Annotated in this window: 46 protein-coding genes, 2 pseudogenes and 1 riboswitch (2 of these 49 cut by a window edge); of the genes and pseudogenes, 30 read left to right on the forward strand and 18 right to left on the reverse strand. The window is 63.6% G+C overall.

Annotated elements, in window-relative coordinates:
• The 9 genes from tssK to AC2T3R_RS13915 form a co-directional block, all read left to right on the forward strand.
• Nucleotides 1–1,213, forward strand: the 3' portion of a protein-coding gene (gene tssK, locus AC2T3R_RS13875) for a type VI secretion system baseplate subunit TssK (protein ID WP_013972754.1). The gene continues 131 nt to the left of window position 1, outside the view; only the last 1,213 of its 1,344 coding nucleotides appear in the window; its start codon lies off the left edge, out of view; its stop codon occupies nucleotides 1,211–1,213.
• Complete coding sequence (icmH, locus tag AC2T3R_RS13880; protein WP_013972755.1) at nucleotides 1,210–1,926, forward strand: type IVB secretion system protein IcmH/DotU; 717 nt, start codon at nucleotides 1,210–1,212, stop codon at nucleotides 1,924–1,926. Before tssK ends, icmH (AC2T3R_RS13880) begins: the two co-directional genes overlap by 4 nt.
• A 30-nt stretch (nucleotides 1,927–1,956) precedes the next feature.
• A complete protein-coding gene (locus AC2T3R_RS13885) occupies nucleotides 1,957–5,760 on the forward strand; it encodes a type VI secretion protein IcmF/TssM N-terminal domain-containing protein (protein WP_486743792.1) in 3,804 nt (1,267 codons plus the stop codon).
• Nucleotides 5,757–6,665, forward strand: coding sequence for a type VI secretion system-associated protein TagF (gene tagF, locus AC2T3R_RS13890; protein WP_013972757.1), 909 nt, complete (start codon nucleotides 5,757–5,759; stop codon nucleotides 6,663–6,665). The genes AC2T3R_RS13885 and tagF overlap by 4 nt, the downstream gene beginning before the upstream one ends.
• On the forward strand, nucleotides 6,662–9,157 hold the full coding sequence (tssM, locus tag AC2T3R_RS13895) for a type VI secretion system membrane subunit TssM (RefSeq protein ID WP_486743793.1): 2,496 nt from the start codon (nucleotides 6,662–6,664) through the stop codon (nucleotides 9,155–9,157). Before tagF ends, tssM begins: the two co-directional genes overlap by 4 nt.
• Nucleotides 9,158–9,300: 143 nt before the next feature.
• Nucleotides 9,301–9,819 (forward strand): Hcp family type VI secretion system effector, encoded by a 519-nt coding sequence (locus tag AC2T3R_RS13900; protein ID WP_013972759.1) that lies wholly within the window; start codon nucleotides 9,301–9,303, stop codon nucleotides 9,817–9,819.
• 95 nt (nucleotides 9,820–9,914) lie between these two features.
• A complete protein-coding gene (gene tssA, locus AC2T3R_RS13905; protein WP_003260519.1) occupies nucleotides 9,915–11,012 on the forward strand; it encodes a type VI secretion system protein TssA in 1,098 nt (365 codons plus the stop codon).
• A 155-nt stretch (nucleotides 11,013–11,167) separates the two neighbouring features.
• Complete coding sequence (gene uvrA, locus AC2T3R_RS13910) at nucleotides 11,168–13,684, forward strand: excinuclease ABC subunit UvrA (protein ID WP_486743794.1); 2,517 nt, start codon at nucleotides 11,168–11,170, stop codon at nucleotides 13,682–13,684.
• Between the two features lie 212 nt (nucleotides 13,685–13,896).
• Nucleotides 13,897–14,490, forward strand: coding sequence for a hypothetical protein (locus tag AC2T3R_RS13915; protein WP_486743795.1), 594 nt, complete (start codon nucleotides 13,897–13,899; stop codon nucleotides 14,488–14,490).
• A 120-nt stretch (nucleotides 14,491–14,610) separates the two neighbouring features.
• On the opposite strand, the gene AC2T3R_RS13920 is transcribed toward AC2T3R_RS13915, so the two are convergent.
• Complete coding sequence (locus AC2T3R_RS13920; RefSeq protein ID WP_410952414.1) at nucleotides 14,611–15,486, reverse strand: AEC family transporter; 876 nt, start codon at nucleotides 15,484–15,486, stop codon at nucleotides 14,611–14,613.
• Between the two features lie 520 nt (nucleotides 15,487–16,006).
• Between AC2T3R_RS13920 and AC2T3R_RS13925 the strand changes: the two genes are divergently transcribed.
• Nucleotides 16,007–17,311 carry an MFS transporter gene (locus tag AC2T3R_RS13925; RefSeq protein WP_023663517.1) on the forward strand — a complete coding sequence of 435 codons (1,305 nt, stop codon included), beginning with the start codon at nucleotides 16,007–16,009 and terminating at the stop codon, nucleotides 17,309–17,311.
• A gap of 306 nt (nucleotides 17,312–17,617) precedes the next feature.
• Here AC2T3R_RS13925 and AC2T3R_RS13930 read toward each other — a convergent pair whose 3' ends face one another.
• The 8 genes from AC2T3R_RS13930 to AC2T3R_RS13965 form a co-directional block, all read right to left on the reverse strand.
• A complete protein-coding gene (locus AC2T3R_RS13930; RefSeq protein ID WP_015270505.1) occupies nucleotides 17,618–18,580 on the reverse strand; it encodes a 2-hydroxyacid dehydrogenase in 963 nt (320 codons plus the stop codon).
• An 11-nt stretch (nucleotides 18,581–18,591) separates the two neighbouring features.
• Nucleotides 18,592–19,884 (reverse strand): MFS transporter, encoded by a 1,293-nt coding sequence (locus tag AC2T3R_RS13935; protein WP_025339275.1) that lies wholly within the window; start codon nucleotides 19,882–19,884, stop codon nucleotides 18,592–18,594.
• A gap of 57 nt (nucleotides 19,885–19,941) precedes the next feature.
• Nucleotides 19,942–20,892 (reverse strand): sugar kinase, encoded by a 951-nt coding sequence (locus AC2T3R_RS13940; protein ID WP_486743796.1) that lies wholly within the window; start codon nucleotides 20,890–20,892, stop codon nucleotides 19,942–19,944.
• A complete protein-coding gene (locus AC2T3R_RS13945) occupies nucleotides 20,885–21,673 on the reverse strand; it encodes an AP endonuclease (RefSeq protein WP_410952410.1) in 789 nt (262 codons plus the stop codon). Before AC2T3R_RS13945 ends, AC2T3R_RS13940 begins: the two co-directional genes overlap by 8 nt.
• Nucleotides 21,674–21,741: 68 nt before the next feature.
• A complete protein-coding gene (gene ptxS, locus AC2T3R_RS13950) occupies nucleotides 21,742–22,761 on the reverse strand; it encodes a transcriptional regulator PtxS (protein WP_410952409.1) in 1,020 nt (339 codons plus the stop codon).
• A 272-nt stretch (nucleotides 22,762–23,033) separates the two neighbouring features.
• Nucleotides 23,034–24,278 (reverse strand): c-type cytochrome, encoded by a 1,245-nt coding sequence (locus AC2T3R_RS13955; protein ID WP_486743797.1) that lies wholly within the window; start codon nucleotides 24,276–24,278, stop codon nucleotides 23,034–23,036.
• 12 nt (nucleotides 24,279–24,290) lie between these two features.
• Complete coding sequence (locus tag AC2T3R_RS13960; protein WP_015270510.1) at nucleotides 24,291–26,075, reverse strand: GMC family oxidoreductase; 1,785 nt, start codon at nucleotides 26,073–26,075, stop codon at nucleotides 24,291–24,293.
• Nucleotides 26,076–26,078: 3 nt separating this feature from the next.
• Nucleotides 26,079–26,819, reverse strand: a complete 741-nt coding sequence (locus tag AC2T3R_RS13965; RefSeq protein ID WP_047933478.1) for a gluconate 2-dehydrogenase subunit 3 family protein — start codon at nucleotides 26,817–26,819, stop codon at nucleotides 26,079–26,081.
• Nucleotides 26,820–27,220: 401 nt separating this feature from the next.
• Here AC2T3R_RS13965 and icmH (AC2T3R_RS13970) point away from each other — a divergent pair.
• From icmH (AC2T3R_RS13970) to AC2T3R_RS14025, 12 genes and pseudogenes are all read left to right on the forward strand, one after another.
• Nucleotides 27,221–28,068: pseudogene (gene icmH / locus AC2T3R_RS13970) on the forward strand (type IVB secretion system protein IcmH/DotU).
• A 14-nt stretch (nucleotides 28,069–28,082) separates the two neighbouring features.
• Nucleotides 28,083–30,263 carry a type VI secretion system Vgr family protein gene (locus AC2T3R_RS13975; RefSeq protein WP_486743798.1) on the forward strand — a complete coding sequence of 727 codons (2,181 nt, stop codon included), beginning with the start codon at nucleotides 28,083–28,085 and terminating at the stop codon, nucleotides 30,261–30,263.
• Nucleotides 30,263–31,141 carry a DUF4123 domain-containing protein gene (locus tag AC2T3R_RS13980; RefSeq protein ID WP_486743799.1) on the forward strand — a complete coding sequence of 293 codons (879 nt, stop codon included), beginning with the start codon at nucleotides 30,263–30,265 and terminating at the stop codon, nucleotides 31,139–31,141. The genes AC2T3R_RS13975 and AC2T3R_RS13980 overlap by 1 nt, the downstream gene beginning before the upstream one ends.
• Nucleotides 31,142–31,152: 11 nt before the next feature.
• Entirely contained in the window at nucleotides 31,153–33,807 is a 2,655-nt protein-coding gene (locus tag AC2T3R_RS13985; RefSeq protein WP_486743800.1) for a T6SS effector BTH_I2691 family protein, read from the forward strand.
• Complete coding sequence (locus AC2T3R_RS13990) at nucleotides 33,807–34,949, forward strand: DUF6708 domain-containing protein (protein ID WP_486743801.1); 1,143 nt, start codon at nucleotides 33,807–33,809, stop codon at nucleotides 34,947–34,949. Before AC2T3R_RS13985 ends, AC2T3R_RS13990 begins: the two co-directional genes overlap by 1 nt.
• A gap of 209 nt (nucleotides 34,950–35,158) precedes the next feature.
• Entirely contained in the window at nucleotides 35,159–36,487 is a 1,329-nt protein-coding gene (locus AC2T3R_RS13995) for a hypothetical protein (RefSeq protein WP_015270512.1), read from the forward strand.
• Nucleotides 36,488–36,519: 32 nt separating this feature from the next.
• Nucleotides 36,520–38,757, forward strand: coding sequence for an Ig-like domain-containing protein (locus AC2T3R_RS14000; protein WP_410952408.1), 2,238 nt, complete (start codon nucleotides 36,520–36,522; stop codon nucleotides 38,755–38,757).
• A 15-nt stretch (nucleotides 38,758–38,772) separates the two neighbouring features.
• Nucleotides 38,773–39,246, forward strand: coding sequence for a curlin-associated protein (locus AC2T3R_RS14005; protein ID WP_015270514.1), 474 nt, complete (start codon nucleotides 38,773–38,775; stop codon nucleotides 39,244–39,246).
• A gap of 16 nt (nucleotides 39,247–39,262) precedes the next feature.
• Nucleotides 39,263–40,708, forward strand: coding sequence for a curlin (locus AC2T3R_RS14010; protein WP_013972778.1), 1,446 nt, complete (start codon nucleotides 39,263–39,265; stop codon nucleotides 40,706–40,708).
• 227 nt (nucleotides 40,709–40,935) lie between these two features.
• The gene (alkB, locus tag AC2T3R_RS14015) at nucleotides 40,936–41,583 is read left to right on the forward strand and encodes a DNA oxidative demethylase AlkB (RefSeq protein ID WP_410952406.1); all 648 of its coding nucleotides are present in this window, start codon (nucleotides 40,936–40,938) and stop codon (nucleotides 41,581–41,583) included.
• 167 nt (nucleotides 41,584–41,750) lie between these two features.
• The gene (locus tag AC2T3R_RS14020) at nucleotides 41,751–42,038 is read left to right on the forward strand and encodes a hypothetical protein (RefSeq protein ID WP_013972780.1); all 288 of its coding nucleotides are present in this window, start codon (nucleotides 41,751–41,753) and stop codon (nucleotides 42,036–42,038) included.
• Between the two features lie 96 nt (nucleotides 42,039–42,134).
• Nucleotides 42,135–42,749 carry a Yip1 family protein gene (locus tag AC2T3R_RS14025; protein ID WP_015270517.1) on the forward strand — a complete coding sequence of 205 codons (615 nt, stop codon included), beginning with the start codon at nucleotides 42,135–42,137 and terminating at the stop codon, nucleotides 42,747–42,749.
• 19 nt (nucleotides 42,750–42,768) lie between these two features.
• Here the strand turns inward: AC2T3R_RS14025 and AC2T3R_RS14030 are convergent, their stop codons facing one another.
• The 6 genes from AC2T3R_RS14030 to AC2T3R_RS14055 form a co-directional block, all read right to left on the reverse strand.
• Nucleotides 42,769–43,029 carry a DUF1652 domain-containing protein gene (locus AC2T3R_RS14030; RefSeq protein WP_024087193.1) on the reverse strand — a complete coding sequence of 87 codons (261 nt, stop codon included), beginning with the start codon at nucleotides 43,027–43,029 and terminating at the stop codon, nucleotides 42,769–42,771.
• Between the two features lie 184 nt (nucleotides 43,030–43,213).
• Nucleotides 43,214–44,143, reverse strand: a complete 930-nt coding sequence (locus tag AC2T3R_RS14035) for a DNA-3-methyladenine glycosylase family protein (RefSeq protein ID WP_486743802.1) — start codon at nucleotides 44,141–44,143, stop codon at nucleotides 43,214–43,216.
• Nucleotides 44,144–44,297: 154 nt separating this feature from the next.
• Complete coding sequence (locus AC2T3R_RS14040) at nucleotides 44,298–45,185, reverse strand: pirin family protein (RefSeq protein ID WP_486743803.1); 888 nt, start codon at nucleotides 45,183–45,185, stop codon at nucleotides 44,298–44,300.
• A gap of 96 nt (nucleotides 45,186–45,281) precedes the next feature.
• Nucleotides 45,282–46,256, reverse strand: a complete 975-nt coding sequence (locus tag AC2T3R_RS14045) for a nucleotidyltransferase family protein (protein ID WP_410952403.1) — start codon at nucleotides 46,254–46,256, stop codon at nucleotides 45,282–45,284.
• A gap of 64 nt (nucleotides 46,257–46,320) precedes the next feature.
• A complete protein-coding gene (locus tag AC2T3R_RS14050; protein ID WP_486743804.1) occupies nucleotides 46,321–47,205 on the reverse strand; it encodes an alpha/beta fold hydrolase in 885 nt (294 codons plus the stop codon).
• Between the two features lie 21 nt (nucleotides 47,206–47,226).
• On the reverse strand, nucleotides 47,227–47,847 hold the full coding sequence (locus AC2T3R_RS14055; protein ID WP_015270522.1) for a LysE family translocator: 621 nt from the start codon (nucleotides 47,845–47,847) through the stop codon (nucleotides 47,227–47,229).
• Between the two features lie 133 nt (nucleotides 47,848–47,980).
• Between AC2T3R_RS14055 and AC2T3R_RS14060 the strand changes: the two genes are divergently transcribed.
• The 8 genes from AC2T3R_RS14060 (at nucleotide 47,981) to AC2T3R_RS14095 (ending at nucleotide 55,343) form a co-directional block, all read left to right on the forward strand.
• Entirely contained in the window at nucleotides 47,981–48,460 is a 480-nt protein-coding gene (locus AC2T3R_RS14060) for a GNAT family N-acetyltransferase (RefSeq protein WP_410952401.1), read from the forward strand.
• An 83-nt stretch (nucleotides 48,461–48,543) separates the two neighbouring features.
• Nucleotides 48,544–48,766, forward strand: a riboswitch (cobalamin riboswitch).
• A 93-nt stretch (nucleotides 48,767–48,859) separates the two neighbouring features.
• Nucleotides 48,860–49,048, forward strand: a complete 189-nt coding sequence (locus AC2T3R_RS14065) for a CbtB domain-containing protein (protein ID WP_003258255.1) — start codon at nucleotides 48,860–48,862, stop codon at nucleotides 49,046–49,048.
• Nucleotides 49,049–49,057: 9 nt separating this feature from the next.
• Nucleotides 49,058–49,744 carry a CbtA family protein gene (locus AC2T3R_RS14070; protein ID WP_039613698.1) on the forward strand — a complete coding sequence of 229 codons (687 nt, stop codon included), beginning with the start codon at nucleotides 49,058–49,060 and terminating at the stop codon, nucleotides 49,742–49,744.
• On the forward strand, nucleotides 49,744–50,130 hold the full coding sequence (locus AC2T3R_RS14075; protein WP_410952400.1) for a cobalamin biosynthesis protein: 387 nt from the start codon (nucleotides 49,744–49,746) through the stop codon (nucleotides 50,128–50,130). Before AC2T3R_RS14070 ends, AC2T3R_RS14075 begins: the two co-directional genes overlap by 1 nt.
• Before the next feature lie 31 nt (nucleotides 50,131–50,161).
• Nucleotides 50,162–50,914, forward strand: a complete 753-nt coding sequence (gene cobM, locus AC2T3R_RS14080; RefSeq protein WP_486743805.1) for a precorrin-4 C(11)-methyltransferase — start codon at nucleotides 50,162–50,164, stop codon at nucleotides 50,912–50,914.
• Nucleotides 50,915–50,980: 66 nt separating this feature from the next.
• Nucleotides 50,981–51,223 (forward strand): DUF1272 domain-containing protein, encoded by a 243-nt coding sequence (locus AC2T3R_RS14085; protein ID WP_397461117.1) that lies wholly within the window; start codon nucleotides 50,981–50,983, stop codon nucleotides 51,221–51,223.
• 219 nt (nucleotides 51,224–51,442) lie between these two features.
• A complete protein-coding gene (locus AC2T3R_RS14090; protein ID WP_015270527.1) occupies nucleotides 51,443–52,057 on the forward strand; it encodes a response regulator transcription factor in 615 nt (204 codons plus the stop codon).
• A gap of 13 nt (nucleotides 52,058–52,070) precedes the next feature.
• Nucleotides 52,071–55,343, forward strand: coding sequence for a transporter substrate-binding domain-containing protein (locus AC2T3R_RS14095; RefSeq protein WP_486745291.1), 3,273 nt, complete (start codon nucleotides 52,071–52,073; stop codon nucleotides 55,341–55,343).
• Here the strand turns inward: AC2T3R_RS14095 and AC2T3R_RS14100 are convergent.
• From AC2T3R_RS14100 to gntR, 3 genes and pseudogenes are all read right to left on the reverse strand, one after another.
• Complete coding sequence (locus AC2T3R_RS14100; RefSeq protein ID WP_239688284.1) at nucleotides 55,318–55,755, reverse strand: methyl-accepting chemotaxis protein; 438 nt, start codon at nucleotides 55,753–55,755, stop codon at nucleotides 55,318–55,320. The genes AC2T3R_RS14095 and AC2T3R_RS14100 overlap by 26 nt on opposite strands.
• A 99-nt stretch (nucleotides 55,756–55,854) precedes the next feature.
• A pseudogene (locus tag AC2T3R_RS14105) lies at nucleotides 55,855–56,673 on the reverse strand (PAS domain-containing protein); the annotation flags it as partial.
• A 292-nt stretch (nucleotides 56,674–56,965) separates the two neighbouring features.
• Nucleotides 56,966–57,671, reverse strand: partial view of an HTH-type transcriptional regulator GntR gene (gene gntR, locus AC2T3R_RS14110; RefSeq protein WP_085720342.1) — the 3' portion only. 314 nt of this gene lie beyond the right edge of the window; only the last 706 of its 1,020 coding nucleotides appear in the window; its start codon lies beyond the right edge, outside the window; it ends in the stop codon at nucleotides 56,966–56,968.

Genomic DNA, 57,671 nt, shown 5'->3' on the forward strand with positions numbered 1-57,671 from the left:
TGTGCAGGTACTGCAGGTGGATGAGGACGCCCTGGCCAACGGTTCGCTGCAGCTCAAGCGCCTCAAGCTGGTGTTCCCTGACGGCAGCCTTTACGACGCACCGCAGCACGACCCGTTACCGGCCGCCCGTGACCTCAAGGACCTGCTCAAGGCCAACGACCTCAAGGTTCATGCTGCCTTGAAGCTGCCCGAGCCATTCGGCCTTAACTATGTCGAGGACGGCCAGGAACACAAGGCCGCGCGGCGTTTCCGCAAGCAGTTCGATACCCTGCCCGACCTCAATGAAGGCGAGCTGGAAAACGAAATCACCAGCCTGCGCCTGAACGTGGTGTTGCTGGTGGACGGTGACAGCCTGGACGGCTACAGCCACTGCCCGCTGGCCAGGCTGACCCGCAACAGCATGGGCGGTTTCAATCTCGACCCGCATTTTGTACACCCCACTCTGCATCTGGGCAGCCACGAGACCCTGGCCGGCATCGGCAAGCGCCTGCTCGGCGCCCTGCAGGCCAAGAGCAAGGCCCTGTCCGGCCGACGCCGCGAACGCGCCGACCAGATCGCCGAGTTCGGCTCCAGCGACGTAACCCTGTTCTGGCTGCTGAACACCGTCAACCGCGCCCACCCGCAGCTGGCCCATCTGCTGGCGCACCCGCGCCTGCACCCCGAGCGCCTGTACCTGTTCCTCGCCGACCTGGCGGGTGGCCTGCTGACGTTCACCCTGGACACCCAGCTCAGCGACATCCCCGAATACGACCATCACGACCCGGCCGCGTCGCTGGTCAAGCTCGACGAGATGATACGGGTGATGCTCGACAACGTGGTGCCCAACCAGTGCATCGTCATCAACCTCAACCAGACCAAGCCGTCGTACTGGCAGGGCCAGTTGCACGATCCACGCCTGACCGAGGCCGACTTCTATATCTCGGTCCATGCCGACATGCCTGGTGCCAGCCTGCTGGAGCTGGTACCGCGGGCATTCAAGGTCGGCTCGCCGGAAGACATCGAGGTGGTGGTCAACAGCGCGATGCCCGGCGTCACGCTCAACCATGCCGCACGGCTGCCCAACGCAATACCGGTGCGCCTGGACAACCAGTACTTCGCCATCGAGCCGCATGGACATGTCTACGAGCGAATGATGAATGCCCAGACCATCTGCTTCTACGCGCCCAGCGCCTTTACCAACCTCAAGCTTGAACTGATGGCGGTGCTCAAATGACCGAAGCCGTATTGCAACAGGGCGCCGTCGCGGCCGCCAACGACAAACCGACGCTCAAGGACCTGGTCCAGGACTTCATCAGCATGGCGTTGATCGTGCGGCGTGGTCGTCAGGTCACCTCGGTGCCGGCCTTCGAAGCCAGCGTGGAACGCTTCTTCGCCAACCTGGAACGCGAAGCCCGCGCTGCCAACTACAGCGCCGAACAGGTCAAGGACACCCAGTACGCGCTGTGTGCCTTCCTCGACGAGAGCGTGCTGCGCGCGAGCGACAACCAGCTGCGCCAGCACTTCGAGCTGCAGCCGCTGCAGTTCCGCTACTTCGGCGTGCACCTGGCGGGTGAAGGCTTCTTCGAGAAGGTCGATGCGCTGCGTGCCGACGTCAAGCAGAACATCGATGTGCTCGAGGTCTACCACCTGTGCCTGGCCTTGGGCTTCGAGGGCAAGTTCAGCCTCGGCCAGAAAGACCAGCTGCGCTACCTGGCCAATACCCTGGGCCAGGATATTGCCCGCTACCGCAAGGCGCCCAAAGCACTGTCACCGGACTGGGCACTGCCCGACCAGGTGTCGCAGATGCTGCGCCACGAGGTGCCGCTGTGGGTTTACCTGGCGCTGATCGCGCTGGTCTGCGTCGCCGTGTACCTGACGCTGGACTGGTTGCTGGACAAGGACGTCGCCGCCCTTTCCGAACAAATCCGCCAGCTGTTCAGTGCCTGAGCAAACGTCAGGTAGCCGAGTCAGGAAGACATGAAAACATTACTGCGCCTTTTGAAGAATTTCTGGTTTCTCCTGCTGCTGCTGTGGCTGGCGAGCCTGTTGACCTGCTGGTTGGTCGCCCCGTTGCTGCCATGGCTGCAACAGCACCTGCCCGAAGCACTGGCAATCATCAGCGCCTGCTTCCTGCTGGTGATCGTGCTGCGCCAATACCAGCGCATTCGCGCCGAGCACAACCTGGAGAACCTGCTGCAGATCGAGGTTGATCGCTCGTGGAATGCCACTGGCGAGTTCCGTGACCAGCAGGTGCTGCGCGAACGCCTCAAGCATGCCATTGCCATGTTGCGCACCGACCGCTCCGCTGGAGGCGGTGGCAAGGCGGCACTGTCCGACCTGCCCTGGTACCTGGTGGTCGGCATGTCGGCGGCCGGCAAGACCTCGCTGCTGACCCATTCCGGCCTGTCGGCCAGCATTGCCACGGCCAACGACAGCGAAAGCGGCACCCAGCACTGCGACTGGTACTTCAGCCCCGACGCGGTAATGATCGACACCGCCGGCCGCTATCTGCGCGATGACCAGTCGGCCAGCGAGTTCTCGGCCTTCCTGCGCATGCTGCGCAAGCAGCGCGGCAAGGCGGCGATCAATGGCCTGATCATGGTGGTCAGCCTGCCCGAGCTGCTGGCGGCCAACAGCGACGAACGCAATGCCCTGGCGGCCCAGCTGGTGGCGCGGGTGGAAGAATACGCCGAGTGCCTCGACGCCAACCCGCCGGTCTACCTGATGCTGAGCAAGACCGACCAGTTGCCGGGCTTCAGCCAGGCGTTCGACGGCCTTGACCTGCATGAACGCCAGCAACCGCTGGGCATGACCTTCGGCCTGTCGGAAATCCGCAACAACGGCCTGCACGCCGTGCTGCAGACGCGCCTGGGCAACCTGCAGAACCACATTCGCCAGCATGTCGACGCGCAGGTGATCGCCCTCGGTGCCGAAGCCGACAGCACCCTGCTGAACTTCCCGCAATACTTCGCCGCACTCAGCGGTGTCCTCGAGCAGTTCCTGGAGCACTTCACCCGCGGCCATCGCGGCGGTGCCCCGCTGCTGCTGCGCGGCCTGTACTTCACCAGTGCCCTGCAGACCGGGCAGCAGCTGGGGCAGGTATACGAAGACGTCATCGCCGACGAATTCGCCCTGCAAGCCGCCTACGATGAGCACACCGAGAACGTCGGCAAGGCCGCGGGCAACCGCAGCTACTTCATCACCGACACCTTCCGCCAGGTGATCTTCCCCGATCGCGACCTGACCCTGTACCAGTCGCGCCTGGGCCGCCAGGCTGCGTTCAGCCCGCTGCTGCTGGGCCTGGCCGCCGCCACCGGGTTGCTGTTCATCGGTTGGCAGGCACTGTCGTTCACCAATAACCGCCAATGGCTGGACAGCCTGCGCGGGCAGCTGGCGCAGATCGAGCAGGCAGAAGACCGCGAGCAGCAGCTGGCCGCTGGCAAGGGCCTGGAAGTGCTGCGCGAACAGATGGCCCGCGTCGAAAACCATCGCCTGCAGGGTGTACCACTGCAGTTGGGGGGTGGCCTGTACCATGGCGAAGCCATCCACCAGGTGACTCGCACCGCCTACCTGGCGCAACTGCGCAGCCAGGCGCTGGAGCCGATCGCACGCAGCCTGCAAGTGCAGATGCGGGCCTTCAACACCTTCGCCAACGGTATCAACCAGGAGCTGGAATTCACCCCGGCCCCGACACCGAAAAAACGCAATGGCAAGCCGCTGGCCCCGGCCATTGCAGCCAAGGCCCAGGCTGCGCTGGGCAACAGCCGCGCCGGTGCCTATGCCGCCAAGGTCAACCTGGCCACGGCCAGCGATGCCGCCGAGCTGTCTGCCACCACCGGTGGCCTGTCACTGTCCGAAGAAATGCTCGGGCGCCTCGACGAACAGCAGGTGGCCTCGATCATCGATGCCTACAACACCCTCAAGCTGTACCTGCTGCTGACCGAGCCCCAAGGCCATCCGGACCCGGCCTTCGTCGCTGCCAACCTGCCCCAGGCCTGGGCCAGCGCCGCCACCGAAGGCACTCCGGCCGACGCAGCCGTGATCGCAGAAAATGCCCCGCTGTACGTACAGTTGCTGGAACAAGGCCAGGCGCCGTCGTTGCCGCGTAACGAACAGCTGATCAACGAAACCCGGCAAAACCTCAAGTCGTTCATGATCTCCAGCTCGCTGGTCGATCGCGAGTACCTGCGCCTGCAACTCGAGTCGAGCCGCCAGTTCCCGGCACTGAGCCTGAACGACCTGGTGCCGCAACCGGGCCGCGCGTTGCTGTATGGCTCCGCTGGCGTACCGGCAATCTATACCCGCCAGGGCTGGGACACCTTCGTCAAGCCCGAACTGATCAAGCTGGTGTCGGGCAACCTGCGCAACGAGTCGGACTGGGTGCTGGACGGTGAAGGTGGCGATGCCATCGTGCAAAAGGCCAACTTCGTGCGCGAGTTCATGACCCGCTACAAACGCGACTACACCCAGGCCTGGTACAAGATGGTCAGCAGCGTGGGGGTACGCCACTTCGCCGACCTGGCCTCGGCCACCCAGCAGCTGGGGCTGCTCAGCGATGTGCAGAACTCGCCGGTAAAGAACCTGCTGGCGGCGGTCAATGACAACACCCAGTGGGACCTGCCGGTCAAGCACGCCATCCCGGCCCTCGGTAGTACCCGCGAAGACGGCTTCTGGAGCAAGGTCTCCGGCCTGTTCGACGACAAGGACGCCCTGCCCGCCAACGTCGCCCCGGCCCTGCCGGCGGTGGACGATGGCAGCCTGGCCAAGCGCTTCGAACCGGTGGCGCGGGTATTTGCCGAAAACAACGCCGAAGGCGCCGACAGCACCATCATGGACCGCTACCTGGCCGCCTTGCGCAAGCTCAAGGTGCGCATGAACAACATCCAGCGTTCGCAGGATGTGGGCAAGAGCAGCAAGCAGCTGATCAGCGAGACCCTGGAAGGCCAGCCGAGCGAGATCACCACCGTGCGCAACTACGTGGAGAGCAGCGTCGACACCAGCCAGGACGGCCTGTCGCGCTCGCTGCAGGGGCTGTTCAGCCTGCCTATCCAGTATGCCTGGGCGACCCTGCGCGACCCGGCCGGCCAGCAGATCGCCAAGGCCTGGGCGCAGCAGATCGCCAAGCCTTGGGAACAGGTCATGGCGCACCGCTACCCGATTGCCGGCAGCAGCCGCAACGAGGCGTCGGTAAAGGACCTGCAGCGCTTCGTCGACCCCGACAGCGGCCTGCTGCCGGCCTTCAAGCGCAACGAAATCGGCAACCTGGCCGGGGGTGAAGGCCTGGGTGTGGGCGACGGCAAGGCACCGGCGCTGGTCAACCCAGGCATGCTCAACAGCATCGACAAGGCCAGCTCCGTGGGCCAGGTGATCGCCAGCCTGTCGGACCGTGACAACGGCTTCGAAATCATGCTGGAGCCTTCTGCCAACTTCACCGACATCGTGTTCACCCTCGATGGCCAGGAACAGCACTACCGCAACGGCCGCAGTAGCTGGAACCGCTTCGCCTGGCCGGGCACCAGCAACGCTCCGGGTGCCCGCCTGGATGTGGTCACCCTCAGTGGCGCGCGGGTCACCGTGTTCGACTTCCCCGGGCGCTGGGGCCTGCTGCGCATGAACGAAAGCGCCCGGGTCGAGGACCTGGACGGCATTCAGCAACGCTTCAGCTGGAACACCGCCAGCGGCCGCGTGAGCCTTGTAGTGCGCAACTTCGGTGGGGTGAAACTGACCGACCTGGGTGATGTCAAGGCGCTGAGCGCCCTCAACGACAGGGGCGCCCAATGATCGGTTGCTTCGGCAAGCTGCCGTCGAGCGCAGACTTCGTCAGCCTGCATGGCGCGGCGGAAGAAGTCTGCGAGTTCGACGCCTGGCTGCAGTCTGCGCTGGCGGCCATGCGCCACCGCGAAGACTGGCAGGCATTGTTCGACGCACTGCCGATGTGCTTCTTCAATTACCGCGCGAGCAACGGCAACTGGCTGCTGGGTGGCCTGCTCAGCTCGCGGGATGCCAGCCAGCGACGCTACCCGTTCTTCATCTTCCAGTTGCTCAAGGGCGAGGGAGCCACGATGCTGGTGAACCCGTTCACCCTCGGCGAGCTGTTCAGCGCGCAGATCAAGCCGATGCTGCACCAGGCGGTGCAGGGTGCTGACTGCGCCAGCCTGTTCGAACGCATCAAGGCCCTGCGGCCGCTGCAGGCCCAGGACCTCGACCTGTTCCGCCAGGTGCACGCCAAATTCCTCAAGGATTTCAGCTTGGCCGATGTCGCCCGCGCCCTGCTGCGCTCCTGGCCGGACTTCAAAAGTGACAAGGCGCTTGCGCTACTGCAGGCAAGCCGAGCCGTGCTGCACAACGATTTCGCCGGTGGCATCGAGCTGCCCTTGCCGGCCGAACGCGGGCTGAAAAACCCTACCGCCGACCTCTGGCTGACCTGGCTGACCCGCATGAGCCGGCAGCCCGGCGTGCCGGCGGTGAGCCTGCTGGCCGACGACTTCATGAAACCACGGCTGTACTGCCTGCCGTCGCGCCACGCCAACTGTGCCTACCGCCTGCTCAGTGGTTGCGCCGAAGCAGGTCAGCATCTGGAGCCGCTCGACCCGCTGACGGTAGCGCCACGGCTGCACGATTACGACCGATCTCTTGAACATGTCATCGGCCAATTCGTCGATGCGCTGGATGCGACACCTGTATGAACAAGATCAAGTACTACTGCCTGCGCTACCAACCCTACCTGCTGGGAGTGGCGTTCTTCCTGGCGATCTTCCTGGTCTGGGCCATCGGCTGCGCCCTGGGCTTTGCCTCGCTGCATAGCCTGCTGGCCGGTATCGGCGTGTTTCTGCTGCTGTCGGCGGGCTATGTACTGCTGCTTTATCGCGGCGCCGGCCAGCACCACAACCTCGAAGGGTTACTGCGCGACGATGCCGACCAGGCGGTACTCAACGCCACCCCCGCCGACCGCGAAGAAGTAAGCCTGCTGCGCGAACGCCTGCTGCAGAGCATCGAGCGCCTGCGCAGCAACACACCTCGCGGCACCTCGGCCAAGGACGCGCTGTACGCCCTGCCCTGGTACCTGGTGATCGGTCAGCCGGCCGCCGGCAAGAGCACGATGATCCTGCAGTCGGGCCTGAACTTCCCCTATGCCGAACGCGAAGGCGCACGGGTTGCGGGGCTTGGCGGCACGCGCAACTGCGACTGGTTCTTCAGCTCCGAAGCCGTGCTGCTGGATACCGCCGGGCGCTACATGAACAGCCCCGAAGAAGCCGGCAAGTGGCGCGGCTTCCTGCAGCTGTTGCGCCAGCATCGCCAACGCCGCCCTCTCAACGGCTTGATCGTCAGCGTCAGCATCGCCGACATCCTGCATGGCTCGGCCGAGGACCAGGACCGCGTGGCCAAGCGCCTGCGTGAACGGATCCAGGAAAGCTGCGCGCTGCTGGAAGTGCGCCTGCCGATCTACCTGGTGTTTACCAAGTGTGACCTGATCCCCGGCTTCACCCCGTTCTACCGCCAGCTGGATGACGCTGCGCGTGGTGAAGTGATGGGCAAGACCTTCTCGCACAAGGGTTACGCGCAGGCCGACTGGGGCCAGCGCTTCGGCAAGGCGATGGACGAACTGACCGGTTACTGGCAGCAGGTGGCGAACCAGCAACTGGTGCAGCAAGATATTCAGGTAACCCGGCAGAACAATGCGGCCTATCGCTTCCCGCTGGAGCTGGCCGCACTCAAGCCGCGCCTGCAACAATTCGTCGACAGCCTGCTGCGCGCCAACCCGTACCAGAACGCCGAAATGCTGCGCGGTTTCTATTTCACTGCCGCACTGCAGGCCGACGAAGCCCTGTGGGGCAGCCACGGCCAGCATGTGGCCGAACGCTTCGCCCTCGAACATGCCGAAGGCACCGCCACTGCCGTCAGCCAGCCGGCGCCGCTGTTCATCAACAGCCTGTTCCGCAAGGTGATCATCCCCGACCAGCACCTGGTGGCGCTGTACACCAGCAACACGCGGGAGCGCCGGCGCAAGGCGGGCTGGGTTGCCGCCACCGGCCTGGCAGCCCTGGTGCTGTGCAGCCTGTGGGGCTGGTCGTACCTGAACAACCGCGCCACCCTGGCCAGCATCGCCGGCGAACTGGCCCAGGCCAAGGCCGACGACCAGGCTGCCCGTGGCCAGTACGCCGCCTGGCATAGCCTTGACCGCTTGCGCTTCTGGGCCGAGCACTACTATCAGCAGCACCGCGAACAGGGCGTGCCGCTGGGCATGCGCCTAGGCCTGTACCAGGGCCATGAGGTCGAGCCGCTGCTGCGCAGCCGTTACTTCGCCACGCTGCAGAACGTGATGCTCAAGCCCACGGCAGACAACCTGACCCGCACCCTGTACCTGCTGACCACGATCAAGGTGTACCAGCGCAACACCCGCGAACTGCAGCCTGTGAGCGGCGTGGACAGCGTCGAGGCCGAGGAGCTGCCACATGACAACCGCGCGCAGTCGATCGCCGACTTCGGCAAGGCGGCGCTGGATACCTACGTGATGCTCTCGCCGGCCCGACGCGAAAACGCCGACCCGGCGTTTCTCAAGGCGCACCTGCCCGACTACTGGTACCCGGCCATCGCTCGCCATACCGGCAAGAGCATGGCCGCGGCCGCCAGCGAGGCCGGCGGCAACCAGGACTACCTGTACGCCAGCCGCCAGATCACCTTCTACAGCGACCAGATTCGTGAGCCGGATGTGCCGCGTATCCTCGACAACGCCTTCCTGATGTCCAGTTCGCGCAATTACATCGACAGCCTGCGCGCCCAGTCGCTGCGTTCGATCGAGACCATCACGCTGGAGTCCGACACCCTGTTCGCCTTCGGCCGCGCAGACTTCCAGAGCCTGAAGAGCGAAGGCCAGAGCCAGCTGAGCGCGATCGCCAGCAAACTGCTGAACACGCCCAACATCGGCAAGATCATCATTTCCGGCCACGCCGACCAGCTCGGCGACAGCCAAGGCAACCTGCAGGTTTCCAAACAGCGGGCGCAGACCATTCGCACCTACCTGGTCGGCAAGGGCGTACCTGCCGAACTGGTGGTCGCCCAGGGCGAAGGCAGCCGCAAGCCGCTGGTCAACTGCGACCTGCAGCAACCACGGGCGCAACTGATCAAGTGCCTGGAGCCCAACCGCCGGGTGGAAATCGAAGTACGCGGGCTCAACTGAAGCCCGCTGCAAGAACCGGCTACCCGGGCCTCACAGGAGGAGGCCCGGGTAGCGGAAAGCTACCTCTGCCGACAGGTTCGGCGAGGTCAAAACCAAGGGGCGCATGAGCAACCCTTTAAATGTTGTTAATGGAGAGTTTCACAATGGCATTTGACGCGTATATCCAAATCGACGGCATCCCGGGCGAAGTACTGGATGCAAAGCACAAGGACTGGATCGAAGTGCTGGGCTACGAGTACGGCGCCACCCAGGCCACCTCGGCTACCGCCAGCTCCTCGGGCGGTGCGTCGTCCGAGCGTGTTGCCCTGAGCGACTTCAAGATCCGCAAGGCGGTCGACAAGGCTTCGGCCAAGCTGTTCGAACACTGCTGCACCGGCAAGCACATCGCCAAGCTGAAGCTGAACGTGAACCGCGCCGGTGGTGACAAGGTCACCTACCTGACCATCGACATGGAAGAAGTCGTGGTGTCCTCGGTGCGCTTCATCGCCGGTGGCAACCAGAACGGTGAAGACAAGGCTGTGAGCGACCTGCCGGTCGAAGAAATCAGCTTCAACTTCGCCCGCATCAAGACCACCTACACCCAGCAGAACCGCACCGACGGCCAGGCTGGCGGCAACATCGTCGGCGGCTGGGACCGCACCGCGAACAAAGTGTTTGCCTGATAACCTGCGTACCCGGGGGCCGCTACGGCGGCCCACATCCCACAGCGTGCCAGGTGACCTGGCACGCTGTTCATCTGCCATGACCAGAGTGTTTTATGCCTGAAATCCTCAATGACCTTTCGCTGGCAACGCTGACCGCACCCATCGAGGGTGGCAGTGGCGAAGACTTGAGCTTCTCTGCCTTGTTCGACCAGATCAAGGAGGCGCGCCGGGCAGACCCTGACTACCTGACCCAGGGCGACTGGCAAACCGACCTGAAGACCGCCGACTGGGAGCAGGTGGTCAACCTGTCGGCCCAAGGGCTGGCGCAGCAAAGCAAGGACCTGATGCTGGTAGCCTGGCTCAGCGAAGGGTTGGCCCAGCGTGAACATTTCGAAGGCATCACCTTTGGCCTTCGGCTGACCGAACAGGTACTGGAAGCATTCTGGGACACGCTGTACCCAACACTCGAAGATGGCCTGGACGAACGCGCTGCGCGGCTGTCCTGGCTGAAGACCACGCTCACCGACATTGCCGGTGGCTTGCCCATTACCCAAGGGCAGAATTTTGGCGTGTTGCGCTATGACGAATCACGCTATGTAGAAAACCTTGCCTTGCAGAACCCCAAGGCAATGCAGACCGCGCTGAACGAAGGCAAGATCAACGCCGAAATCTTCCAGCGCTCGGTGGCGCTTAGCGACACCGAACACCTGCGCACCAAGGCCCTGCAGATCGCCGCCAGCCTGGAGGCCTGCAAAGCCCTGCAAGCCAGTGCCGACCGCCTGTTCGGCCATGAGGCGCCCAGCTTTGCCAGCCTTGCCGACATGCTGTCGCGCGCCAGCCAGCTGGCTGAAAAACTGCTCAAGGACCGCGGTGTCGAACTGCACCCCGCCACTGTGGCAGCGGCAGAACCCGAAGCCACTGTTGCCCCCACCAGCGAAGCAGGTGAACCGATGAACACACCCGTCCAGGCCACCACGCCTGCGCCGATGCGCACGACGCCACTGACCCGCGACGAAGCCTTCACCATGCTTGCGGGTATCGCCCAGTTCTTCAAGCAGAGCGAACCGCAAAGCCCGGTGCCTTACCTGATCGAACGCGCCATCAAGTGGGGCAACATGCCGCTGGAAGGCTGGCTGAGCGATGTGATCAAGGACAGCAACGTGGTGGACAACATTCGCGACGTGCTGGGCACCCGCGAGCCAAGATCCTGATGCTGTATCGGCTACACCGGCTTGTTCGCGGGTAAACCCGCTCCCACCCAGGTTGTACGCGGTCCCTGTGGGAGCGGGTTTACCCGCGAAGAGGCCGGTACAGGCACCACAAATACTGCTAACGTGAGTGCTCTCAACCGCCAAGGACCGCTCAGATGCCGCCACGTTCACCCGCCCCCACCGGCTTCATTCGCGTTCGTGGCGCCCGCGAGCACAACCTGAAGAACATCGATGTGGATATCCCTCGCGACGCGCTGGTGGTATTCACGGGAGTGTCCGGCTCGGGCAAGTCCTCGCTGGCCTTCTCCACCCTCTACGCCGAAGCCCAGCGCCGCTACTTCGAATCGGTGGCGCCCTATGCCCGGCGCCTGATCGATCAGGTCGGCGTGCCGGACGTCGACGCCATCGAAGGCCTGCCGCCGGCCGTGGCCCTGCAGCAGCAACGCGGCACGCCGAGTGCACGTTCCTCGGTGGGCAGCGTGACTACACTGTCCAGTTCGATCCGCATGCTCTACTCCCGCGCCGGCAGCTACCCGGCCGGGCAACCGATGTTGCATGCCGAGGACTTCTCGCCCAACACCCCGCAAGGTGCCTGCCCGGAGTGCCATGGGCTGGGGCGGGTCTATGAAGTGAGTGAAGCGACCATGGTCCCCGACCCGTCGCTGACCATCCGCGAACGGGCCGTAGCGGCCTGGCCGATGGCCTGGCAGGGGCAGAACCTGCGGGACATTCTGGTGACCCTGGGCTATGACGTCGATACCCCCTGGCGCGACCTGCCCCAGCAGCAACGCGACTGGATTCTCTACACCGAAGAAACACCCACGGTGCCGGTGTATGCCGGCCTGACCCCGGCGCAGACCCGCGCTGCGCTCAAGCGCAAGCTCGAGCCGAGTTACCAGGGAACCTTCAGCGGTGCCCGGCGCTACGTGCTGCACACCTTCATGCACTCGCAGAGCGCGCAGATGCGCAAGCGTGTGTCGCAGTACATGCGCCCCAGCCCATGCCCGCAGTGCCAGGGCAAGCGCCTCAAGCGTGAGGCGCTGGACGTAACCTTCGCCGGCTGCGACATAGGCGAGCTGTCGCGGTTGTCGTTGCAGGCGCTGGCCGAGGTGTTCCGTCAGGTTGCTGCGCCAGGCTATCTGGAGCAGCACGACGGCAACCTGACCCTGGAAAAACGCCTCGCCGCGCAACGCATCGCCAACGAACTGCTCGAACGCATCGCCCCCCTGCTCGACCTGGGCCTGGGCTACCTGGCCCTGGAGCGCAGCACCCCTACCCTGTCCTCTGGGGAGCTGCAACGCCTGCGCCTGGCCACCCAGCTGAACTCGCAATTGTTCGGCGTGATCTACGTGCTGGACGAGCCGTCGGCCGGCTTGCACCCGGCCGACAGCGAAGCCCTGTTCGAAGCGCTGCGGCGCCTGAAGCAGGCTGGCAATTCGGTGTATGTGGTGGAGCACGACCTGGATACCATGCGTCGCGCCGACTGGCTGGTGGATGTAGGGCCTGCCGCTGGCGAGCATGGCGGCACCATTCTCTACAGCGGGCCGCCCGCCGGCCTGGCCCGGGTCGAGCAGTCATGCACCCGGGCCTACCTGTTCAGTACATTGGTCCAGGCCACGCGCACACCACGCCAGGCCCGCGACTGGCTGAAGCTCGAAGGCATCAGCCGCAACAATCTGCACGACCTCAGTGCCGCATTCCCGCTGGGTTGCTTTACCGCCGTCACCGGTATTTCCGGCTCGGGCAAGTCGAGCCTGGTCAGCCAGGCTCTGCTGGAGCTGGTGGGGGCGCACCTGGGCCATGCCGACCTGCGCAGCGAGCCTGAGGAGCAGAGCCTGGAAGATGAACCCGAACAGGCCAGCGGCGGGTTTGTCAGCGCCGGCCTTGGCAGCATCAAGCGCCTGGTGCAGGTCGACCAGAAACCGATCGGCCGCACGCCTCGTTCCAACCTGGCCACCTACACCGGCCTGTTCGACCATGTACGCAAGCTGTTCGCTGCCACCGAACAGGCCAAGGCACAAGGCTTCGATGCCGGGCGTTTCTCCTTCAACGTTGCCAAGGGGCGCTGCGAGAACTGCGAGGGCGAAGGCTTCGTCAGTGTCGAGTTGCTGTTCATGCCCAGCGTCTATGCGCCCTGCCCGACCTGCCATGGCGCTCGCTACAACCCGGAAACCCTGGCGGTGAGCTGGCAAGGCATGAACATCGCGCAGGTGCTGCAATTGACCGTCGACCAGGCCCTGCAAGTGTTCGCCGAGCAGCCAGCGGCGCGCCGCTGCCTGCAGGTGCTGCAGGACATCGGCCTGGGCTATTTGCGCCTGGGGCAGCCGGCCACCGAACTGTCCGGCGGCGAGGCGCAGCGCATCAAGCTGGCCACCGAGCTGCAGCGCATGGCCCGCGGGGCGACGCTGTATGTACTGGACGAACCTACCAACGGCTTGCATCCGCAAGACATCGACCGGCTGCTGGTGCAGCTCAACCGCCTGGTCGATGGCGGGCACAGCGTGGTGGTGGTCGAGCATGACATGCGGGTGGTCGCGCAGAGCGACTGGGTGATCGACATCGGCCCTGGGGCCGGGGATGCCGGGGGCCAGGTGGTGGTCAGCGGCACGCCGCAGGTGGTGGCCGGGTGTGCTGAAAGCCGCACTGCGGCGTTTCTGGCCAAGGCCTTGTAGCGCCTGCACCGGCCTCTTCGCGGGTAAACCCGCTCCTACAGGTACTTACACAGCTTGCAAGATCTGTGGTGACCCTGTGGGAGCGGGTTTACCCGCGAAGAGGCCAGCGAAGCACATGCAGAGATGCCGTCTTGCCATGATTGCGCCGCTCTAGCCCGTAGGTTCTAATCGCGCACGACCCGTTTGCCTTTGTCACTCAAGGAAGTGTCACCATGTACAGGAAGATCGTGCCGCTGGCGCTGTTGGCAACCCTGGCCGGTTGCTCGAACAGCGAGGAAACCAGCGAGGCCAGTTTCCGGAAGGCCGCCCAGGCCTACCTCGATACCCAGTACCCACACTGCTTCGTCATCAGTTCATTCCCCACCAGAACCCAGGACTTCGACGTCCATGGCACCAACAAGGCGTTGCATGCCCTGGCCCAGGTAGGTGTGGTCAGCGAAAAGGAGATCTCGCGCACCGAGGTGCCCGCCCGCCTGTGGCAAGCGGCACGCACGGACATCTACTACGCCTATGACCTCACCGACGAAGGCCGCAAGTATTACAAGGCAGATAACGGGCTGTGCTTCGGCAAGGCTCAGGTCACCGCGATCGAGCAGTTCAGTGAGCCGAGCGAGGTGACCGGGCAGAAGATGTCGAATGTGACCTATGCCTACAAGATCACCGGGTTACCGGCTTGGGCCGGGGATGACGGGGTCAAGGCCAGCATTGCCGAACTGGGCAAGGCGGTGGCCAGCAATGACGCACCGCTCAAGGAAACCCGGGCGATGGTGCTGACCAGCCAGGGGTGGCGGTTGCAGGAGAAATAGCCGTTTGCTTTACCGGCCTCTTCGCGGGCTCGCCCGCTCCCACAGGTGCACCACTGGTTTTGAGAGCTGCGCTGTACCTGTGGGAGCGGGCATGCCCGCGAAGAGGCCGGTACAAGCGGCTTACATCCACCAGGCCAGCACCACCGGCAACCAGGCAAACGACAGCACCGTGGAACACATCACCAGGTTCGCTACCTGCTCCGGCTCGCGGTTGGCGCGCACCGCCATCAGGTAATTGAACACCGCTACCGGCATCGCCGACTGCACCACCAGCACCGCACGCTCCAGGTTGCCCACGCCCAGCGCCGCACCTACCGCCCAGCCCACGGCAGCCCCCAGGCCAATGCGCAAGCCGCCCAGCAGCATGCCGCTGCCCACATGGCGCAGGCGAATGCTGGCCAGCGACACGCCCAGTGTCAGCAACATCAGCGGGATGGTCATGCCGCCCAGCAGGTCTGCGGTATTGGCCAGCCAGCGCGGCAACTCGAAATCGAGAAAGATGATTGGCATGGCACCGGCCAGGCTGATCACGATAGGGTTGCGCAGCAGTGCCTTGAACGAAGCCGCAGTACCGGAAATGGCCATGCCGAGGGTGAACTGGACGATCGACAGGGTCAGGAAGAACGCCACGGCCAAGGCCAGCCCGTGTTCGCCAAAGGCATAAAGGCTGATCGGCAGGCCCATGTTGCCGGTGTTGGGGAACATGAACGCCGGCAACAGCACACGCCAGTGCATGCCCGAAGCGCGGCACACCAGCAAGCCGGCCAGGGCCATGCCCAAGGTGCACAGCAGGCAGGCCATGGCCATGCTGGTGAAGGCGTTCGGGTCCAGCTCGGTGCGGCTGAGCGTGGACAGCACCAGCGACGGGGTGCCGACGGTCATCACCACCCGGGCGATGAATTCGGTGGGGTAGTCCAGGCCCTTGCGGGCCCAGGCATAGCCGATGCCGGCGACGATGAAAACCGGGGCCAGGACGGCGAACAGCGAAGCGAACATGGGGGCCTTCCTTGGGGGTGGGCCCCGCATTATGCCGCAGTCTTCGGGATTGCCGGGGCTGCTTTGCAGCCCAATCGCCGGCAAGCCGGCTCCCACAGGTACAGAGCCAAGCCTTGAGGTATCACCACCATGCGGGAGTAACTGTCTTGTGTTGCCTGTTCTGGCCTCATCGCCGGCAAGCCGGCCCCCACAGGTACTGCACAATGCTTGAGGTCGATGCAGTCGAGGTGGGAGCTGGCTTGCCGGCGATTGGGCCGCAAAGCGGCCCCGGGATGTCCGCCCAAGACGCATTCGTGTCGCCCACAGACTGCGGCGTCTCGTCGCACACCCAAGCCCCTTGGGCAAAACCGCGCAAGCCCGTAGAATCGCGCTTCCTTTTCGCCCGTCGCCTTGAACGGTGGCAACCGGCAACGTCGCATCCAGCCCAGGCACATCCGTGCAGCCACTCGGCCCCGTTCGGGTCGAGCCGGTGTGCGCGTCCGAAAAGGCGCTCATTCCGCTCATCCAACTAGAGGTACCTATGTCTCCGCGTTTGCTGGCCATGGCGCTGGCGCCCCTGCTCGGGCTGTTCATCATTGCCCTGGGCAACGGCTTCATGTCTTCCCTTACCACCCTGCGCCTGGGCGCTGCCGGCGAATCAGCCACCACCATCGGTGTGGTCTCCTCGACCTACTTCATCGGCCTGACCCTGGGTGCCATCTTCAACGACCGGCTGATCCTGCGCATCGGCCATATCCGCGCCTATACCAGCTTCGCCTCGCTGATCGCCGTGACCATCCTGCTGCAAGGCCTGTTCTACGACGTCACCTGGTGGTCGGTGCTGCGCCTGATCAACGGCTGGGCGGCAGTGGGCGTGTTCCTGGTGATCGAAAGCTGGCTGCTGCTAGCCGGGGACGCCAAGATCCGCGGCCGCTTGCTGGCGCTGTACATGATTGCCTTCTACGGCGCCGGGGTCATCGCCCAGGCCGGCCTTGGCGAAATCACCCAGATGGGTGACACCGCACCGTTCATGCTGGCCGGCGTGCTCGCCGCCCTGTCGGTACTGCCCATCGTGATCCTGCCGCGGGTGTCGCCACTGCTGGACCAGGTCGAACCGCTCAAGCCGCGCCAGTTGCTGGGCGTTGCGCCGTCGGGCCTGGTCGGCTGCTTCGGTTCGGGTGTGGCCATTGCCGGCATCTATGCCCTGCTGCCGCTGTACCTGCAGCGTATCGGCCTGGATGTGGGGGAGGTCGGCAACATGATGGCCTGGGTAATTCTGGGTGCCATGCTGCTGCAATACCCGGTCGGGCGCTGGTCTGACCGCAAGGACCGCCAGGATGTGCTGATCGCCCTGGCCGGGCTGTGCGTGCTGCTGTCGCTGGTGACGGTGTTCCTGCCGTCTGACTCGATCCTGCTGCCGGCCATGCTGTTCCTGCTGGGCGGTGGCGTGTTCACCCTTTACCCGGTGGCGGTCAGCCATGCGGCCGACCGCGCGCCATCGGATGCACTGGTGCCGATGATCCAGGGCCTGCTGCTGATCAACTCGCTGGGTTCGGCCATGGCGCCGGTGGCGATTTCGCCGATGATGACCGAGTTTGGCGAGGCCGGGTTGTTCTGGGCCTTTGCCGTGGTCAACCTGGCCATGGTGTGCTTCTTCATGTGGCGCCGAGGCAAGCGTCCGGCGGCAGAGCACCCGGCCCCGTTCACCGCTTCGACCACCTTCTCGCCGACCGGTGCCGAGCTGCGGGTGACCGAAGACCTGATGCATGCGGCGCAGGAGCACCCGCCGCTGGAGCCGGTGGAGAGTGCTGCGCCAGCGCAGGCGCAGCGTTCAGAATCGCATTGACTCCGGGGCTGCCTTGCAGCCCTTTCGCAACACAAGGCCGCTCCCACAGAAACCCCACCTGCTGAGTACCATACCTGTGGGAGCGGGCGCGCCCGCGAACACCGGCGCAGCCGGTGCCATCCACCGCGTCGCCTGCTTCGCGGGCATGCCCGCTCCCACAGGGACCCCACCTGCCGAAAGAATGCGCCGGACCTGTGGGAGCGGGTTTACCCGCGAACACCGGCGTAGCCGGTGGCATCCACCGCATTGCCCGCTTTGCGGGTGAACCCGCTCCCACAGGGGCCGCGCGGGTTTGTGGATCTGGCTTTAGCCATTCACCAGGTTGGCCGGGCGCTCACCAGCCAGGGCACTGAGCAGGTTGTCCACCGCACAGCGCGCCATGGCCTGGCGGGTTTCCTCGGTCGCCGAGCCGATATGCGGGGTCGCCACCACGTTGTCCAGCTGCAACAACGGCGACTGCGCCGACAGCGGCTCCTGCACGAACACGTCCAGGCCGGCGCCGCGTATGCGCCGGGCACGCAACGCTTCGATAAGCGCTTGCTCATCCACCACGCGCCCGCGGGAAATGTTCACCAGAATTGCCTGGGGCTTCATCAGCGCCAGCTCCCGCGCGCCGATCAGGCCTTCGGTGCTGGCACTCAGCGGCACGGTCAGGCAAACGAAATCCGCCTGCTGCAACAGCTCGTCCAGGCTGCATTGACGCGCAGCATGGCGCGCCTCCACCTCTGGCTTGGCACGCTGACTGTGATACAGCACACGCATGCCGAAGCCGGCCGCGGCGCGCCGGGCCAGGGCCTCGCCGATGCGGCCCATGCCGACGATGCCCAGCGTCTTGCCGTGCACATCACTGCCGAAATGCGCCGGGCCGAGGTTGGCCTGCCAGTTCCCGTCTCGCACCCAGTTCGCCAGCTCCACCACCCGCCTGGCGGTGGCCAGGATCAAGGCGAAGCCCGTGTCGGCGGTGGTTTCGGTCAGCACGTCGGGCGTGTTGGTCAACATCACGCCACGCCGGCTGAGTTCGGCGATGTCGTAGTTGTCGACACCGACCGAAACGCTGGACACCACTTCAAGCTGTGGCGCCAGGTCGAGCAGGCTGGCGTCCAGGCGCAGGCTGGCCCCCAGCAGCCCGTGCGCACCCGGCAAGGCATCGCGCAGACGGGCCAGGCCATCGGGCTGGGAGGTATCCACCCAGGTCACCTCGACGCGCTCTTGCAGGCGTGCCATCAAGTCGTCGGACAGGCGTTTGTACAGGACGATTCGCTTCTTCATTGCACAGGTTCCTAATGGTTCATAGCCAGACGCGAGTTGCCGCGCTTGGCCCGGCCAGATGTCTGGGAAGTATTGAGTGCGGCGGTAAGCGCCACTGCGGCCAGCAGCGCACCGCACATGAACAGGTAGGAGGCACCAGGCCCGCCGGTGACGCCATTGAGGTAACCCACCAGCCACGAGCCACCGAACGAGCCCAGCGCGCCCATGCTGTTGATCAGTGCCATGGCACCACCGGCGACGTTGGCCGGCAGGATCTCGGGCACGATTGCGAAGAACGGGCCATAGGGTGCGTACATGCAGGCGCCGGCGACCACCAGCAACGCGTACGACAGCCAGAAGTGCTCGCTGCCCAGGGCGTAGGAGCCATAGAACGCAACGGCGGCGATCAGCAGTGGCGGCCAGACGAAACGCTTGCGCTTCTGCAGGCGGTCGGACGCCCACGACACACCCACCATGCCCAGCACCGCCGCCAGGTAAGGTACCGACGACAGCCAGCCGGCCTGCACGATATCGAGGTTGGCCGCTTGCTTGAGGATCGACGGCAACCACAGCACGAAGCCATACACACCGATGCTCCAGCAGAAGTACTGCAGCGAAAGGATGATCACCTGCGGCGAGCGGAACGCCTCGCGGTAGTTCTTCACCGGCTTGATACCTTGCTGCTCGGCAGCCAGCGCCTGCTCCAGGGCGGCCTTTTCCTGCTCGCTCAGCCAGTTCACCTGGGCCGGGCGGTCATCCACCAGGCGCCACCAGAAGAACGCCCAGATGACGGCGGGCAGGCCTTCGATGATGAACATCCAGCGCCAGTCGTAATGCTTGACCAGGTAGCCCGACACCACCGACATCCACAGGATGGTCACCGGGTTGCCGAGGATCAGGAAGGTATTGGCGCGCGAACGCTCGGCGCGGGTGAACCAGTGGCAGAGGTACACCAGCATGGCCGGCATCACCGCCGCCTCCACCACCCCGAGCAGGAAGCGGATGGCGATCAGCATGTAGACGTTGCTGACCACGCCGGTGAGCGTGGCAAGGCCGCCCCAGAGTATCAGGCAGACAAAGATCAGCTTCTTCACACTGCGCTTTTCGGCATAGATGGCACCGGGCACCTGGAAGAAGAAGTAACCAAGGAAGAACAGTGCCCCCAGCAGCGAAGACAGTGCGGGGGTGATATGCAGGTCTTCAGCCATGCCGGAAGCGGCGGCGAACCCGTAGTTGGCGCGGTCCAGGTACGCCAGGCTATAGGTGAAGAACACGATCGGGATGATGTACCACCAGCGGCGAGGTGCCAGGCTTTGGCTTTGCATGGTTCGTTTCTCCTGAGCTTGTTGTTTTTGTTGCAACAGGTGTTTCGGGTCAAGTGTTCAGGCGCTTCTGCGCAGGTCGTGGGCTTGCAGCTCATGGCGCAGCGGCAGCCCTTCCATGTCGCCACGCGACTGCACGGCGCGGCTGCCGCACCAGTTGCCACGCGCCACTGCCTCGGCTACCGGGTGGCCCTCCAGCAGCGCACTGAGCACGCCGACGGCAAAGGCATCGCCGGCGCCAACGGTGTCCACCACCTGGCTGACCGGCACTGGCGCCACCTGGCCGTCGCCCTTGGTGCTGCGGAAGTAGGCACCGGCGTCGCCCAGCTTGATCACCACCAGTTCCACCCCTTGGTCGAGGTAGAACGCGGCGATGTCTGCCGGGGTGTGCTGCCCGGTCAGCAGGCGGCCCTCTTCCAGGCCTGGCAGCACCCAGTCGGCCTTGGCCGCCAGGGCATTGACTTCGCGCACCATGCTGTTTTGGTCAGGCCACAGCGAGGGGCGCAGATTGGGGTCGAACGAGATGCTGCGCCCGGCGGCACGCATGGCGTCCATCAACGCATGCGACAGCTCCCGGCAGCCGTCCGACAGCGCCGGTGGGATGCCGGTGGCGTGCAAGTGGCGAGCCTGCAGAGAGCCCGGGCGCAGCAACGCCGGCGACAGCCGGCTGGCCGCCGAGCCACGGCGGAAGTACTCCACCGCCGGGTCGCTGCCGTCATCGCAGCGGGCCTTGAGCTGGAAGCCGGTGGGGTAGCTGGCATCCACCTCGACGCCGGAGCAGTCCAGCCCTTCGCGGCGCAGGCTGTCGAGCACGAAACGGCCCAGCGAATCGTCACCCACCCGGCTCAGCCAGCGGACCTTGAAGCCCAGCCGCGCCAGGCCGATGGCCACGTTGCTGTCGGCGCCGGCAATGCGCTTGCCGAACTGGCCGACACTGGCCAGGTCGCCGGCCTGCTCGGCGACGAACATGGCCATGGTCTCGCCGAAACACAACACGTCATGCTCATGCATGGCTCTGCTCCTCACTCGATACGCCCTGCCCCAGCGCCGCCAGGTCGCGCACCTGGGCACGGGTCAGCGCCAGCAGATCGTCGCTCACCAGCGGGTACTCGACAGCACGCACCACGCCGGGGGTGAACTCGGCCATCAGCTCGGCCCACTCCTGCAGGTCCGCAGTCTCTGGCGGTACGGCAACCAGGCGCCCATCGGCCCGGCGCTGCACGGCCTTGCAGTGCACATAGCGCACCCAGCGGCCCAGCTGGCGTGCGGCATGTCGGACAGGCTCGCCCTGCCACTGCCAGTTACCGATGTCGAAAGTCATGCCCAGGGTCAGCCCGAGCTCGTCGGCGCGCTGGAAAAACTGCTGCAGGGGTTCGATCCGTCCACCTTGCGCGGTCTGGTCGTTCTCCACCAGCAGCAATGGCCCGTGCGCCGGCAACAGCGTCGCCAAGGCCGCGACGTCACAGCCCGCCTGGTAGTGGCCCAGGGAAACCTTGAGCGCGACCGCGCCGAGAGCGCGGGCAGTTTCCAGCTTTTGCGCCAATTGCGGGTCAAGTTCGCCTTGTGCGGTCCACAGTTCCAGGGGCGTGGAATACAGGCACTCCAGGCGCAGCGCGGCAATGGCTGCAGCCAGCGCTGCAGTGTCCGGCGCACAAGTGAACAGTTCTTCGCGCAGCTCCACGCGGGTAACGCCGGCGGCAGCCAGCAGGTCAAGGAACTGCTGCTGGCCACGTTGCCGGACAAAGTCGGCACCGTAGCTGGAGAGGCTGATGGAAACGGGGTTCGAGTGCATTGTTTTTGTCCTTATGAAACCGGTTTCATTTTTTTGATGACAGCAGGCACGCAGGTGCCTGCCTGTGATTACTGTGGCTGGGTTGAACCTCGGATGATCAGCTCGGCCTTGAAGTCGATGCGCCGGGCTGCCCCGCTGTCACCGCGCAGGCGGCCAAGCAGGCTCTCGAATGCCGCCACGCCGATTCGCTCGGTGGGCTGGGCCAGTGCAGTGATGCCGCTGCCGACCAAGGGGTACCAGTCGAGGTCGTCGAGGGCGATCAGCCCGACGTCCACGAACAGATTGCGCCCTGCTTCGTGCAGGGCCCGGGTCACGGCCAGGGTGGCGACACCGTTGAAGGTAAAGATGGCCTGCGGGCCATGGCCGTTGGCGGCGAGGAACGCAGCCAGCTGCTCATCAAGCCCGGTGCCGGTCTCCAGCACCTGTTGGCGCATACCGGGCCGACGGCTGACCGAGGATCCGAACGCCTGTACTCGCTCCAGGCGCGAGCTGGTGCCATCGAGGGGTTCGGTTACCGCCAGGATGTCGCGGTAGCCTTGAGCTTGCAGGTGGTCGAGGGCCTGCTCGACCGCGTCGGCATTGTCCAGGCCAACCAGGTCGACATTCAGTTCGGGCAACTGGCGGTCGACCAGCACCATGGGGATGTCGCGCTGCAGGTTGAGCAATTCGCCGGGGTGATGGCCAAGCGTGTTCACGATCAGCCCTTCGACGTTGTAGGACTGCAGGGCCACAAGATGGTGACGCTCCTGCTCGTCGTCGCGGTTGGTGTTGCACACCACCAGGCTGTAGCCATGCTGGCGGCAGGCTGTTTCCACGCCATGCATCACGGCCACTGAATAGGGGTTGAGGATATCGGCCACCAGCATGCCGATCAGGCGCGTCTGGCCGCGCTTCAGGCCACGGGCCATCTGGTTGGGGCGGTAACCGAGGCGCTCGATGACCTCTTCCAGGCGCTTGGCGGTGGCTTCGGCGAGCAACTGGCGGTCACCGCCGATGTAACGGGAGACGGTGGCCTTGGAAACGCCAGCGACACGCGCTACTTCGCTGATGGTGACCCGTTCGCGGGCATGGGCAGGCGCGTCGGTCATGGGCTGTCCTTATGATTGTTGTGATAGCGATGAAACCGGTTTCAATACAGCAAAATCGCACGCGTTCGTCAACATGCCGTTGGTCGGGAGTGCGATATCCATGCGTAGTAAATGCAATAAGAATTCTATTTAACTAACTGATAAATAAAGAAAAGTAAATGCAAAACCCTGTGGGAGCGGGTTCACCCGCGAATGCGATTTTGAATGTGCCGACGCATTCGCGGGTAAACCCGCTCCCACAGTGGATTGGGGGTGCAGACAGAGGGATGCAGTTAACGAAGGGATTTCACGTCACTGACAGTGACGGCACTGCCCTGGTTACCCCAACTGGTGCGAATGAAGTTCACCACCTCGGCAACCTCCTGGTCACTCAGGCGCCAGCCGAACGCCGGCATGGTGAAGTTCGACGGTGCCGCGTGCGTCGCTGGCACCGTGCCCCCCGCCAATACCACGTGAATCAGCGATGTGGCATCCGCCGTCTGAACCACCGGGTTGCCGGCCAGGGCCGGGAACACGCGGGTATAGCCCTGGCCATCGGTACGGTGGCAGGCCGCGCAATTGTCGATGTACACCGCCGCTCCGGGCTTGCTGTCGTCACCCTTCCATAGCGCATCCGCCACCTGTTTGTCGTACACGTGCGGCTGGTCGTCAGGGTTGCTCGGTGGCAGCGTCTTCAGGTAGCGGGCGATGGCGGTCAGGTCGGCGTCGCTCATGTGTTGCATGCTGTGCTCGACCACGTCGCTCATGCCACCGAACACGGCGCTGCGGTCGCTACGGCCAGTCTTGAGAAACTGCACCAGCTGCTCTTCGCTCCAGCTACCCAGGCCGTCCTTGTGGTCGCCACGCAGGTTCTTGGCAATCCAGCCTTCCAGCGGTGCACTGCCGGCCAGGAACTGCTCGCCATCCTGTGGGCTCAGTGCCTTTTCCTGCATGGTCAGCGCCCGCGGTGTATGGCACGCACCACAGTGCCCCAGGCCCTCGACCAAGTAGGCACCGCGGTTGACCACCGGGTCGGCTGCCGCCGATGCCTGCCAGGGCTTGGCCTCTGGCGCGAACAACCCGCGCCAGACCGCCAGCGGCCAGCGCATGCTCAGCGGCCAGGGGATATCGGTGGCCTTGTTCGTCTGCTCGACCGGTTCCACGCCCTTCATGAAGTAGGCATACAGCGCCTGCATGTCCTGCTCGCTGACGCGCGCATAGGACGGGTATGGCATGGCGGGATACAGGGTGCTGCCATCCTTGCCGATGCCCTTGCGCACCGCCTGGTCGAAGTCTTCGAAGCTGTACTGGCCGATACCACTGGCCGCCGGGGTGATGTTGGTGGAGTACACCGTGCCGATCGGTGTCTCCATCGGCAGCCCACCGGCGAACGGCTTGCCGCCCTTGGCGGTATGGCAGGCGACGCAGTCGCCGGCGCGGGCCAGGTACTCGCCCTGGCGCACCTGCGCATCGTCATTCGGCGCAGCCTGAGCAGCCACGCTGGCACCCAGCAGGGTTGCTATCAACATTGTCTTCATGCGCATCGCTCCTCAAGCCTGAACCAGCGGGCCAGGGTTTTTCAGGTACTGCTCGCGGATGGCGCGGGCCGACCAGTAGGTCAGCGCAGCCACCAGCCCGGTCGGGTTGTAGCCCAGCCCTTGGGGGAACGCCGAAGCCCCCGGAACGAACACGTTGTGCACGTCCCAGCTTTGCAGATAGCGGTTCAACGCACTGGTCTTCGGGTCGGTGCCCATGATCGCGCCGCCGTTCAGGTGGGTGGTCTGGTAGCTGGCGGTGTTGAAGTGGTCCTTGACCTTCTTGCCCAGCACGGCAATGGTCTTGGGGTTCATCGCCTGGGCGATCTTGCTCAGCTTGTCGACCATGAACTGGTTCATCCTGATGTCGTTTTCCTGCCAGTCGAAGGTCATGCGCAGCAGCGGCTGGCCATAGGCGTCGCGGTAGGTCGGGTCGAGGTCCAGGTAGTTGCCACGGTAGGACTGGTGGGCACCATGCGCGTCCATCGACACCTGGTGGGTGTAGTAATCGGCGGTGGCCTTCTTCCAGGCGCTGCCCCAGGCCGGTGTGCCAGGCGGGGTGGCGCCGCCGGCAATCGGCCGTGTGCCGGCCTGGTTCACCCACATCGGCGAGCCACCGACGAAGCCGTGCGGGCCATGGTCGAAGTTGTCGGCGTTGAAGTCATCGATGGCGATGCCGTTGCCACCGGCGCCGATGAAGTTGTTGGTGTAGGTGTCCTTGTCGAAGAACGCCTTGACCGTGCCCATGTTCTGGTAGGCGAAGTTACGCCCGACCACGCCTTCGTTCCTGATGGGGTCGTACGGTTTGCCGATGCCGGACAGCAGCATCAGGCGTACGTTGTTGAACTGGAACGCCGCCAGGATCACCAGGTCCGCCGGCTGCTCCACTTCCCGCCCCTGGGCGTCGATGTAGGTGACGCCGGTGGCCTTGCGCTTGCTGTCGTCCAGGTTCACCCGCAGCACATGGGCGTTGGGCCGCAATTCGAAGTTCGGCACCTGGCGCAGCGCCGGCAGGATGTTCACGTTGGGCGAGGCCTTGGAGTACATGTAGCACACGTAGCCGCTGCAGAAACCGCAGAAGTTGCATGGCCCCATCTGCGCCCCGTACGGGTTGGTGTACGAGCCAGAGGTGTTGGCCGAGGGCAGGTTGTAGGGCTTGTAGCCCAGGCTGGCCGCCGCCTTTTCGAACAGCCTGGCCGACACCACGTTTTTCTGCGAAGGCAGCGGGAACGGGCTGGAACGGTCTGGCGCATAGGGGTTGCCGCCCTTCCCTTCGCCAACGACCTGGCCGTTGACGGTCCAGGCCTGGCCAGAGGTACCGAACACCTTCTCGGCGAAGTCGAAGTGCGGTTCCAGTTCTTCGTAGCTGACCCCGAAGTCCTGGATAGTCATGTCTTCGGGGATGAACTTGCGCCCGTAGCGTTCTTCGTAGTGGCTGCGCATGCGCAGTTCCATCGGGTCTACCCGGAAGTGCACGCCCGACCAGTGCAGGCCTGCGCCACCTACACCTTTGCCCGGCAGGAAGGCACCGAGCTGGCGATTGGGCAGCGCCACGTCGTTCATGCCGTGGCGGATGGTGACGGTCTCTTTCGACACATCGACGAACAGCTTCTTGCGCACGCTGTAGGTCAGCTCGTCGATCACCTGCGGGTAGCTGCCTTCCGGGTAGGTGTCCTGCATCGGCCCCCGCTCCAGGGCCAGCACTTGCAGCCCCGCCTCGGTCAGTTCCTTGGCCATGATCGCGCCGGCCCAGCCGAAGCCCACGATCACCGCGTCCACTTTCTTCATCACGGTCGTCATGCCTCAGGCCCTCTCGCCACGGATCGAAACAGCGGGGAACGGGTAAGGCTCGTTGCGCTCGACCCAATCCATGAAATCGGCACGGGCGCCGGGGAAGCCGATCTGGGTCCAGCCGACCATGCCTTTGTTGCCGCCATGGATCGGGTCGCAGAAGAACCCTTCACGGGTGTTCTGCACCAGCAGGCTGAAGAACACCTTGGCTGGCACGGCGTCGAAAACCAGCTCTCCAGCCTCGATTTTGCTGAGAATGCGGTCTCGGGTAGCGCTATCTTGCGCAGCAAAAACTTGCCCGGAATTGGCCTTGCACCAGCCATCCACGGCGGCGATGCCCAGGCGGTAGATCTGTTGCGGGCTGAGTTGCAGCTGGTACCCCAGTTCGGGCGCGGCGTCGGCCTTGAAAGGGCCTTGCATGTACCACTGCGCGCCAGTTGCGTAGGGGGTGTTCATCTGCCGGTCGATGAATTCGGCAGCGCCGGCTTCAAGTGCGCCAGGGCCAAGTTCGTCGGCCGGGATGATGCGCGAGACGGCAGCCTGCACGAAGGCCCACTCCTCGGCAGTGAAGAAAGTCGGCTGGTAGTTGCCTGCTGGCGGCGTGGCCGGCACTTTGGGCTCGTGTTGCGGGGCCGCAAGCAGCTGACTGGCACCCACGCCAAGCCCCGTGCTGGCCACTGTGACCACAGGGATCAAGGTCAAGGTCTTGCGCAGAAAGTCCCTGCGCGGGTTGTCGGGGGCATGCTCAGGCATTGCGAATCCTCATCGGCTGTGTGCGGCCTTGAAAAGCGCCATCTGATTTTCAATATGGGGGGGTGGTCTTGATAGGCCATCAAGAAAACAGCCGGATAATCTAGCGCGTTCAGAAATGTTTTGAAACCGGTTTCATGCCGTGCTTGCCTGCCATGAAAGATGCTCCTAAGCATATGCATCCAGCCAAGGGTATTTTTCACACTAAGGACGCTTTGAGCTGCATCTTCAGATTCTGAAATGCACAAAAGAAGAATCTTCCTACGATCGCATCGGACGTTTCGGGATTCCCGATAGATTGATTCCTGGTTTACGTTCGGGCTTCAGCCAAATGCCTGCGACTAGCCGCGTGGATACTCCATGCCACCATGCAGCGATGGCGCGCCGACAAACGAGGATTAAGGATGTCCGATGAGCCCGATGTAACTGTGAAAACACTACACAGGAAGATAAAGCCGGTCCTGCTGGAGGATATCCAAAGGAACCCGCTACCTCGCTCCAGCACCGAATCTGGGCAAGCCATGGATCTTCCTGGCTACTCAGCCGACCCGGACTTCCAGCTACGCGGTGGCTTCGCCAACCTGATGCTCGACGCGGCCAACCCGCTGTTCGGCCTGGTCATACGCCTGCGTACGCTGGATGACCTGCCCAACATCGAACATGTGCACAAGACCCTGCAGATTCAGGTCAGCACAATCCGCGAGGAAATACAGCAGCACGGTTATTCCTCTGTGCACCTCGAAGCCTATTCCTATGCCTTGTGCCTTTACCTGGACGAGGCCGTGATGAGTCGGCCCTGGGGAACAATTCGTGCTGGAGCCACGAACCGCTGCTCAGCATCTTCCATGGCGAAACCCAGGGTGGCGAGAAGATCTTCGTGTTGCTGGAGCGGTTGATGCAGTCTCCGGAGGCGTTCCAGGATGTGCTGGAGTTCCTGTACTTCTGCTTTTGCCTGGGCCTGAAGGGCAAGTACGCCCTGGACCCGAAATGCGATGAAATCATCAACGCCCTGATTTCGCGGATGCACAAGGTCATTCGTGCACTGCGCGGCCCCACGCCGGAATTCCCGGGCGATCCCTATACCAACGTGGTCCATCGCCCCCACCGTATGCGGCGTCGGGAATGGCCCTGGTGGAGCCCGTTGGTGATCTCCGCCATCGCCATGGTCTGCGCCTACTGCTACTACAGCTACCGCCTGAGCTTGATCACCGCCGAGGTGCTGGAGTCGCTCAACGGCATTTTGCAGCAGTAGCAAAGGGGATCCGCATGCCTAGCCAATCCGACTTGCGCTTCACCTTCCAGCCGCTGGCTGGCCAGATTGACTTCGAGGTGGTTTCGTTCGAACTCGACGAAATGATCAGCTCACCGTTCCAGCTGAAACTGGAATTGATCAGTTTTGAAGACGAGGTCGACTTCGGCCAGTTGCTCGACCAACCAGTGCTGTTCACGATCTGGCGCGGTGAGCGCCCCCTGCGCTATGTGCACGGCCTGGTCAGCAGTTTCAGCCAGGGTGAGACGGGGTTCTATCGCACCCGTTACCGCGCATTGGTCGAGCCCGTGCTGGCCCGTGCCGGCTTACGTTCGAACTGGCGCATCTTCCAGCAGAAGACCGTGCCGCAGATTCTCGAATTGATGCTCAGGCGCCAGGGCATTGCCCGTTTCGAAATCAACAGCATGGGCGAGCATCAGGTGCGCGAGTTCTGCGTACAGGCCGGTGAAACGGACCTCGACTTCATCGCCCGCCTGGCGGGGGAAGAGGGTTTCGTCTATCGCTTCGAGCACACACCGAAACACCATCAGCTGGTCATCACCGACCGACTGCTGGCGCTGGGGCAGATCAGCCGAAGCGCGATCAAGGCCGACGACGAGGATGAAGACTTCTTCGACGAAGACGACATCGGCCCCGACCAGGTGCTGTACCGCGCCAACAGCGGTGGCGACCAGGCCAGGCCTTGTCTGCGCCGCCTGCGTTACAGCGAACAGGTGCGCACTGCACGTCAGGTGCAGCGGGACTACACCTTCACCAACCCGCAGTACCGGCAAGAACACCGCGCAGGTGACAGTGGCATCACCCATCAGTCCCGGGACTACGAGCGCTTCGACTACCCCGGCCGCTACAAGCGCGATGCGGTCGGAGTGCCCTTCACCGCCACGCGCTTGACGGCCCTGCGCCATGACGCCCGTATTGCCGAAGTCGAGGGTGACGATGTGCGGCTGCAACCGGGGCTGAGCTTCACCCTCATCGAACATCCGCGCAAAGACCTCAACGCCCATTGGCGTGTGATGCGTGTACATCACGAGGGCAGCCAGTTCACCAGCCTGCAAGAAGAAGCTGCCGGGGCCGAACAAGGAACGCGCTACTCGCAGGAAGCCGTGCTGGTGCCCGGCCGCATCGAATGGCGTCCGGCGCCACTGCCCAAGCCACGCATCGACGGCCCGCACATGGCCACGGTCGTCGGGCCGCCCGGGGAAGAGATCTACTGCGACGAGTGGGGCCGGGTCAAGGTGAGCTTCCCCTGGGACCGGGAGAGCGAGAACAACGAGTTCAGCTCCTGCTGGGTGCGCGTGTCACAAGGCTGGGCAGGCGGCAGCTGGGGCTCGATGGCCATCCCGCGCATCGGCCAGGACGTGATCGTCCAGTACGTCAACGCCGACCCCGACCAGCCGATGATCACCGGGCGTACTTATTGCGGCGACCAGCTGCCGCCGTACGACCTGCCTGAACACAAGACGCGCATGACCATCAAGAGCCAGACCCACAAAGGCGATGGTTTCAACGAGCTGCGCTTCGAGGACGAACTGGGACGACAGGAAGTCTTCATCCACGCAGAAAGAGACCAGAACAACATCGTCAAACATGATGAAACCACGCAAGTCGGGAACGACCGCACCGAGCGTGTCGAAAGGGATGAGACCCTTTCGATTGGCCAGGACCGCCGGGAAGAGATTGCCCGGGACGAGTCCGTCAATATCGGCCAGGACCGGACCCACCAAATAGGCAACGACGACACCCTGACCATTGGCCGGACTCATACCATCATCACCGGCCTGGACCGGATCGAACAGGTCGGCAACCACCGCCAGGACCTCACCACAGCCAATCACACGGTAGAAATTGGCGGTCACCTGGAACAGAGCGTGGCCGGTCACAAAACCTTGCAGACCGGGGAAGCCATCCGCCACACAACCAAGGTCTATGACATCCAGGTCAGCGAAAGCCTGACTATCAGGAGTCCGGCCGGGTTGCTGCGCATAGATCGTGCCGGTATCACGTTGGACGGACTGGAACTGGCCTTCAAAGGTCCTGTGAGTCAGCAGGCCAAATGCAACCAGCACATGACATCGACCTTCGGCGTACCAGAGCCCGGCGAGCCCATTTGCCTCAGCTGCTTGCTGAAAGCGATCGCGGATGGCCACAACATGATTCGCATGGAAGGAGCAAGCTGATGCCAAGCCCATTTATCAGAACTATGGTGGAGGTGCTGCGTACCTCCGACCGCTATCGTCTGAGCGCGATCGTGGAAATGGCCAAGCTGTCACCCAGCGTGCAGGAAAAGTTGACCCGGCACTATGAGGATCGCTGCTGGCCACTATTGCAACAAACCCAATTCCACAATCTGCGAACAGCAGGCCCTTGGCTGTTCGGGTCGCGGCTAGGCGCCGATGTGTCGGCCCAGTACGATTTTCAATGGCAACTCGAACAGCTTGCTTCGGGCGCGGTTTGCGGCTGGATCGTCAGTGCGTTACCAACTGCCCAACTTGCCCGGCATCTTAGCCACGCCAACATCGTGACGGGAGCAGACGGCCATTTGTACCTCCTGCGTTTCCACAACGCTGCAGCTTTGCGAGTGCTGGATACATATCGTGAGCTGCCAGGGATAAGCGAATGGCTAGCTCCCATCCATCACTGGTGGTCGCCTGTAGCGCACCCGAACAAGCGGTTGTGGCTACAAGTATCCGGTGCTGATCAGCCTCCGCCCCTGCACCTCCCACAAATCACGCTAAACGAAGACTGTTGGGCTGAATTGGCGGGAGACCCGCTGAGCTATCAACTTGCCGAGTTGATCAAGGACGAGCCGTCCTGTGCGGCCTTGGCCACTGCTTGCCACGGAACAAGGGTTGGTTTGATCCAACACTACCTGGATCAGGCGCGAGAGCAAGGCTTGGACCGTGAGGAAGACCTCATCAGCTATGTGCTCATACTAGCTCGCCACGGCGAACAACTCAGTAGCTCGCAAGCCTGGCAGGACGCGATTGTCGCAACACGCGAACAGCAAACATCCCTGATGGACAACGTGCAGCGATGCCTGCGCGCCAAGAATTGAGGTACACAGCCATGGACTCGGTCACCGAAACCCTCGAACTTTGCAGACGCATCACCACTGGCTACCGCCCTGCCCTGCGCAACAGCCCTGTCGCCGACTGCACCCGCCGTTTCGAACTGCTGCCCCTGCGCTATGCCGCCGTCGGTGGCAATCCGGCACAACGAACCCGCCTGCCCAAATTGCCGGACTACCTCAGCCCCTTTCAGGATGTCGGCGAGCTGACCCATTCTGGCTATGCTATCCGCCCTTTGCGCGAAGGCTTCCTCTATCTGCTGATCAAGCGCCACAGCGAATCGGCCTATCAATGGCACAGCCAGTACCGCGTTGCCCCCAACGGCTCGCTGCTTTACATCAGCGCAGACGCGCCTTGGGAATCCGCTCCCAACGCCGCTAACCTGGAGGAGATCATTCGCGGCTTTGGCTGGACTATCACTCTTTACGATCTGGATGACATCCAGGAACTGCGCCCTTTGTTCAGCCCCTCCCCACTGACCCCACGTATGCTCGATAACTATCGCCTACTTGAGGACGAATATCGCAGTAGTCTGCCGCCCATCGATATCGCCCGATTAATCCAGCCCTCCGATGCACCGCCGCAAGCCCATGTACTCAAGCACGATCAACTTGGCTGGGTCGCCGATTTCAAAGCCCAGGAGGATTCCGACCTGAAAGCGCTGCTGGACCTGCAGCCGTTCAACAACGACCAGATCGTCTCGCCGCATGCGTCACGACAAGCCCTGGCACCGCCGGTTAATCAAACCAAACCCCGCGGCGCCGCAATCGTCATCGAAGACGCCATCGGTATCACCCAAGAGCTCAATGCCTGGCGCAATGCTGCCGTCGACGACGTAAAGACCAAGTGGCTGCGGCGCGGCGTAGAACCAGGCGTGGATAACGAGCGCAGGCTGCTGGTCGCGCAATCGTTCCTGGAGATCGAGAAGCTCTACCCGCAGATGATGGCCGACCGGATCGTTAAACGCGAAGTCATGGCCGAGACCATTCGCAACCAGCCGGCCACGCCGGTGGAGTTCTATGCATTTTCCGATCGGGCCAGACAACAGGCCGATGCGCATGATGAGAGGATGAGACCACACCTTGAGAAGTTCGAGCGCGGCGTGCGTGCCAAGGTCCAGAACCGTCAGGATACCGGTGAATTCAGCAAGAAGTTCGACCAGAAATACGGCCATCTGGTCGACCGTCAGGCGATGCACGATCAGCTGGAAAGTTTCGAGCAAGCCATGCAACAGGCCCAACAGGAGTCAGAGGATCGGGCCAAGGATCATGCCCGCTGGTTGATCAGTGAACGCCTACTAAAGGCCCTGGACCGTTACGACAATGCTGACCTGATCAATGGCCTGGCCTTTGCCGAGCAGACCGGCCAATGCGTTATCGGCATGGAGCTCAGTGAATGGGGAACGACGGTGCTGGACCACTGGTGGCGTAGTGATGTTGCTGATCGGAGCAACCTGGCGATACGGGGTATCACGTACAACCAGGATGACATTCGTGATGCGCTCGCGGCGCTACGGGAAGCGGCCATGGCCAAACCTCCGTCGGAATCATGGTTCGTGCTGCGTGAGTCACTTGTCCGACAAGCGCACATTGCGGCGAATGCTTTCGGGCGCGCCAACGCTTTATATGAAGAACTGCAGAACAGAAACAGCCACGCCAGCATCGGCCTATACGCCTGGTACGTGGCGCTGGGCCGACAAGTGCTTCGTACCGGAGCCCCCAACAGTGTGGACCGTGCCCTGCACCATGGCCTGCGCCTGACTCTGTTTGCTTCGGTACATGAGACAGCTGTCGACATTCGCCTGAGTGAAGCGGCTCGTAGCGGGCAGCCATTGAATCCGCAGCGCAGCGCTGGCCAGGCAAAACGATACTTGGACCAGGCCTGGGCCGAAGGATTGATGCAAGCCAATAAGAGCGACTTCTACAAAGTGCGTGTCTCCGGTCTTGTATGCCTGCTGGAAGGGATGCTGATGGCGTTCAAGGCCCGCGAACTGCCCGACAGTGATGTACGGATTAAGACCGAACTCATGGCAGCCGCCATGACCACGGCTGCGGCGGGTTTCGAGATTGGGGCCAGCTATGTGGAGCAGGTGGTGACGCGTTACGGCGCAAATAGCGTGTCCGGTAGAGGTGCGGTTGCGACCTTGGGGAGGTTGAAACTCTGGGGAGCCGGATTAGCGGGGACGGGAGGGTTCGTACTGGCTTGGTGGGACTTCGCCGACGGGGTAAAAAATCACACTCAACATAATGTCTCAACGAAATCTTGGACATTGAGTGGGGCCTACTTTACGCGCGCACTGGCCACACTTGCTTTATCTATCGGAGAATTGGGAACTGCTATAGGAATAGCTAAGCCCTTCTTCGATCGTCTTACGATCAACAATCAGAGCAAACTCATACGTCTTGCAGGGCGATCATTAGGTAGCCTGGCTACCAGACTGGGTACGCAGGCGGCTCGCTTGCTGTTAACCAAATTAATTTTAGGAGCGTTCTGGGTAGGCCTGCTACTAACCGCCATTATTTTCTTGCTTGAGGACGATGCGCTGGAAAAGTGGTGCAAGCGGAGCAGCTTTCGCTTGGAAAAGAACTCTAAACCTTACGATGAACGAGAAGAGTTAGCAGCCCTGCATTCAGCTTTCAGCGAGGTCCTTTAATGTATCTTATCGAGCGGGGGCTGTGGCAGATGGCGATTGAATCCGAGGCTAAGCGCAAGAAATTCGACGTGCAAAGGAGCTCGACTGTAGAGCGCGCTGACAAGAATTTCCATGAAGATGACTTGAATAAAGACATACACTTCAACAGTGTCAGCGAAAAACCAAATGCACGCGGCCCCATATTTTCTTTCAACGATACATATATGGAAATGCGCTGCGGCGGGTCAGAAGAAAAACGCGGCATCATCACGATGATGACGCTTGGCAGTTTAGGCCCAATGACTTACGCATGGCTGCACATAACATTTGGCTCCATCTATATCAATGCGACTCAACCCGATTTCTTTTCTGCGTTCTCGGTCCTATTCAGCGCGTACATGCTATCAATTGGCGGAGCCATTTATTACTTATATGCCAAATACGGATTTCGTTTTACTCGACTTGAAATGCTTACCAGCCGCCATTTGCTCATTCGCTTCAATCGAAAAACCCAGCAAGTTCACCTCCATAGACCAAGCTACTGCGGCGGTATAGCAACATTCCCCTGGAGAACAACCGGAAGCACCGGCGTCAACCCTGAAGACGACTCCCTCAGCGCGGGCATGAGGCTGTGCTTGGTCTGGCACCCCAGCCGCACTGGCCTCCCTCACATGGAAATGGCCCTACTCGGCAAGCAAAGCCAAGGTGGTAGCGAACTTCGGGACGAGTGGGAGTTCATTCGCCGCTATATGGAAGATGGCCCACATGCCGTCCCCCGCCCCCGTCTGAGCACCCAACTCCCCTCGCCCATCCAGGCATTCAGCGCCCAGTTCGAAGGATTGGGTCGTTTCTACCGGAAAAGCAGTTGGCTGTTCAAAGTCGTCCTGCTCTTGGTTTGGCCCGCCTTCGTCATTATCGGCACCGGCCATTGGCTGAGCTTGCTGTTGTGCTGGCGACCGCGCTGGCCGAAGGTTATCCGCGAAGCTGGCATGCCCGGTAAGCCCGTCCCAGCGGTGACAGCGCTGAGCGACTACCCACCTGAGATCCAGAAACGCCTGCTCGCCAATGCCGATCGCTGGCAACTCAAACCCGGCAAACGCCCAGAGAAAAAGCCACGCAAATTACGTACGTCGAGATCGAAGGTGCACCGACCGGGTAGCTGATGCTACGAATGGGTCGGTACCACCTGCCCCAGTCCCCAACCTTGGGGACACGGTGCCCAACGGCAACCCCCTGCAATCGCCCTTGCAAGAGAAATGGATCCCTTGCCCTGCAAGGGCTGCAGCACATTTTTTCCGGCTTGGCACGCCTATTGCCGATCTCCTGCCAGACGCCCCAAGTCCATGGGCCCGTTTGCAGGAGGAAATGTCTCATGCACCGACCGATACCCCACCCGCTGGCATTGGCCATTTTCGCCGGCATGCTCCAACTCCCGGCCCAGGCTGCCTTGAACGCTGTCGATCCAGGCGCCTATGTTCCCGCCAACGGTGGCTTCCCAGCCTGGTACCAGGACAGTCACGGTCGTACCCTCGACCTGTGCCTGACGAAGGCGGTCAGCTCGCGTGTGCCTGGCGCACCCGGCGCACCTTCGTACATGTGCACGCTGCTGCCCACCCCCGGCGTGTTCGACGATACCCAACCCATCGTCTTCCCCACCAACTTCCCTGACGAGGCGTTCTGGTTCACCGCCGACGCCGCCATCGTAGACGCCACTCGCGGCATCGACCTCAGCTACGGCACCGCGATCGAAGCGGCATTTGCCGCCGAAGAACCGGTCGACGGCGACCAGGTCAGCTTCGCCCGGGTGCGTATCCGGGTCGACGTGCCAACCGCCGGCACCTACGTGGTCACTCACCCCTATGGCGTCGAAGTGTTCGACGTACCTGCGCCCGGCCGCCGGGCGATCAACATGACCCGCGACATCGGCATTGCCGGCGCAGGCGACTTCACCGGCGCCCTGAAAGGCGATGTCGGCCCGTTCCTGCGCAGTGTCAACGGCCCCTACACCGAAGGCAGCGAGCGCTTCATCGGCGACCCGAACCTGGAAGAACGGGTGACCGGCAGCCCCTTCAATACCAACTACGTGCGCATCGAAGGCCCCGGCGGCATCGACCTGCGCACCGAGCTGTTCGCGGTTTCGGGCAAGCTTTCCGAAGTGACCCTGCCAACCCCGCTGATGCCGCAACGCAGTACCTACTCGCGGCATACCGAGAACGGCGACCTGCGCGCCCAGCAGGACATCTTCGTGATGGCCCCGCCGCCACCGGCCAGCGTCACCCTGACCAGCCAGACACCCAACCTGAACCTCACCGAGGCCAACGGTACCGGTGCCTGGTACGCCCAGTCGGTGCTCGACCCGGCCGCCGGGACGATCCTGACGCTGACCGCCGACAACAGCGTGGCGATCCCTGCCAGCAGCCCGACCACCGCCAATGTACCGCTGACCGACCTGGTCGTTATCACCCAGGCCCAGTTCCGTCTGTCCACCGGCGAGCTGACCTTGGTGGCCAGCACCAGCGACGAAACCACGCCGCCAGTGCTCACCGCACACACCGGCAACGGCGCGCTGATCGGCAACCTGAGCGGCACAGGTGCCGTGAAGACGCTGAGCACCAGCCTGTCGCCGATCCCGCCGGCCAAGGTGCAGGTCACCAGTACCAACGGCGGTAGCGACACCGAAGACGTGGTGCTGGTGCCATGAACAGACAAAGGCTCAGCCTTCAAGGAGGCAGCATGAACACTTGGTCGCGCCGTGCGCTGTTGGCCGCCGGTTTCTCCCTTACCGTTACCAGCGCCGCATTTGCCGCGCTGTCCGATGTCGACCCGGGGCCCTACACCTTCGCCACCGGTGGCTATCCGATGTGGTACAAGGACAGCCTCGACCAGTCCCTGGAGCTGTGCCAGTCCCGTGCTACCAGTACGCGTGCACCAGGCGCGCCGGGGGCACCGGCCTACATGTGTACCTTGTTGCCCGAGCCTGGCATCTATGACGATGCCCTGCCGCTGGTGTTCCCGGACAACTGGCCGCCCGAGATGTTCTGGTTCCTGGCGGAAACCGCCATTCCGCAGGTCGGCAACAGCGGCTATGAACTGGAGGTTTATGTAGCCGGGGTGGAGGCTGCCTTCGCCGCCGAAAACCCTGTCGATGGTGACCAGCAAAGCTTCGCCCGGATCCGCATTCGTGCTTCGGTTCCAAGTACCGGTACCTACACCATCACCCATCCCTACGGGGTGGAGACGGTCAACGTCACCACGGCGGGGCGTCGGGCGATCAACATCACCCGGGACATTGGCATTGGCGCACCAGGCAACTTCCGGGGAGCGCTGGCGGGGGCGATCGGCCCTTGGCTGAAGGGTGTTGGCGGGCCTTACACCGAGGTCAACCCCGATACCGGCGCCATCGAAACCTACATCGGCGACCCCAATATCACCGAGGCGGTGACCGGCAGCCCCTTCAATACCAATTTCGTGCGCATTCAAGGCCCCGCTGGCACCATCCAGACCAACACCTTCACTGTTTCAGGCAAGGTACTCGACCAACGGGCCCAGACCCCGGTCAGCCTGGAACGCGCCACCTATTCGCGCAATGCCACCGGCACCCGTACGGAAGTGTTCGCCAAGGCGCCCAGCACGGCCAGCCTGTGCATGCGCAATGGCATTGCCCTGGTCGGCACCCCGCCCTCGCCGTGCCAGTACACCCTCACCGCCGACAACAACGGGCTGTTCTTCCACCAGCAGTTCGGCCAGGAAGCACCGCCTGCTGTGGTGGTGGTCACCGCCAGCGACAGCGCCGGCGGTACCCAGCCAACCGCGCTGTCGAGCAAGCTCACCGACGTGGTCAAGGTCGGCACCGCACGCTACGACTGGGCCAACAAGCGCCTGTTGATAGAGGCCAGTTCCAGTGACGAAGTGGCGGTCCCGGACCTGATCGCCCAAGGCTACGGTCGCCTGTCCAAGGCGGGCACGCTGCAGAGCCTGACCGTCAACGACGTGCCGCAGCCACCAGCCACCATCACGGTGAAGTCGGCACGCGGCGGCAGCGATGTCGAACCGGTAGTCGTGGTCGGCAACGCGCCGGTCGAGGCGGCCAACCAGCCGCCGCTGGCACAGGCCGATACCGGCAGTACCAGCGTGGGCATCCCGATCACCCTCAACCTGCTGCAGAACGACAGCGACCCGGATGGCAACGTACCGCTGACCATCAGCGACCTCACCCAGCCCGGTACCGGTCTTGGCGGCGTGGTGATGAACGGCACCACCTCGGTCACCTACACCCCGCCAGCCGGGGCCACGCAACCCGTGGTGGCCACCTTCAGCTACCGGGCGGTGGACGCCAAGGGCCTGAAGTCGGAACCGGCTACTGTCACCATCAACGTAGCGCCCAACCGGGCACCGACCGCCAACCCGGAAACCGTCGCCACCTTGGGCGTGCCATTGACCATCAACGTGCTGGCCAACGACACCGATCCGGAAGGCAACGTGCCGCTGACTGTCCCTGCTACCTCCCTCACCCAGCCGGCTACCGGTCGGGGCACAGTCAGCACCGACGGCACCACGGTGACCTACACCCCACCGGCCACGGTGACCACCGCCTTCACCACCACCTTCACCTACCAGGCGCGTGACTCGCTGGGGGCGCTGTCCAACCCCACCACCGTCACCGTCAACGTGTCGCCACGGCCCGCCGCCGAAACCTTCGCGGTCACGGCAGCCACGGTCACGGCACGCTCCAACAACCGTTACAACTGGGACCTCAGCGGTACCTCGTCGGTCACCACCGGCAATACCGTCACCGTGCGGGTAACCACCACTACCGGCGTGCAGACCCTTGGCACCGCCACGGTGGCGCTGACCGGCCGCTGGCGCCTGGCGGTGAGCAATAGCACCACGATCATCCCGACTGCGGCACCGACGGCGACGATCACCACCAGCCAGGGCACCACACGCACCGTCAACGTAACCGTGCAGTAAAGGCCGGAGGTTGCAATGAGACGCCTGTACTCCCTGCTGCTCGGCCTGGCCGTGGTGGGCCAGGCCTGCTGGGCCGAGGACCTGTTGGACAATGCCGACCTCGCACCCGGCAACGACCTCGGCGAACCGGTGATCATCCGCCTGCTGCCGGCCAGCGCCGGCCAGGCTGCGGTGATCGAGCAGCAAGGCGCGGGCAACCGCGCCGCCCTCGACCAGAACGGCCAGGCCCTGTTGGGCCGCATCGTCCAGGCCGGTGGCGCGCAGGAAGCGTACATCTTGCAGGAAGGCAGTGACCTGATGGCCCTCATCAGCCAACAGGGGAATGGCAACAGCGCGTCGATCCGCCAGACCGGCAGCAGCAACAGTGCGGCCATCGAGCAGATCGGCAACGACAACAGCGCCAGCATCGTGCAGTCCGGCACCGGCCTGAACAGCTCCGTGACCCAGGCCGGCAATGGTCAGCACGTGCAGATAACCCAATACCGATAGACCTGGAGGTACCCCCATGTACAAGCTCGCTCCGTTAAGTGCCGCTATCGTCCTGGCCCTCGCAGGTCAGGCCATGGCTGCTGACAGCACCTCGTCCCAGACCCAGGATGGCAAGGAAAACATCGCTGAAGTCAGCCAGTCCCTGGCGCCATTCGCTTCGGCTACCCAGACCCAGACTGGCAAGGGCAACAACCACCTGGCGGTGCAATCGGATAGCACCAGCGATATCCAGCAGAGCGCCAACGGCCAATACAACGCAGGCTACGCCGACCAGCTGTTCGAGAACGGCAGCCAGGTCACCCAGCACGCAAGCGGCAGCTACAACGATGCCTTCGCCAGCCAGTCACTGGGCTTGGGCAACCAGTCGCTGCAAACCCAGCAAGGCGCGCAAAACGCCTCGACCGTATGGCAGGAAAGCCAGGAAGGCAGCAAGGCCACCACCTGGCAATCCGGCCAGCGCAACGAAGCTTTCATCGAGCAGATCTTTGGTGGCAGCAACAACCGCAGCAGCATCAACCAGACCGGCCAGGAAAACTACGCCGCCGCCGAGCACCTGAGCCACGTCGATGGTGATATCCAGGTCTACCAGGACGGCACGGGCAACTGGGCGTATGGCGACCAGCGCGACGGCACCGGCGGCACCATCGGCATTGGCCAGTACGGTGGCGGCAACTCGGTGGAAGTGTGGCAGGACAACCAGACCGCCAGCCAGGCATCAGTGACCCAGTCCGGCCAGATGAACGAAGGCTATATCGACCAGAGCTTCGGCATGAACAACAAGGTCAGCCTGTCGCAACAGGGCACGGCCAACGCCAGCTGGTCGGACCAGTTCGAGACCAGCAACTCGACCACCACCATCACCCAGACTGGTAGCAACAACGTGCATTTCACCTACCAGAACGGTGAAAACCTCAACCTGACCATCAACACCAAGGGCACTGGCAACAGCGTCACCGCCAGCAACTGGAAAGGCGCCAAGATGGGCGGCCAGTTCGGTACCAACCAGACTGCCACCATCAACCAGAATGGCAATGGCAACGGCGTCAACCTGACCCAGAACGGTGATAACCAGCTGGCCACGCTGACCCAGAAAGGCACCGGCAACCAAATGGAGACCAAGCAGGCCGACATGAACAACGAGCTGTACTTCGAACAGAACGGCACCGACAACATCCTGATCGCCGACCAGCGTGGCACCGACAACTATGCCTACGGCAACAGCCAGGGCAACGGCAACGTCATCAACCTGGACCAGTCCGGCTACAGCAACCAGAGCTACACCAACCAGCTGTACGGTAGCGGCAACGAAGCCAACATCAAGCAGGTTGACAGCTACAACATTGCCTACGTGACCCAGGGAGGCCAGGGCAACAAGGCGTATGTCGACCAGAGCGGTGTGACCCAGACCGCGACCATCAGCCAGCTGGGCAGCGCGAACGTGGCCACTGTGACCCAGCAGTAGATCGCTCCCCCCTTGAACCGCGGTGCTCCTCTCCCTGGTGCCGCGGTTCCTTTTTTTTCCTGTCAGAACTTCTTTTCTTGCCGACCTGTTCGCGGGTACGCCCGCTCCCACAGGTGCTCCACCGCCGTCAAAGCCTGCGCCAACCCTGTGGGAGCGGGCATGCCCGCGAATAGGCCAAGCCTGCCAAGCGCATTACAATGGTCCACACCCCAACCGATGCCTGACCCATGATCCAGTCCGACCTCGACCTGTTCGGCACCCAGCCGCAACGCCTGGCCAGCCACACCGTGCTGCTGCCCGGCTTCGCCCTGGCCGAGATCGAGGCCCTGCTCGATGCCCTGCGCCCGGTGCTGCGTGCCGCGCCGTTCCGGCACATGCACACCCCGGGCGGCCTGCGCATGGCGGTAGGGCTGACCAACTGCGGCACGTTGGGTTGGGTCAGTGACGAACACGGCTACCGCTACACCCCCTGCGACCCGCTCAGCGGCAAACCTTGGCCCGCCCTGCCCCCCGTGTTGCTCGAACTGGCCGCCCGCGCTGCGACCATGGCCGGGTTCGACGGTTTCGTACCGGATGCCTGCCTGGTCAACCATTACCTGCCGGGCACCCGCCTGAGCCTGCACCAGGACCGCGACGAGCGGGACTTCGGCCAGCCGATCGTGTCGGTGTCGCTGGGCTTGCCGGCGGTGTTCCTGTTCGGTGGCCTGCAGCGCACCGACAAGACCCAGCGCATCCCGCTGAGCCACGGCGATGTGCTGGTCTGGGGTGGCGAGGACCGCCTGCGCTTTCACGGCGTGCTCCCGATCAAGCCTGGCGTGCATCCGCGCCTCGGTGAACGGCGGATCAACCTGACCTTGCGCAAGGCCGGTGGCTGAAGCGGCCAACGGCCCGTAACCGGCGCAAACAGGATGAACGCGCATGAAACAGGTTGAACATCTTGGCCTGGCAAGCTTCAAACGATATGCCATGCCCTGTTCAGCCTGGAGCCCGCCATGCCCTACCAGCCCTGTTACCCGCCCTCTCACAGCGGAGCCGCGCGCCTATGAAAATGCCCTGCCGCGCGCCCAATGCCTCACTACAGCTCGATTATGTACGCGACACCCTGTTCGGCCCGGTGGCGCAAAGCGTGGAGTGCCAGTGCCAACTCGCCGCCCTCGACCTGCAAGGCCGCCCCGGCCTGCGCCTGCACATTTGCCCGCCCCTGCCCGACAAGGTCGACCGCGCCCACAGCGTGGCCTTCGTCTGGGACGGGCGCAGTTACCACGGAGTGGTCCGCGACCAGGGCAAGTGCGGTGATGGCGGCCTGAACCTGCTGCTGGAACTGCTGTAAGACGATCAACGGCGATCAACCCGGCTGAACCCACCGGGCGCGTCACGTCTCCATAGCAAAAGGGCCCATGCCTGCCGGAGAACGCGGAGAACGTCAATGAACAGTCCGTTGCTCAAGCTCTTCACTCACCCCGCCGACGCCTGGCTGGAAATCCGCCGGGCCGAGGAAGACCACCCGCAGCAATATCTGCCGCGCCTGTTGGCCCTGGCACTAATCCCCGCTGTGTGCCTGTTCGTCGGCACGACCACCTTCGGCTGGAGCCTGGCGGCCGAGGAACGGGTGCGCCTGAGCATGACCAGCGCCGCCCAACTGGCGGGCTTGCTCTACGCCACAACGGTCGTCGGGGTAATGTTGATGGGCACGATGATCCGCTGGATGTCGCGCGGTTTCGATGCACAGCCCAGCCTCAACCAGTGCATCGGCTTTGCCGCCTACTGCGCCACACCATGGTTCTTTGCCGGGGTGGTCGGCCTGCTACCGATCCGCTGGCTGGCGCTGGCGGCACTGCTGGCTGCCTCGGCGTATGCCAGCGTGTTGTTGTATGGCGGATTGCAGACCTTCCTGCGGCTGAAGAAGGAACAGGCCATGCTGTTCGCGACCTGCGTGTGGGGGGTGGGGTTACTGCTGCTGGTCACCATCCTGGTGGCGATGATCCTGTTCTGGTTCAACGGCCTGATGCCGGAATATGTGCGCCCGGCCAGCGTGGGCTGACCGGGGCGCGGCAGGCGCCTCAGGCAATCGCCTTGAGTGTCGCCGGGTGGCTGTCACGCAGCGCGTGCAGCTGCCCCACCAGGTTGACCAGGTCACGGCAACTGTTGAGGCTTTGCAGGGGGACCCCGCTCAGGGTCACGCCCTCGTCGAGGCTCTGGCCCTGACCCAGGCGTATGGTCAGGTTGGCGCCATCCGTGCAGCTGACTTCGCAACGGTCGGGCAGGCAGGCTTGCTCGATCATCTGCCGCATTTCTAGCATCGAAACTCCTATCAACGACATGGTACGACCCTCTCTTTGGGATGGCCTGTTGTGTGAGTACGCCTTTGTCGGGCGAGGTGCCAATTGATATTGCGCATGCCGGGGCAGGCGCTCATGCGCCTGGGCAATGATCATGCAGGGAATCCTCTAGCACCTTAGTGGAAGATTGCCTGCGCGGGCTGCGCGTTCGAACGCAATGGCAAACTTAGCGACGAGCGGTCCCGGCAGGCCCCAGCGATGCCCAAAGATGCTGTGCCGCATAGGCTCGCCACGGTCGCCACGCCAGGGCTCGTTGCGCAAGTTGGGCGTCCTCGCCTTCGAGCAGGCGCAACGCCTTGATCAGCGCCACATCGCCCAGCGGCAAGGCATCGGCCGCGCCGGCCTGGCGCATTGCCAGGTAGTGCGCACTCCAGGGGCCGATACCCTTGAGCTGGCACAGGTTGCGCAGCAGTTCATCCAGCACCTGCCCGCGGCGCAGCAACCTGGGCTCGGCGAGCAATGCATTGGCCAGCGTGCCCAGGGTGGCGGCGCGCGCTCGCGGCATGCCCATGCCATCGAATTTCGCAGCTGCCAATACCGTCAACGCCGGGAATACGTGGCTCAGGCCGGGTGCGGGCCAGCGCAAGGGCACGCCATGGCGTTGCACCAGGCGGCCGGCCAGGGTCATGGCCCCGGCCACACTGACTTGCTGGCCCAGCACAGTGCGCATGGCCTGTTCGCAGGCGTCCCAGCCTTGTGGCACGCGCAGGCCTGGGCGCTCCTGTAGCAGGCAGGCCATCAGCGGATCGCGGGACAGTTCGGCATTGATGCGCGCGGGATCGGCGTCGAGGTCGAAGACCCGCCTCAGCCTGGCGGTCAGGCCGGGTAGCGCGTGGGCCGGGACGCCTTCAAGGCGGACCCGCAGGTACTGGCTGCCCGAAGGTGTGGCGTGCAAGACGGCGTGTCGGCCGGCAATTACCAGGGTACGGCGGTAGGTGCCGTCGAGGCAGGTCTCGATGCCGGGGATGCAGCGGGCAGCGAGGAAGGCCAGGGTCGAGGGCCAGTGGTAAGGGGCACGGTAGCGCAGCCACAAGGTGTGGTGGCCGGGGGTGGGCAATGATCGGCGTACGGCGTGCAGGGGGGTGAGCTTTGGCATGGCTGCATCATGCCAGCAAAAGTAATACCTGTACCGGCCCTATCGCCGGCAAGCCAGCTCCCACAGGTACAGCGTTGCTCTCGAGATTGTCGCTGTACCTGTGGGAGCTGGCTTGCCGGCGATAGGGCCGGACAAGCCATTCAATCAACCAGGATCAATGCGCCGCACCGTCCCGCGCTTCCTGCATCTGCCCGAACCGCCCGGCATGGAAGTCGTCGAACGACTCGGCAATTTCCGCCTGGCTGTTCATCACGAACGGGCCATAGCCCACGATCGGCTCATCGATCGGTTCACCGCTTAGCAGCAGCAAGCTGGCACCTTCCAGCGCTTCGATAGCGACATCCTCGCCGCCCCGGTCAAACAGCACCAGGCTGGATGGGCCGGCTTCTCGCTCGCCGTTGATCCGCACGTTGCCGCGCAACACCACCAGCGCCGCATTGCGCCCAGCGGCGACCGGCAGTTGCAAGGCTGCACCGGCATTCAGGCGCAGGTCCCAGACATCCATGGCAGTGAAGGTCCGCGCCGGCCCCGAATGCCCACGATAGTCACCGGCAATCACCCGCAGGCTGCCGCCCTCGCCGTCCAGCCTCACCACCGGGATGTCCTTGGCCAGCAGCGTCTGGTAGCCGGCCGCTGCGCGCTTGTCCCGCGCCGGCAGGTTGACCCACAGCTGTACCATCTCCAGCGTACCGCCAGAACGGGCGAAACCTGGGGAATGGAACTCTTCGTGGATGATGCCATTGGCAGCAGTCATCCACTGCACGTCGCCAGGGCCGATCGAGCCGCCAGCGCCGGTGGAGTCACGGTGTTCCAGTTCGCCCTGGTAGACGATGGTCACGGTCTCGAAGCCGCGGTGCGGGTGCTGGCCAACGCCGCGCCGCGCACTGGTCGGGGTGAAGTCATGAGGGCCGGCATAGTCCAGCAGCAGGAACGGGCTGATCTTGCTGGCCAGGTTGTCGTAGGTGAACAGGCTGCGCACCGGGAAACCATCACCTACCCAGTGGGCGTGGGGGCTGCGGTGAATACCCAGAATCGTTTTCATGAGAAGGCTCCTCTCTTGGTTGAGATAACCTTACCAGTGAGACCAATCAGGCAATAGCCGGCTAAAATGGCATGCATCGTCTCATTAAAAGGACAATCAAAAAAAGACGGCGTGAAGTATCGGATGCCCCGCGTACTGCGACCTCAACCAATGCTCCAGCTTCAACGAAAAGGCTTGTCCCCGCCCCCTGAGTTCCCGATAGACCGGATCCGCCATGGCCTGGCCGGGGGTCAGACTATCCAGATGGCGGCGATTTTCCACCGAGGATATCAACTCGAGGAAAACTGCGTAGTCTTCGAACAGAGAAGCGCTGTAGGGGTTGGAGTCACCGAGCAATGCCAGGCGTTGCAGAGGGGTGAGGGCCAGCAATTGTTGAAGGCGCATGATCTTCGACGGCGCAGCGAGGCCGTGGACTTCGGCAATCGCCACGATACCGCCTGCAAAAAGCAGTTTTCGCGAAAATTGCAGTTTGATGTTGCGTACTCCCCACGCCTTGCCTTCGGCCCTCTTTTCCTCGAAATTCGCCATGAGGGTGCGGTAGTAGCGGATCAGGTCGTTAAGCAGGAACCTGGCAAGCCCGCTTCCATGATCATCAGGAATATAACGGCGCAGCAGGTCATTCTGCCACCAGGCAAAGGCCTCATGCCCGAAGAGGGCGCGGCCCTCGAGCAACATCAGCATTCGCCTGGTCAGCGCCGTATTGTCTTCGCATTTCCAACCTATGTGTTCGCTAACGTCTGAGTACAGCGCCAACGCCCCTCGGCCGAATTTCGCCTCGTCGCTTTCTCCCGGATGGCTGATGGGCCGGACAAGGTCGCTGACCTGGCGCAATATGTCGTCCAGACGATCCGCCGGCAAACTGGTGTCATGCACGATGAAGAAGTCGATGTCCGAAACAGGCGAAACCTCGCATCGGCCATAGGAGCCCACGCTGACCACAGCCAGAGGTGAACGCCCCGCCAGCGGTGCAAGCGTGCTGTACAGGGCCTGCCTGAGTGACTCGATTGACTTGCAGGAGTAGTCGTAGCGTTTTTGCAGATACGATGGCTGTAGCAGGGTCTTGCTGGTCATGTTCGTACGCTCGGGCAAAGCCCAAGATTACTCACGCCTTTGCGCCCGATGCTGTCTGGAAAAACTATCCCGCCGGTCCCTGCAGCAGGAAGGCCTGCACTTGTTCGGCGCACGCCTCAGGATGCTCCTGCATGAAGCAGTGCCCACCTGCAACCTGCCTGCCGCTGACCTGAGGGTTGAGCGCCACCAGGCGATTCACCGAATGCGGTACGAAGGGGTAGGTGTGCTCGCCGTACAGCACCCGCGTGGGCGTACGGATTGCCGCCAGGCTCGCCCACATGCGCTTGGGGAACGAACTGAATATTTCCACTTCGCGGCTGGGCCGGCACTTGAGCACCACCGCTTCGCCACAGTCGCCAATGGCATGCTCCACGTAGGCCCGCAGCGCCGCATCGGTCCACCCCTTGAAGATACCCCGCCCATGCAGCGAAGCCAGGGCTGCCTCGCGGTCGGGCCAGTGGCTGCGACGGCTGGCAGCCTTGCGCGCCAGGGCATGGCGCTGGTGCAAGCCGACCAGGGCTGCCATCCCCATCACACCCAGCATGCGCCGGCTGAACAGTACCGGGTCGAGCAGCACGGCACGCGTGAACAGTTGCGGTTCACTGGCCAGGATCAGGCCGGTGAGCACGCCACCGAAGCTGTGCCCGACGGCAAAGCGCGGTACGTCACCATACTCGCCTCGCCCGGCTGCAAAAGCCTCCACCGCCAACGCAGCGGTCCGGTTCCAGCCACGGAACACCCCGCCATGGTCGCTGTCACCATGGCCCTGTACATCGCTGAGCCACAGGTCGAAATGTTCGCCCAGGCGCATCAGCAATGGCTGGTAGGCCAGGCAGCAGAAGCCGTTGCCGTGCAGAAAATGCAGTAACGGCTTGCCACTGGCCGGGGTTCGCCAGCCCCGCAGGGTGAAGCCTTCGGCGCATTCGTGAGACCAGGGGATCAACTGCATCGGCTTACTGTACTCGCGGGGTCAGGAAAACGCTGATTCTACAAACAGCAGCGGGTACAGTGAAATCACCAGCAACAAGGCCATCAGGACATTGAACAGCATCAGCCAGCGCGGGTTCTGCAACAAGTTGCGCAGGGCGCTGCCGAACATCACCCACACCCCGACGCTCGGCAGGTTGACCAGGGCGAACAAGGCGGCAATGACAATGACGTTGGTCACATAGCCCTGCGCCGGCGTGTAGGTGGTGATTGCCCCGACTGCCATCACCCAGGCCTTGGGGTTGACCCACTGGAATGCCGCCGCTCCCCAGAAGCCCAGCGGTTTGCGGGCACTGGACGAAGCTGTGCCGACCGGCCCGGAGGTGGCGATCTTCCAGGCCAGGTACAGCAGGTAGGCGGCACCGGTGTAACGCAATACCGTATACAGCGCCGGCCAGGCTTTGAACACCTCGCCCAGGCCCAGGCCGACAGCCAGCACCATCACCATGAAACCGACACTGATGCCCAGGGCGTGCGGGATCGAGCGACGCACACCGAAATTCACCCCGGAGGCAAGCAGCATGGTGTTGTTGGGGCCAGGAGTGATGGAAGACACGAAGGCGAACAGCACGAAGGCGGTCAGCAGGTCGGCAGAGGCAAGCATGGCAGGCAATCCACTTTTTTTATGGGTGCTGTCACACTAACGGAGTCGCCCTCTTCTGCGACCGATACAGTTTCACTAAATTGTGTAGATACACATCGCTGTACCGCTACCATCAGATCAAGGAAGCCGTCCCATGAGCCTCACCATCCGTCCTGCCGTTCGCGCCGACGCCGAGCAGATACTTGCCTTCATCACCGAGCTGGCAGAGTACGAACGCGCCCGCCACGAGGTGATCGCGAGCGTTGCCGATATCGAGCACAGCCTTTTTGGCGAGGGCAGCACCGTGCATAGCCTGATGTGCGAGCGCGATGGCCGGGCAATCGGCTTTGCCGTGTATTTCTACAGCTACTCGACCTGGCTCGGCCGCAACGGCATCTACCTGGAAGACCTGTACATAACGCCCGAGCAGCGCGGCGACGGTGCCGGGCGGCAATTGCTGCGGCATATCGCCCGCGAGGCGGTGGCGAAGAATTGCGGACGGCTGGAATGGAGCGTACTGGACTGGAACGAGCCGGCTATCGGCTTCTATCAGAAGCTGGGGGCCGAAGCGCAGGATGAGTGGGTGCGCTACCGACTGGACGGGGACAAGCTGGCGGCGTTTGCCCGAGGCTGACCGGGCGCGCGTTCCCTCCCACAGGGTAGCCGGAGCGCCCGCAAACGATTCTGGCAATTGACGCCAGCCCCGCCCCATGGTCTCCTTATGCCTCGCGTTCAGGTGCCCCCGATGGGGGTGAAACGGGAAACCGGTGCGTCACAGGCCCTCCAGCAGGGCCGGACAAGGCCGGTGCTGCCCCCGCAACGGTAAGCGAGCGAAGCGTCTGTACCACTGTGCCTGATCCCCGGCATGGGAAGGTGACGCTTTCCAGGAGCCTGGCTCCTCCTCGCAAGCCCGGAGACCGGCCTGGCGTTCATGAACACCCCGCGGTGGGCGGGCGCTGTTGCATTCCCCTGGGCTGCCACGCTCGGGGCTGCCGCGCTTGCCCGTTGCCCACAAAAAGCAGAGGAACGCGTCATGCCCGTCACCAGCGCCAAGCAACACAGCATTACCACCCCCGTCACCCTCAGCCAGCGTGTCGTCATCGCCATCGGCGCCAGCCTGCTGGGCCTGTGCCTGGTGTACTTCGCCGGCTTTTCGCATATCGAGGCCGTGCACAACGCCGCCCACGACACCCGCCACAGCGCCGCATTCCCCTGCCACTGAGTACGCCCGATGATCACACGCATTGCCCGCACCGCGGGCTTCAGCGGGTTGCTGGCGGCCTTGCTGCTGACCCTGCTGCAGAGCTTTTGGGTCGCCCCGCTGATTCTCGAGGCAGAAACCTACGAATCCTCGGCCCCCGTCGCCGAGCACGAGCATGCTGGCGAAGTGGCAGCGCATGAACACAGCGCCGAAGCCTGGGCACCTGAAGACGGCTGGCAGCGAGTGCTGTCCACCACCGGCGGCAACCTGGTGGTCGCGGTCGGCTTCGCCCTGATTCTCACCGCCCTGTACAGCCTGCGTGAACCCAAGCGAGCCGGCACCGGCGCACTCTGGGGCCTGGCCGGCTTCGCCGTGTTCTGCCTAGCCCCGACCCTGGGCCTGCCGCCGGAACTGCCAGGTACTGCCGCAGCCGACCTGGGGCAACGCCAGGCTTGGTGGATCGGCACCGCCAGTGCCACCGCGCTGGGCCTGGCCCTGCTGGTGTTCGCTCGCCACTGGTTGCTGAAGGCGCTGGGCGCTGTGCTGCTGGTCATTCCCCATGTGATCGGTGCGCCGCAACCCGAGGTGCACGAGAGCCTGGCCCCCGCCGCCTTGGAAACCCAGTTCAAAGTGGCCTCCTGGCTGACCAACGCCGCATTCTGGCTGGCCCTGGGCCTGCTCAGCGCCTGGCTGTTCCGGCGCTCCAGCCAGGCCTGATGCCTGCCTTCTACGCCGGCTTCGGCTGTCGTCGGGGTTGCCCGGCGGATACGCTGGAAATCTTGCTGCGCCAGGCCCTGGCCACCCAGGGCCTGGCGTTGGCCGACCTGCAAGGCATCGCCAGCATCAGCCTGAAGGCCGACGAGCCCGGCTTGCAGCAACTGGCCGAACGCCTCGGCCTGCCTTTGGTGTTGTACGATACCGCGCAGTTGCAACCCTACGAACCCCGACTCAGCCACCGTTCCGCCGCTGCCCATGCCCACTGTGGCTGCTGGGGCGTGGCGGAGAGTGCGGCACTGGCCCTGGCCAGCCAGCGGGTTGGCACCGCCAGGTTGCTGCTGACGCGCAAGGTACTGGGCCCGGCTACCCTCGCCCTGGCCTGTTGAACGCTTCCCCTCTTTCCTGCAAGGACTTTCCATGACGGTCTACTTCATCGGCGCCGGCCCCGGCGACCCGGAACTGATCACGGTCAAGGGCCAACGGCTGATCCGCCAGTGCCCGGTGATCATCTATGCCGGCTCGCTGGTGCCGGCCGCCGTGCTCGAGGGCCACCAGGCCGAGACCGTGATCAACAGTGCCGAACTGCACCTGGAGCAGATCATCGCCGCCATGCGCAGTGCGCATGAGCAAGGCCAGGATGTGGCTCGGGTACACAGTGGCGACCCCAGCCTGTACGGCGCCATCGGCGAGCAGATCCGCCATCTGCAAACGCTGGGCATCGATTACCAGATCATCCCCGGGGTCACCGCTACAGCGGCCAGCGCCGCCCTGCTCGGCTGCGAACTGACCCTGCCCCAGGTAGCTCAGACCGTTATCCTCACCCGCTATGGTGACAGCTCGCCGATGCCGCCCGGCGAGCAGCTGGGCGACCTGGCGCGCCCTGGCAGCACCCTGGCGATTCACTTGGGGGTCAAGCACCTGTCGCGTATCGTCGAAGAACTGCTGCCGCACTACGGCACGCACTGCCCGGTGGCGGTGGTGCATCGTGCCACCTGGCCGGACCAGGACTGGGTGCGCGGTACCCTCGGCGATATCGTGGAACGCGTCGCGGCCAAGGATTTCCGGCGCACGGCGCTGATCCTTGTGGGCCATGTGCTGGGCGACACACCGTTTGCCGAATCGGCCTTGTATCGCGCCGGGCACGCCCACCTGTATCGCCCTGGCGACTGAGCATTGCCAGGTTCGCCGCAGGCGTAGCAGACTCCGGTTTCCCGCCTGCAAACAGGAGTCATGCCCATGCTGGACCTACGCCCAAACTGCGAGTGCTGCGATACCGACCTGCCGGGTGACAGCCCCGATGCGCTGATCTGCTCCTTCGAATGCACCTTCTGCCGCACCTGCGCCGAAAACCGTTTCCAGGGCCGCTGCCCGAACTGCACCGGCCAGTTGGTGGCACGCCCGACACGGGTCGGCCAGGCACTGGCCAACAACCCCGCCTCAACCCAGCGCGTGAGCAAATCACACTCCGCCTGCGCATGACGACTACAAAAACAGGCATCGCCGCTTTGCCAGGGTGATGTCTTTCCCACTTTTTGTAGGACTTTTCAACAACAAGCACGTGGACTTTCAACACTTCTATACTCGGCATTACCAAATTTCGGGAATGGTCGTATCGTGCAGCGCTTCCGATAACCCCACTTGCAGACGTATTCCTGAGTGATCCAGGAAGCGGACCACATCCTGACAGGAGTTTTCTTCATGACTACCGTGCTGATCGTCGACGACCACCCCATCGTCCGGCTGTCCTTGCGCATGTTGCTCGAACGCGAGCGCTTCCGTGTTGTCGGCGAGGTCGGCAATGGCAGCGAGGTGGCGCAGGTGGCCCGCGACCTGCGACCGGATGTGGTAATTCTCGACATCGGCCTGCCCGGCCTGGATGGCATGGAAGTGATAAAGCGCCTGCAATGCCTGGAGCCGGCGCCCAAGATCATGGTGCTGACCGGCCAGGCCACCGACCTGTATGTGCGGCGCTGCCTGGATGCTGGCATCGGCGCTTTTGTCACCAAGGAAGAAGACCACGAGGCGTTGCTGTTTGCCCTGAAAGCGCTGGTCAAGGGCTACTCGACCTTCCCGCAGATGTCGGTCAACAGCAACTCGCTGGAAAGCGAGCCAGTGCGCCTGTCCAGCCTGTCCAACCGGGAAATGGAGGTGCTGCGGCGCCTGGCGCGCGGCGAGAACAACAAGAATATCGGCACCTGCATGAACCTCAGCGCCAAGACCATAAGCACCTACCGGGGCCGCATCATGGAAAAGCTCAAGACCGAATCACTGGTTGAAATGGTCGACCTGGCCAAGCGCAACAGCGTCTATTGAGCGCTCGATGACAATGAAGCGCCTGCTGGCAAGCGCCCTACTGGTCATCGGCCTGGCCGGTTCCGGCGCGCTGCTGGCAAACAGCGAACCTCGCCAGTTGCTGGCACGCTCGGTCAGCGCCGCGGCCCCGCTTGCGCTGTCCAGCGAAGAGCGGCATTGGCTACAGCAACGCCAGCACCTGGTACTTGGCAGTTCGCGCCCCGACTACCCACCGCTGGAGATCAATGTCAGCCAGCACGACTACGAAGGCCTCAGCGCCGATTACGCTGGCATCATCGCAGAACAGCTGGGTACCACCATCGAAGTACGACGCTACGACAGCCGCCACGAAGCCATCGCTGCGCTACGCGACGGCCGTATCGACCTGCTGGGCAGCTCCAACGCCTTCGAGGCAGCGGATGCCCAGCTCAGCCTCAGTTCAAGCTACGCCGACGATCTGCCAGTCATCGTCACACGCGAGGGGCGCAGCCTGAAGAACACCCCCGACCTCGCCGGCCTGCGCCTGGCCATGGTCGATCATTACCTGCCGGCCAGCAGCGTCCGCAGCCTGTACCCCAAGGCACAATTGAGCCTGTATCGCTCGACCCTGGCCGGGTTGGCCGCCGTCGAGCTGGGCGAGGCCGACGCCTACCTGGGCGATGCCATCAGTACCGACTTCGCGATTGGCAAGAGTTACCAGGGCACACTGAAGATCGATCACTTCTGTCAGGTTGCCCCTGGCGCGTTTGCCTTTGCCATGGCCAGTGACAACCCGCGCCTGCGACAGTTGGTCAACAAGGCGCTGGCACGTATCAGCGAAAGCGAACGCCTGAATATCCTGCGCCGCTGGAGCAGTGGCAACACCAGCCTGCTGCTGCAGCGCCACCTCACCGCCCTGACCGCCGAAGAAGAAGCCTGGATAGCTGCCAACCCCAACGTCAGCGTGCTGGTCAACACTTCGCTGGCGCCACTGACCTTCAACGACACCAAGCACCGCCCCAGCGGCATCACCCTCGAGCTGCTCAAGCAGATCTCGCTGCGCACGGGGCTGCATTTCAAGCCGGTCGAAAGCCCGTCGGCGCAGGCAATGATCGAGCGCCTGACGCGCGGGGATGCGCAGATGATCGGCGCATTGGGTTACAGCACAGACCGTTCGAAACAACTGCGCTATACCCGCCCCTACCTGGTCAGCCCGCGGGTGCTGGTCACCCGTGGCGACAATGCTTCACCGCCGCAGGCCATGGCGCTGGATGGCATGCGCATCGCCCTGGTACGCGGTTCGCCGCAACGGGCCGTGCTGCAACAACGCTACCCACAGGCCAGGATGGTCGAGGTGGACAACCCGCTCGGCCTGATGGAGGCCGTGGCCAACGGTGCCGCCGACGTCGCCCTGAGCAGCCATATCAATGCCGCCTACTACATCAGCCATGTGTTCAAGGACCGCCTGCGCATTGCCAGCGTGCTCGACGACGACCCGGCCATCGCCGCCTTCGCCGTGGCCGCGGACCAGCCACAGCTGCAGGCAATCCTCGACAAGGCGCTGCTGAGCATTCCACCCGAAGAGCTGGACCAGCTGATCAACCGCTGGCGCACCACCACCCTGGTCAGTGACAGCCCCTGGCGCGACTACCGCACGCTGGTCTTGCAAGTGCTGGTGCTGTCGGCCTTGCTGCTGGCCGGGGTGGTGTTCTGGAACAGCTACCTGCGCAAGCTGATCAACCAGCGCACCGAGGCCCAGCATGCCCTGCAAGCGCAACTGGCGCTTAGCCGCGGCCTGCTTGAACAGCTGCGCCAGGCCAAGGACGACGCCGAACAGGCCAGCCAGACCAAAAGCACCTTCCTGGCCACCATGAGCCATGAAATCCGTACCCCGATGAATGCCGTGATCGGCCTGCTGGAGTTGGCCCTGGAAGACAGCCGCGGCGGCCGCTGCGACGCCCAGACCCTGCAGACCGCCCACGATTCGGCCATTGGCCTGCTTGAGCTGATCGGCGATATTCTCGACATTTCCCGTATCGAATCCGGGCATATTACCCTGCAGCCAGTGCCCACCAACCTGGTAGAACTGGTACGCGCCACCGTGCGGGTATTCGAAGGCAATGCAAGGGCCAAAGGCCTGCACCTGCACAGCGAACTGCCCGCTGCGCCGGTGTGGGTGCTGGCTGATCCGCTGCGCCTCAAGCAGGTCTTGTCCAACCTTATCAGCAACGCCATCAAGTTCACCGACAGCGGTGAAGTCCAGGCCAGCCTGCTACTGCCCTCGCCCACCGACACTGACAGCCTGGCAGTGGAGCTGAGTGTGCGAGACACCGGCATCGGCATCAGCCCTGCCGACCAGGCCCGGCTGTTCAATACCTTCGTCCAGGCCGACGGCCCCCGGGCACGCCAGGGCGCCGGCCTGGGACTGGTCATCAGCCGCACGCTGGCCGAGTTGATGGGCGGTACCTTGAACTTGCAGAGCGTCGAAGGCCTTGGCACCAAGGTGCAGGTCAGCCTGCAGCTGCCCGCCTGCGCTGCACCGGTGCAGGCCGACCAGCACGACCCTGTGCTGGAAACAAGCAGCGGCCCTTTGAACATACTGGTGGTCGACGACTACCCCGCCAACCTGCTGCTGCTGGAGCGGCAACTGCATACCCTGGGGCATCGGGTCACGCTGGCGGAAAACGGGGAAATCGCGCTGGCACGCTGGCAGGCTGCGCGCTTTGACCTGGTAATCACCGACTGCAGCATGCCGGTCATGGACGGCCACGAACTGACCCGCCGTATCCGCAGCCTCGAGGGTGAACGCGGCCTGGCGGCATGCCGCATTCTCGGCGTCACCGCCAACGCCCAGGCCGAGGAGCGTGCCCGCTGCCTGGCCAGCGGCATGGACGAATGCCTGTTCAAACCCATCGGCCTGCGTACGCTCAAGACCCACCTGCCCCACGCCCACGCCCGGCAGCAGCCGACAGCACGGCGCGCCAGCGGGTTCAACCTTGGCGAACTGCGCCACCTGACCCAGGACGACGAACAACTGACGCGGAACTTGCTGCAGCAGTTGTCACAAAGCGTCAGCGAAGACCTGGCCACCTTGCGGGCGTTGCCAGCAGAGGCCCCCGGCGAAACTTTGCGCGCCTTGGCTCACCGGATCAAAGGTGGGGCGAAGATGCTCAAGGTACGCACGCTGGTCAAGGATTGCGAAGCCATCGAGCAGGCCCTCGACCAAGGCCTGCCGACGGTTGACCTTCGCCTGCAACTACAGGCCAGCCTGGAGACCCTGCTGGACGAGCTGGGCGATGTGCTCAGTGCAATTGCAGCGTCGAACTGATCTGGCTGATAGCGTTTACCACGTGCCGTGAACCCTGCTGGATTTCCATGATCACCGTACCGGCTTCGTTGGCCAGCGCCACACCATGGCCGGTACGCTTCAGGCTCGACTGCATGCTGGCCACGGCCAACAGCGACAGGTCGTGGTTCTGCCGCACCACGTCGACGATTTCCAGGGTAGCCTTGCTGGTTCGCGCCGCCAGGCTGCGCACCTCGTCGGCCACCACGGCAAAACCGCGCCCGTGCTCGCCGGCGCGCGCCGCCTCGATGGCTGCGTTCAAAGCCAACAGGTTGGTCTGGTCGGCAATGCCACGGATGGTCAGCACTATCTGCCCGATCACATCCGACTGCTTGCTCACCGCATCGATACTGCGTGCCGCGTCGTTGAGTTCATGGGAAATCTGCTCGATCACCTGTACCGCCTGCTGTACTACTTCGGTGCCCTTGCGCGCGCAGGCATCGGTCTGTACCGAACTGGCATGGGCAGCATCGGCCGCGCTTTGCTGGGTACTGACCTGGCGCGTGATGTCGCTGGCGAACTTCACTACCTTGTACAAGCGGCCCTTGCTGTCGAAGATCGGGTTGTAGGAGGCCTCCAGGTAGACCGTCTGGCCATGTTTGTCGACACGCTCGAAACGGTGCGAGTGGTACTCGCCGCGGTTGAGCGATGCCCAGAACTCGCGGTACTCGACCGATTCGCGCTCGTGCGCCAGGCAGAACAGCCCGTGATGGCGACCGACCACCTCGTCCAGGCGATAGCCCATGGTGTCGAGGAAGTTCTGGTTGGCCTTGATCACCCGGCCTTGCGGGGTGAATTCGAATACCGCCATGGAGCGGCTGATGGCCTTGAGCAGGCTTTCGCTCTCGTGCTCCTCCATCACTCGCTGGCTGATGTCGGATGCCACCTTGATAACGCTGGTGACCTGGCGCTGCTCGTCCAGTACCGGCATGTAGCTGGCTTCCAGCCAGACTTCGCGTCCGGCCTTGTCGATGCGCTCGAAGGTACCGCTGATGGCCTTGCCCTGCCCCAGTTCACGCCACAGTTGCTGGTATTCGGCGCTTTTCGCGTAGCCAGGGTCGCAGAACAGCCGATGATGCTTGCCGCGCAACTCCTCGGCGCTGTAGCCCATGGCTTGGCAGAAACGCTCATTGGCATCGAGGATCGTGCCGTCGGGGGTGAACTCGATCATTGCCATGGAGCGGCTGATCGCCGCCAGCTTGGCCTGCAAGCTGGCCAATGCCTGATGACTGCGCTGGATTTCGACCAGATCGGACTTGCGGTGGAAATCGAACATGACGCCGGGCTCCTGTATGCGCGGTGTCCTGAGCATAGATCGCCTGGCGTAGGTCGTGGCTTTTGTGGCGCCTGTGAGATCGAGCGCCGCCCGCGCGGCGCTTCGCAGCACAAGGCTGCTCCTACATCTGTTTCAGGCCAGTAACGCCTGTGCCAGAGCGCGCGACCGCCTTGTTCGTACAACCCGATATCGAGCCACGCTCCAGAGCGTTCGCGCACAAACCTCACAGGAATAAGTGGCCCGAAACAGATGTAGGAGCAGCCTTGTGCTGCGAAGCGCCGCGCGGGCGGCGCTCGATCTCGAACCCACCACACCACTCAAGACAAACTCAGGAACTCTCCCGCACCATCAACTCGAAGCCCAGGTCCTGCTGCGCATTCGGCACCCGCTTGCCATCGAGCAGCGCCAGCAGCGCCTGCGCCGCGCCGCGCCCCACAGCGGCGCGAGGCGTGCGAATCGAGGTCAGCCGCGGCACCATGTGCGCCGAAGCCGGCAAGTCGTTGAAACCGACCATCGCCACCTGCCGCGGCACCTCCACCCCTTGGCGCAATGCCTGCAGCACCGCGCCCTGGGCCAGGTCGTCGTTGCAGAAGAAGATACCGTCGACATCTGGCGCCTGCCGCATCAGTTGGCTGAACAACTCGCTGCCCAAGGCAATGGAAGAAGGCTCCGGCGTCAGCACTTCCAACTCGGCCGCCTGCAAGCCGGCCTCGGCCAACGCCTGGCGGAACCCTTCGGCACGCTGCATCACTCGTGGGTCCAGCTGTGCGGCAATGAACCCCAGGCGCTTGCGCCCGCGCTCGATCAGGTGGCGGGCGGCGGCGCGCCCGGCTTGCTGCTGCGAGAAGCCGACGGACAATGCACCAGCTTCGCCATTCAGTTCCATCATGTGCACACAAGGTACGCCACTGGCCGCCAGCATCTGCCGCGATGCCTCGCTGCGCTCGAAACCGGTCAGCAGCATGCCGCAGGGCTGATAGGCCAGGTAGTTGCGTATGAGGTTCTCCTCTTCGGCAAGATCGTAGTGATAGTTG

The organism is Pseudomonas sp. PVC-5-1 (assembly GCF_057444345.1).

Excerpts from the sequence above, each read along its gene's own strand:
- icmH (WP_013972755.1), top strand. The coding sequence starts at position 1,210 with ATGACCGAAGCCGTATTGCAACAGGGCGCCGTCGCGGCCGCCAACGAC.
- AC2T3R_RS13885 (WP_486743792.1), top strand. The coding sequence starts at position 1,957 with ATGAAAACATTACTGCGCCTTTTGAAGAATTTCTGGTTTCTCCTGCTG.
- tagF (WP_013972757.1), top strand. The coding sequence starts at position 5,757 with ATGATCGGTTGCTTCGGCAAGCTGCCGTCGAGCGCAGACTTCGTCAGC.
- tssM (WP_486743793.1), top strand. The coding sequence starts at position 6,662 with ATGAACAAGATCAAGTACTACTGCCTGCGCTACCAACCCTACCTGCTG.
- AC2T3R_RS13900 (WP_013972759.1), top strand. The coding sequence starts at position 9,301 with ATGGCATTTGACGCGTATATCCAAATCGACGGCATCCCGGGCGAAGTA.
- tssA (WP_003260519.1), top strand. The coding sequence starts at position 9,915 with ATGCCTGAAATCCTCAATGACCTTTCGCTGGCAACGCTGACCGCACCC.
- uvrA (WP_486743794.1), top strand. The coding sequence starts at position 11,168 with ATGCCGCCACGTTCACCCGCCCCCACCGGCTTCATTCGCGTTCGTGGC.
- AC2T3R_RS13915 (WP_486743795.1), top strand. The coding sequence starts at position 13,897 with ATGTACAGGAAGATCGTGCCGCTGGCGCTGTTGGCAACCCTGGCCGGT.
- AC2T3R_RS13920 (WP_410952414.1), bottom strand. The coding sequence starts at position 15,486 with ATGTTCGCTTCGCTGTTCGCCGTCCTGGCCCCGGTTTTCATCGTCGCC.
- AC2T3R_RS13925 (WP_023663517.1), top strand. The coding sequence starts at position 16,007 with ATGTCTCCGCGTTTGCTGGCCATGGCGCTGGCGCCCCTGCTCGGGCTG.
- AC2T3R_RS13930 (WP_015270505.1), bottom strand. The coding sequence starts at position 18,580 with ATGAAGAAGCGAATCGTCCTGTACAAACGCCTGTCCGACGACTTGATG.
- AC2T3R_RS13935 (WP_025339275.1), bottom strand. The coding sequence starts at position 19,884 with ATGCAAAGCCAAAGCCTGGCACCTCGCCGCTGGTGGTACATCATCCCG.
- AC2T3R_RS13940 (WP_486743796.1), bottom strand. The coding sequence starts at position 20,892 with ATGCATGAGCATGACGTGTTGTGTTTCGGCGAGACCATGGCCATGTTC.
- AC2T3R_RS13945 (WP_410952410.1), bottom strand. The coding sequence starts at position 21,673 with ATGCACTCGAACCCCGTTTCCATCAGCCTCTCCAGCTACGGTGCCGAC.
- ptxS (WP_410952409.1), bottom strand. The coding sequence starts at position 22,761 with ATGACCGACGCGCCTGCCCATGCCCGCGAACGGGTCACCATCAGCGAA.
- AC2T3R_RS13955 (WP_486743797.1), bottom strand. The coding sequence starts at position 24,278 with ATGAAGACAATGTTGATAGCAACCCTGCTGGGTGCCAGCGTGGCTGCT.
- AC2T3R_RS13960 (WP_015270510.1), bottom strand. The coding sequence starts at position 26,075 with ATGACGACCGTGATGAAGAAAGTGGACGCGGTGATCGTGGGCTTCGGC.
- AC2T3R_RS13965 (WP_047933478.1), bottom strand. The coding sequence starts at position 26,819 with ATGCCTGAGCATGCCCCCGACAACCCGCGCAGGGACTTTCTGCGCAAG.
- AC2T3R_RS13975 (WP_486743798.1), top strand. The coding sequence starts at position 28,083 with ATGCCTAGCCAATCCGACTTGCGCTTCACCTTCCAGCCGCTGGCTGGC.
- AC2T3R_RS13980 (WP_486743799.1), top strand. The coding sequence starts at position 30,263 with ATGCCAAGCCCATTTATCAGAACTATGGTGGAGGTGCTGCGTACCTCC.
- AC2T3R_RS13985 (WP_486743800.1), top strand. The coding sequence starts at position 31,153 with ATGGACTCGGTCACCGAAACCCTCGAACTTTGCAGACGCATCACCACT.
- AC2T3R_RS13990 (WP_486743801.1), top strand. The coding sequence starts at position 33,807 with ATGTATCTTATCGAGCGGGGGCTGTGGCAGATGGCGATTGAATCCGAG.
- AC2T3R_RS13995 (WP_015270512.1), top strand. The coding sequence starts at position 35,159 with ATGCACCGACCGATACCCCACCCGCTGGCATTGGCCATTTTCGCCGGC.
- AC2T3R_RS14000 (WP_410952408.1), top strand. The coding sequence starts at position 36,520 with ATGAACACTTGGTCGCGCCGTGCGCTGTTGGCCGCCGGTTTCTCCCTT.
- AC2T3R_RS14005 (WP_015270514.1), top strand. The coding sequence starts at position 38,773 with ATGAGACGCCTGTACTCCCTGCTGCTCGGCCTGGCCGTGGTGGGCCAG.
- AC2T3R_RS14010 (WP_013972778.1), top strand. The coding sequence starts at position 39,263 with ATGTACAAGCTCGCTCCGTTAAGTGCCGCTATCGTCCTGGCCCTCGCA.
- alkB (WP_410952406.1), top strand. The coding sequence starts at position 40,936 with ATGATCCAGTCCGACCTCGACCTGTTCGGCACCCAGCCGCAACGCCTG.
- AC2T3R_RS14020 (WP_013972780.1), top strand. The coding sequence starts at position 41,751 with ATGAAAATGCCCTGCCGCGCGCCCAATGCCTCACTACAGCTCGATTAT.
- AC2T3R_RS14025 (WP_015270517.1), top strand. The coding sequence starts at position 42,135 with ATGAACAGTCCGTTGCTCAAGCTCTTCACTCACCCCGCCGACGCCTGG.
- AC2T3R_RS14030 (WP_024087193.1), bottom strand. The coding sequence starts at position 43,029 with ATGTCGTTGATAGGAGTTTCGATGCTAGAAATGCGGCAGATGATCGAG.
- AC2T3R_RS14035 (WP_486743802.1), bottom strand. The coding sequence starts at position 44,143 with ATGCCAAAGCTCACCCCCCTGCACGCCGTACGCCGATCATTGCCCACC.
- AC2T3R_RS14040 (WP_486743803.1), bottom strand. The coding sequence starts at position 45,185 with ATGAAAACGATTCTGGGTATTCACCGCAGCCCCCACGCCCACTGGGTA.
- AC2T3R_RS14045 (WP_410952403.1), bottom strand. The coding sequence starts at position 46,256 with ATGACCAGCAAGACCCTGCTACAGCCATCGTATCTGCAAAAACGCTAC.
- AC2T3R_RS14050 (WP_486743804.1), bottom strand. The coding sequence starts at position 47,205 with ATGCAGTTGATCCCCTGGTCTCACGAATGCGCCGAAGGCTTCACCCTG.
- AC2T3R_RS14055 (WP_015270522.1), bottom strand. The coding sequence starts at position 47,847 with ATGCTTGCCTCTGCCGACCTGCTGACCGCCTTCGTGCTGTTCGCCTTC.
- AC2T3R_RS14060 (WP_410952401.1), top strand. The coding sequence starts at position 47,981 with ATGAGCCTCACCATCCGTCCTGCCGTTCGCGCCGACGCCGAGCAGATA.
- AC2T3R_RS14065 (WP_003258255.1), top strand. The coding sequence starts at position 48,860 with ATGCCCGTCACCAGCGCCAAGCAACACAGCATTACCACCCCCGTCACC.
- AC2T3R_RS14070 (WP_039613698.1), top strand. The coding sequence starts at position 49,058 with ATGATCACACGCATTGCCCGCACCGCGGGCTTCAGCGGGTTGCTGGCG.
- AC2T3R_RS14075 (WP_410952400.1), top strand. The coding sequence starts at position 49,744 with ATGCCTGCCTTCTACGCCGGCTTCGGCTGTCGTCGGGGTTGCCCGGCG.
- cobM (WP_486743805.1), top strand. The coding sequence starts at position 50,162 with ATGACGGTCTACTTCATCGGCGCCGGCCCCGGCGACCCGGAACTGATC.
- AC2T3R_RS14085 (WP_397461117.1), top strand. The coding sequence starts at position 50,981 with ATGCTGGACCTACGCCCAAACTGCGAGTGCTGCGATACCGACCTGCCG.
- AC2T3R_RS14090 (WP_015270527.1), top strand. The coding sequence starts at position 51,443 with ATGACTACCGTGCTGATCGTCGACGACCACCCCATCGTCCGGCTGTCC.
- AC2T3R_RS14095 (WP_486745291.1), top strand. The coding sequence starts at position 52,071 with ATGAAGCGCCTGCTGGCAAGCGCCCTACTGGTCATCGGCCTGGCCGGT.